Source organism: Paenibacillus sp. FSL R10-2736 (assembly GCF_038000245.1).
Lineage (GTDB): Bacteria > Bacillota > Bacilli > Paenibacillales > Paenibacillaceae > Paenibacillus_AQ > Paenibacillus_AQ phytohabitans.
The window spans coordinates 1-57,671 of record NZ_JBBOBN010000001.1 but is presented as its reverse complement, the minus strand read 5'-3'; the positions used below and the strand labels follow the sequence as shown (position 1 = coordinate 57,671).

55 protein-coding genes and 1 riboswitch are annotated in these 57,671 nt (G+C 52.9%); of the genes, 4 read left to right on the top strand and 51 right to left on the bottom strand.

Features of this window, described 5'->3' with window-relative positions:
* Positions 1 to 86 precede the first annotated feature (86 nt).
* From NSQ73_RS00275 to NSQ73_RS00060, 44 genes are all read right to left on the bottom strand, one after another.
* Entirely contained in the window at positions 87 to 1,805 is a 1,719-nt protein-coding gene (locus NSQ73_RS00275) for a phospho-sugar mutase (RefSeq protein ID WP_340985047.1), read from the bottom strand.
* 47 nt (positions 1,806 to 1,852) lie between these two features.
* The gene (fabZ, locus tag NSQ73_RS00270; protein ID WP_039303787.1) at positions 1,853 to 2,275 is read right to left on the bottom strand and encodes a 3-hydroxyacyl-ACP dehydratase FabZ; all 423 of its coding nucleotides are present in this window, start codon (positions 2,273 to 2,275) and stop codon (positions 1,853 to 1,855) included.
* 305 nt (positions 2,276 to 2,580) lie between these two features.
* Complete coding sequence (locus tag NSQ73_RS00265) at positions 2,581 to 2,814, bottom strand: DNA-directed RNA polymerase subunit beta (protein ID WP_042140241.1); 234 nt, start codon at positions 2,812 to 2,814, stop codon at positions 2,581 to 2,583.
* A 9-nt stretch (positions 2,815 to 2,823) separates the two neighbouring features.
* Complete coding sequence (locus tag NSQ73_RS00260; RefSeq protein ID WP_042140242.1) at positions 2,824 to 3,645, bottom strand: flagellar hook-basal body protein; 822 nt, start codon at positions 3,643 to 3,645, stop codon at positions 2,824 to 2,826.
* Positions 3,646 to 3,712: 67 nt separating this feature from the next.
* On the bottom strand, positions 3,713 to 4,591 hold the full coding sequence (locus NSQ73_RS00255; protein WP_042140243.1) for a flagellar hook-basal body protein: 879 nt from the start codon (positions 4,589 to 4,591) through the stop codon (positions 3,713 to 3,715).
* A 46-nt stretch (positions 4,592 to 4,637) separates the two neighbouring features.
* Entirely contained in the window at positions 4,638 to 5,636 is a 999-nt protein-coding gene (locus NSQ73_RS00250; protein ID WP_042140244.1) for a rod shape-determining protein, read from the bottom strand.
* A 128-nt stretch (positions 5,637 to 5,764) separates the two neighbouring features.
* Positions 5,765 to 6,052, bottom strand: a complete 288-nt coding sequence (spoIIID, locus tag NSQ73_RS00245; RefSeq protein WP_019915029.1) for a sporulation transcriptional regulator SpoIIID — start codon at positions 6,050 to 6,052, stop codon at positions 5,765 to 5,767.
* 225 nt (positions 6,053 to 6,277) lie between these two features.
* Entirely contained in the window at positions 6,278 to 7,018 is a 741-nt protein-coding gene (locus NSQ73_RS00240) for a M23 family metallopeptidase (RefSeq protein WP_039303727.1), read from the bottom strand.
* A gap of 61 nt (positions 7,019 to 7,079) precedes the next feature.
* Positions 7,080 to 8,240: a stage II sporulation protein D gene (gene spoIID / locus NSQ73_RS00235; RefSeq protein ID WP_340985046.1), complete on the bottom strand. Its 1,161-nt coding sequence runs from the start codon at positions 8,238 to 8,240 to the stop codon at positions 7,080 to 7,082.
* Between the two features lie 247 nt (positions 8,241 to 8,487).
* Entirely contained in the window at positions 8,488 to 9,870 is a 1,383-nt protein-coding gene (gene murA / locus NSQ73_RS00230; RefSeq protein WP_042140247.1) for a UDP-N-acetylglucosamine 1-carboxyvinyltransferase, read from the bottom strand.
* A gap of 198 nt (positions 9,871 to 10,068) precedes the next feature.
* Complete coding sequence (locus tag NSQ73_RS00225) at positions 10,069 to 10,326, bottom strand: DUF1146 family protein (protein ID WP_039309319.1); 258 nt, start codon at positions 10,324 to 10,326, stop codon at positions 10,069 to 10,071.
* Positions 10,327 to 10,606: 280 nt separating this feature from the next.
* Positions 10,607 to 11,023, bottom strand: a complete 417-nt coding sequence (locus NSQ73_RS00220) for a F0F1 ATP synthase subunit epsilon (protein ID WP_039309326.1) — start codon at positions 11,021 to 11,023, stop codon at positions 10,607 to 10,609.
* Positions 11,024 to 11,080: 57 nt separating this feature from the next.
* A complete protein-coding gene (atpD, locus tag NSQ73_RS00215) occupies positions 11,081 to 12,478 on the bottom strand; it encodes a F0F1 ATP synthase subunit beta (protein WP_039309318.1) in 1,398 nt (465 codons plus the stop codon).
* A 123-nt stretch (positions 12,479 to 12,601) separates the two neighbouring features.
* Positions 12,602 to 13,471 (bottom strand): ATP synthase F1 subunit gamma, encoded by an 870-nt coding sequence (atpG, locus tag NSQ73_RS00210; protein ID WP_039309316.1) that lies wholly within the window; start codon positions 13,469 to 13,471, stop codon positions 12,602 to 12,604.
* 154 nt (positions 13,472 to 13,625) lie between these two features.
* The gene (gene atpA / locus NSQ73_RS00205; RefSeq protein ID WP_042140249.1) at positions 13,626 to 15,137 is read right to left on the bottom strand and encodes a F0F1 ATP synthase subunit alpha; all 1,512 of its coding nucleotides are present in this window, start codon (positions 15,135 to 15,137) and stop codon (positions 13,626 to 13,628) included.
* Between the two features lie 11 nt (positions 15,138 to 15,148).
* A complete protein-coding gene (locus NSQ73_RS00200) occupies positions 15,149 to 15,700 on the bottom strand; it encodes a F0F1 ATP synthase subunit delta (RefSeq protein ID WP_042140251.1) in 552 nt (183 codons plus the stop codon).
* The gene (gene atpF / locus NSQ73_RS00195) at positions 15,697 to 16,185 is read right to left on the bottom strand and encodes a F0F1 ATP synthase subunit B (protein ID WP_039309309.1); all 489 of its coding nucleotides are present in this window, start codon (positions 16,183 to 16,185) and stop codon (positions 15,697 to 15,699) included. The genes NSQ73_RS00200 and atpF overlap by 4 nt, the downstream gene beginning before the upstream one ends.
* 97 nt (positions 16,186 to 16,282) lie before the next feature.
* Positions 16,283 to 16,495, bottom strand: a complete 213-nt coding sequence (gene atpE, locus NSQ73_RS00190; protein ID WP_036699216.1) for a F0F1 ATP synthase subunit C — start codon at positions 16,493 to 16,495, stop codon at positions 16,283 to 16,285.
* Between the two features lie 107 nt (positions 16,496 to 16,602).
* Positions 16,603 to 17,370, bottom strand: coding sequence for a F0F1 ATP synthase subunit A (gene atpB / locus NSQ73_RS00185; RefSeq protein ID WP_340985045.1), 768 nt, complete (start codon positions 17,368 to 17,370; stop codon positions 16,603 to 16,605).
* 29 nt (positions 17,371 to 17,399) lie between these two features.
* Entirely contained in the window at positions 17,400 to 17,777 is a 378-nt protein-coding gene (locus NSQ73_RS00180) for an ATP synthase subunit I (RefSeq protein WP_042140253.1), read from the bottom strand.
* A complete protein-coding gene (locus NSQ73_RS00175) occupies positions 17,770 to 18,003 on the bottom strand; it encodes an AtpZ/AtpI family protein (protein WP_042140254.1) in 234 nt (77 codons plus the stop codon). Before NSQ73_RS00175 ends, NSQ73_RS00180 begins: the two co-directional genes overlap by 8 nt.
* 179 nt (positions 18,004 to 18,182) lie before the next feature.
* Positions 18,183 to 19,343 (bottom strand): non-hydrolyzing UDP-N-acetylglucosamine 2-epimerase, encoded by a 1,161-nt coding sequence (gene wecB, locus NSQ73_RS00170; protein ID WP_039309304.1) that lies wholly within the window; start codon positions 19,341 to 19,343, stop codon positions 18,183 to 18,185.
* Positions 19,344 to 19,410: 67 nt separating this feature from the next.
* A complete protein-coding gene (gene upp, locus NSQ73_RS00165; protein ID WP_020426095.1) occupies positions 19,411 to 20,040 on the bottom strand; it encodes a uracil phosphoribosyltransferase in 630 nt (209 codons plus the stop codon).
* A gap of 444 nt (positions 20,041 to 20,484) precedes the next feature.
* On the bottom strand, positions 20,485 to 21,732 hold the full coding sequence (gene glyA, locus NSQ73_RS00160; protein ID WP_039309300.1) for a serine hydroxymethyltransferase: 1,248 nt from the start codon (positions 21,730 to 21,732) through the stop codon (positions 20,485 to 20,487).
* A gap of 69 nt (positions 21,733 to 21,801) precedes the next feature.
* Positions 21,802 to 22,455 (bottom strand): TIGR01440 family protein, encoded by a 654-nt coding sequence (locus tag NSQ73_RS00155; RefSeq protein WP_340985044.1) that lies wholly within the window; start codon positions 22,453 to 22,455, stop codon positions 21,802 to 21,804.
* 98 nt (positions 22,456 to 22,553) lie between these two features.
* A riboswitch (ZMP/ZTP riboswitch) is annotated at positions 22,554 to 22,637 on the bottom strand.
* A 50-nt stretch (positions 22,638 to 22,687) separates the two neighbouring features.
* Positions 22,688 to 23,275 carry a low molecular weight protein arginine phosphatase gene (locus NSQ73_RS00150; RefSeq protein WP_171717179.1) on the bottom strand — a complete coding sequence of 196 codons (588 nt, stop codon included), beginning with the start codon at positions 23,273 to 23,275 and terminating at the stop codon, positions 22,688 to 22,690.
* A 99-nt stretch (positions 23,276 to 23,374) separates the two neighbouring features.
* Positions 23,375 to 23,947 carry a manganese efflux pump MntP gene (locus tag NSQ73_RS00145; RefSeq protein WP_042140256.1) on the bottom strand — a complete coding sequence of 191 codons (573 nt, stop codon included), beginning with the start codon at positions 23,945 to 23,947 and terminating at the stop codon, positions 23,375 to 23,377.
* A gap of 100 nt (positions 23,948 to 24,047) precedes the next feature.
* Positions 24,048 to 25,208 (bottom strand): L-threonylcarbamoyladenylate synthase, encoded by a 1,161-nt coding sequence (locus NSQ73_RS00140; protein ID WP_340985043.1) that lies wholly within the window; start codon positions 25,206 to 25,208, stop codon positions 24,048 to 24,050.
* Positions 25,209 to 25,511: 303 nt separating this feature from the next.
* Positions 25,512 to 26,258, bottom strand: a complete 747-nt coding sequence (spoIIR, locus tag NSQ73_RS00135; protein ID WP_445669647.1) for a stage II sporulation protein R — start codon at positions 26,256 to 26,258, stop codon at positions 25,512 to 25,514.
* A 109-nt stretch (positions 26,259 to 26,367) separates the two neighbouring features.
* Complete coding sequence (locus tag NSQ73_RS00130) at positions 26,368 to 27,567, bottom strand: FtsW/RodA/SpoVE family cell cycle protein (RefSeq protein WP_340985041.1); 1,200 nt, start codon at positions 27,565 to 27,567, stop codon at positions 26,368 to 26,370.
* A 598-nt stretch (positions 27,568 to 28,165) separates the two neighbouring features.
* Positions 28,166 to 29,350 (bottom strand): FtsW/RodA/SpoVE family cell cycle protein, encoded by a 1,185-nt coding sequence (locus tag NSQ73_RS00125; RefSeq protein WP_042140260.1) that lies wholly within the window; start codon positions 29,348 to 29,350, stop codon positions 28,166 to 28,168.
* 157 nt (positions 29,351 to 29,507) lie between these two features.
* Positions 29,508 to 30,563, bottom strand: a complete 1,056-nt coding sequence (locus NSQ73_RS00120) for a N5-glutamine methyltransferase family protein (protein ID WP_340985040.1) — start codon at positions 30,561 to 30,563, stop codon at positions 29,508 to 29,510.
* 4 nt (positions 30,564 to 30,567) lie between these two features.
* Positions 30,568 to 31,635 carry a peptide chain release factor 1 gene (prfA, locus tag NSQ73_RS00115; RefSeq protein WP_039309100.1) on the bottom strand — a complete coding sequence of 356 codons (1,068 nt, stop codon included), beginning with the start codon at positions 31,633 to 31,635 and terminating at the stop codon, positions 30,568 to 30,570.
* Positions 31,636 to 32,429: 794 nt separating this feature from the next.
* On the bottom strand, positions 32,430 to 33,530 hold the full coding sequence (gene ychF / locus NSQ73_RS00110; RefSeq protein ID WP_039309103.1) for a redox-regulated ATPase YchF: 1,101 nt from the start codon (positions 33,528 to 33,530) through the stop codon (positions 32,430 to 32,432).
* Positions 33,531 to 33,767: 237 nt separating this feature from the next.
* On the bottom strand, positions 33,768 to 34,238 hold the full coding sequence (locus NSQ73_RS00105) for a GNAT family N-acetyltransferase (protein WP_246354622.1): 471 nt from the start codon (positions 34,236 to 34,238) through the stop codon (positions 33,768 to 33,770).
* A gap of 44 nt (positions 34,239 to 34,282) precedes the next feature.
* Positions 34,283 to 35,422: a type 2 isopentenyl-diphosphate Delta-isomerase gene (gene fni / locus NSQ73_RS00100; protein ID WP_340985037.1), complete on the bottom strand. Its 1,140-nt coding sequence runs from the start codon at positions 35,420 to 35,422 to the stop codon at positions 34,283 to 34,285.
* A gap of 139 nt (positions 35,423 to 35,561) precedes the next feature.
* Positions 35,562 to 37,034, bottom strand: a complete 1,473-nt coding sequence (locus NSQ73_RS00095; RefSeq protein ID WP_340985036.1) for a phytoene desaturase family protein — start codon at positions 37,032 to 37,034, stop codon at positions 35,562 to 35,564.
* Positions 37,031 to 38,188, bottom strand: coding sequence for a glycosyltransferase (locus NSQ73_RS00090; RefSeq protein WP_340985035.1), 1,158 nt, complete (start codon positions 38,186 to 38,188; stop codon positions 37,031 to 37,033). Before NSQ73_RS00090 ends, NSQ73_RS00095 begins: the two co-directional genes overlap by 4 nt.
* The gene (locus NSQ73_RS00085; RefSeq protein ID WP_340985034.1) at positions 38,185 to 38,925 is read right to left on the bottom strand and encodes a lysophospholipid acyltransferase family protein; all 741 of its coding nucleotides are present in this window, start codon (positions 38,923 to 38,925) and stop codon (positions 38,185 to 38,187) included. Before NSQ73_RS00085 ends, NSQ73_RS00090 begins: the two co-directional genes overlap by 4 nt.
* Positions 38,894 to 39,679 carry a carotenoid biosynthesis protein gene (locus NSQ73_RS00080; protein ID WP_340985033.1) on the bottom strand — a complete coding sequence of 262 codons (786 nt, stop codon included), beginning with the start codon at positions 39,677 to 39,679 and terminating at the stop codon, positions 38,894 to 38,896. The genes NSQ73_RS00085 and NSQ73_RS00080 overlap by 32 nt, the downstream gene beginning before the upstream one ends.
* A gap of 2 nt (positions 39,680 to 39,681) precedes the next feature.
* Positions 39,682 to 40,539 carry a phytoene/squalene synthase family protein gene (locus NSQ73_RS00075; protein WP_042140267.1) on the bottom strand — a complete coding sequence of 286 codons (858 nt, stop codon included), beginning with the start codon at positions 40,537 to 40,539 and terminating at the stop codon, positions 39,682 to 39,684.
* On the bottom strand, positions 40,532 to 42,052 hold the full coding sequence (locus NSQ73_RS00070) for a phytoene desaturase family protein (protein ID WP_340985032.1): 1,521 nt from the start codon (positions 42,050 to 42,052) through the stop codon (positions 40,532 to 40,534). Before NSQ73_RS00070 ends, NSQ73_RS00075 begins: the two co-directional genes overlap by 8 nt.
* Entirely contained in the window at positions 42,049 to 43,605 is a 1,557-nt protein-coding gene (locus tag NSQ73_RS00065) for a phytoene desaturase family protein (protein WP_281365939.1), read from the bottom strand. The genes NSQ73_RS00070 and NSQ73_RS00065 overlap by 4 nt, the downstream gene beginning before the upstream one ends.
* 209 nt (positions 43,606 to 43,814) lie before the next feature.
* Positions 43,815 to 44,744, bottom strand: a complete 930-nt coding sequence (locus NSQ73_RS00060) for a MerR family transcriptional regulator (RefSeq protein WP_340985030.1) — start codon at positions 44,742 to 44,744, stop codon at positions 43,815 to 43,817.
* 282 nt (positions 44,745 to 45,026) lie between these two features.
* Here NSQ73_RS00060 and NSQ73_RS00055 point away from each other — a divergent pair, with 282 nt between their 5' ends.
* Entirely contained in the window at positions 45,027 to 46,571 is a 1,545-nt protein-coding gene (locus tag NSQ73_RS00055) for a phospholipase D family protein (RefSeq protein WP_340985029.1), read from the top strand.
* A 178-nt stretch (positions 46,572 to 46,749) separates the two neighbouring features.
* Here NSQ73_RS00055 and NSQ73_RS00050 read toward each other — a convergent pair whose 3' ends face one another.
* The 3 genes from NSQ73_RS00050 to NSQ73_RS00040 form a co-directional block, all read right to left on the bottom strand.
* On the bottom strand, positions 46,750 to 46,872 hold the full coding sequence (locus NSQ73_RS00050) for a hypothetical protein (RefSeq protein WP_340985026.1): 123 nt from the start codon (positions 46,870 to 46,872) through the stop codon (positions 46,750 to 46,752).
* 168 nt (positions 46,873 to 47,040) lie between these two features.
* Positions 47,041 to 48,549, bottom strand: a complete 1,509-nt coding sequence (cls, locus tag NSQ73_RS00045) for a cardiolipin synthase (protein WP_042140271.1) — start codon at positions 48,547 to 48,549, stop codon at positions 47,041 to 47,043.
* 204 nt (positions 48,550 to 48,753) lie between these two features.
* Complete coding sequence (locus tag NSQ73_RS00040; protein WP_039309109.1) at positions 48,754 to 49,449, bottom strand: TorD/DmsD family molecular chaperone; 696 nt, start codon at positions 49,447 to 49,449, stop codon at positions 48,754 to 48,756.
* Positions 49,450 to 49,833: 384 nt separating this feature from the next.
* On the opposite strand from NSQ73_RS00040, the gene moaA reads away from it, so the two are divergent.
* Positions 49,834 to 50,835 carry a GTP 3',8-cyclase MoaA gene (moaA, locus tag NSQ73_RS00035; RefSeq protein ID WP_039309112.1) on the top strand — a complete coding sequence of 334 codons (1,002 nt, stop codon included), beginning with the start codon at positions 49,834 to 49,836 and terminating at the stop codon, positions 50,833 to 50,835.
* Between the two features lie 105 nt (positions 50,836 to 50,940).
* Here moaA and NSQ73_RS00030 read toward each other — a convergent pair whose 3' ends face one another.
* The 4 genes from NSQ73_RS00030 to NSQ73_RS00015 form a co-directional block, all read right to left on the bottom strand.
* On the bottom strand, positions 50,941 to 52,263 hold the full coding sequence (locus NSQ73_RS00030; protein ID WP_340985025.1) for a helix-turn-helix transcriptional regulator: 1,323 nt from the start codon (positions 52,261 to 52,263) through the stop codon (positions 50,941 to 50,943).
* A gap of 85 nt (positions 52,264 to 52,348) precedes the next feature.
* Positions 52,349 to 52,528, bottom strand: a complete 180-nt coding sequence (locus NSQ73_RS00025; protein WP_042218151.1) for an aspartyl-phosphate phosphatase Spo0E family protein — start codon at positions 52,526 to 52,528, stop codon at positions 52,349 to 52,351.
* Between the two features lie 349 nt (positions 52,529 to 52,877).
* Positions 52,878 to 54,272 (bottom strand): helix-turn-helix domain-containing protein, encoded by a 1,395-nt coding sequence (locus tag NSQ73_RS00020; protein WP_340985022.1) that lies wholly within the window; start codon positions 54,270 to 54,272, stop codon positions 52,878 to 52,880.
* A gap of 176 nt (positions 54,273 to 54,448) precedes the next feature.
* Positions 54,449 to 55,060, bottom strand: a complete 612-nt coding sequence (locus NSQ73_RS00015; RefSeq protein ID WP_171720799.1) for a LysE/ArgO family amino acid transporter — start codon at positions 55,058 to 55,060, stop codon at positions 54,449 to 54,451.
* Between the two features lie 331 nt (positions 55,061 to 55,391).
* Between NSQ73_RS00015 and NSQ73_RS00010 the strand changes: the two genes are divergently transcribed.
* Positions 55,392 to 56,843 carry an aminotransferase-like domain-containing protein gene (locus tag NSQ73_RS00010; protein WP_445669646.1) on the top strand — a complete coding sequence of 484 codons (1,452 nt, stop codon included), beginning with the start codon at positions 55,392 to 55,394 and terminating at the stop codon, positions 56,841 to 56,843.
* Between the two features lie 110 nt (positions 56,844 to 56,953).
* Complete coding sequence (locus NSQ73_RS00005; RefSeq protein ID WP_340985018.1) at positions 56,954 to 57,553, top strand: TetR/AcrR family transcriptional regulator; 600 nt, start codon at positions 56,954 to 56,956, stop codon at positions 57,551 to 57,553.
* Positions 57,554 to 57,671 lie beyond the last annotated feature (118 nt).

Here is a 57,671-nt window from a genome sequence, read left to right as displayed (position 1 = left end):
CTCTTGCAGTGGTCAAATTTAAGCGGAAACGGATGTCCCTCTACCAGGAGCAGCTCCGTTTCCGCAGGCATGTTCTATATTTAGTATTATTTCCCGTCTACACGGGCCATAACCTGATTAGTCAATTCAGCCACTTTGTCTTTGGCATTCTGAAGCGATTCGCCAACGACGGCGAAATAAACCTTGATCTTCGGCTCGGTGCCGGAAGGACGCAGGCAGAACCATGAGCCGTCAGAGAGCAGATATTTCAGCACGTTCTCCTTAGGCAGACCGTTCAGTCCGAGTGAATAGTCGAGCACCTCTGTAACTGAGGCTCCGGCAATTTCATGCGGCGGGCTGGTGCGCCAGTCATTCATGATTCCCTGAATTTGTGCTACACCGTCTTTACCTTTAAGGGTGCGCGATTCGAGGCTTTCGAGGAAGTAGCCGAATTGTGCATACAGTTCCTGAAGCACATCGTACAGCGTCTTACCCTGGGCTTTGTAATAAGCCCCCGCTTCAGCGATCAGCATCGCAGCCAGTACAGCATCCTTGTCACGGGCGTAGTTGCCGGCCAGGTAACCATAGCTCTCTTCATATCCGAAAAGATAAGTGTATTCGCCGGACTGCTCGAATTGGTTCATCTTCTCGCCGATATACTTGAATCCTGTCAGCGTGTTGAACACGGTAGCGCCGTAATGGCTGGCTACAGCCGCTCCCATCTCACTGGTCACAATAGTTTTAACTACTGCACCATTGCTTGGCAGCTTGCCCTGCTCCTGCAGGCGGCTCAAATAATAATGAATCATGAGGGCGCCCGACTGATTACCGGACAAGACCACAAACTTGCCTTCATTGTCCCGCACAACCGCACCCATACGGTCTGCATCGGGGTCTGTACCAATTAACAGATCGGCATTCAGTTCCTCACCCAGCTTCATAGCCAAGGTGAAGGCTTCACGCTCTTCCGGGTTCGGCGATTTCACTGTGGAGAATTCTGAATCCGGCTGTTCCTGCTCGGGCACCACATGTACCTGGGTGAAACCGATCTTCTCAAGTACACGGCGGACCGGAAGGTTGCCTGTCCCATGCAGCGGTGTGTAGACAATCGAGAAATCACGGCCAAGCGTAGAAGCAATCTCTTCACGGCCGACACTGACTGCGGCTACTGTATCCGTAAACGCTTCATCCTCAGCTTCACCCAGCCAGTGCAGCAAGCCTGCACTCTCTGCGGCTTCACGGGAAATACGCTTTACGCCGTTAAAGGAGTCCACTTCCAAAATATTAGCAATTACCTTCTCCGCTTCGTCAGGCACCAGTTGCCCGCCTTCTGCGTTATACACTTTGTACCCGTTGTACTCAGGCGGATTATGACTTGCAGTAATTACAATGCCTCCTGAGGCCTTCAGATGGCGAACTGCAAAGGACAGCTGCGGTGTGGACCGCAAGGATGGGAACAGATGCGTCTCAATTCCGTTGCCGGCCAGCACAAGTGCAGCTTCCAGCGTGAATTCCGGCGAAAAGCGGCGGGAATCGTGGGCAATGACCACGGAAGGACGTCCTTCTCCTGTATGCTGTGCCAGAATATAATTAGCGAAGCCCTGTGTTGCTCTGCCTACGGTATATCGGTTAATCCGGTTGCTGCCGGCGCCGATCACTCCGCGCAAACCGCCTGTCCCGAATTCGAGGTCTCTATAGAAACGTTCTTCCAGTTCCTTCGGCTCATCCGCAAGAGCCTTCAGCTCTGCCTTAGTGCTCTCGTCAACGGAAGGGTCCTGCAGCCAGCGTGTTAAGGTTTCTGCGGCCTTTGGGCTTAATCCAGTCATGTGAATCTCTCCTTCTCCATCTATAATTTATAATTTTATAACAGGAACTAGCTGAGTGCGAACATAATTTCCCCGGAAGCTACAATCTTGCCTTCCACTTTAGCGGTAGCTTGGCCTTTGCCGATGCTGCCTTTAAGCCGGGTAATCTCCACCTCAAGCACAAGGGTATCGCCAGGTACGACCTGGCCGCGGAAACGGAAGCCGTCGAGGCCGGCCAGGAAGCCGATTTTACCACGGTTTGCTTCCAGCCCCAGAATAGCTACTGCGCCAACCTGAGCTAGCGCTTCCGTGATTAGCACACCCGGCATTACCGGATATCCCGGAAAATGTCCGGTGAAAAAAGGTTCATTCACCGTCACATTTTTGATGCCGACAGCCCGTTTGCCCATTTCTATTTCAGTGATTTTGTCCACCAGCAGAAATGGGGGCCGGTGGGGGATGATTTCTTGAATTTGATTGATATCCAGCATGATCAGCAAAGCTCCCTTCGGATGTAACCGCGTCTATAAAACCTCCGCCTACAGCAGCGCTTTTGTTTTATTCTTCACCGCCCTGCATAAATATGGGCAGCTTCGGCAAAAACTATAACTATCCTTCACCACCTGCAGCAGTGGAGGTTGAGATAAGGGGCTTTCTCCACCGCACGCGGCAGCATGGCGGAGAGGGCCCTTTTTGGCGCTCTTAGGGCACGCCATCATTATACATTTTTCAGTATAAAAAAGAAAACTCCCCTGTACAACAAGGGAGCTTCCGAAATCCTGTATTCAGGAATTATTTATGGTGCAAACACCAAATCATATACATGCTTCCAGGTGCTCCACAGGAGCACATCGCTAAATTCTTTTTTGCCGAGAATCACGTAACCGACGACCAGGCCGCCTCCAAGCGCGGCAACAAGCAGCAGGGGAATCAGGAACCACTGGATAATGGTCCATGCCGAAATCCCGCGCCGCCTTACCGGCTGCTGCTGTTGTTCTTCTTCCGGTTTGTTGACCTTCTCACGACTCATTCCGTCACCTCACGCGCGCATGTTATTAGCCAGGCCCAGCATCTGGTCACTGGAGGACAACGCCCGGGCAGCAAGCTGATAGGTGCGCTGAATCTGCATCATCTCGGTCATTTCCTTACTTAGATCCACGTTGGATGACTCCAGATATCCGGTACGTACGCCCACATCCTTCGCTTCACCTGCGGCTCTTTGCACAAACGCCTGCTGTGCAGTCACACCATCGGCAAGCGTATAGAAGTTGCCGTCCACAGCTTGCAGAGCATTCTTGCTCAGCGGCTCTACAATCATAAGTGTGCCCGCTATAATAGCAGGATCATTCTCACCAGTCTTGGTAAGTACCCGGCCGCTCTCGTCAATAGCAGCACTCACATTGGCTGGCACTGTGAGCGGATTCCCGTCTGTGTTCAGCACAGGGTTACCGGTATTATCTACAAGCATCATATTGTCAGGATTCGCGGTATCCGGGATGAAATGGAAATCACCTTGACGGGTATACGCAGTAGCTCCGTTGACCTGAACACCGAACAATCCATTACCCTGAAGCGCCAAATCCGTTGGATTCCCCGTTTCCTGAAGAGTGCCCTCTTCCCAGTTGCTTGTAACCGAAGGCACACGGACACCAAAGCCGATATTGAAGCCCAGAGGCATACTGCGGCCAGGCTGGTCATAGTCCTTGGATTGCTGCTGCACACGTGTGAGCACGTCCTCGAAAGAGCCTTCTTTGCTCTTATAGCCGTTTGTGTTCATATTGGCAATGTTATCCGCTATGATATCCAGCCGCTGCTGCAGGCTGGACATGGACACAGCGGCACCGATTGTCGAGTTGTTCACAGATCTAACCTCCCAAAAGCTTAATAACTAAGAAGAAACCGGTTCACTTCATCAGTGCACCTGCAGTCTATATTCTGCCGACATCATTAACAGCCTTCTGCAGGCTGCTGTCATAAAACTGGATTACCTTCTGATTCGCTTCATAAGCCCGGTAGGCGGCGTTCATATCCACCGTTACCTGAGTGGCATCCACATTAGAGTTCTCCAGATACCCCTGACGCACCTGCAAATTATCGGTGGCATTGGAGTAACGGATTTCAGCGGCCTCCGCATCATCGGCATGGAAAACGCCGTTCCCGTCACGTACCAGCTCCTGCGGTCTTGTAATTACACTGATCCCGATGCGGGTTCCTGAAGGCAGTCCGGTCGCATTGTTAATCAAGTTACCCTGCCCGTCCACTTTAAGGCTATCCTCAGGGCCTGTCAATCTCAGCGGATTACCGTTACTGTCCAATACGCTGAATCCCCCGGAGCTAAGCACCTCTCCAGTAGGTCCTACCGTAAAGCTTCCGTTACGTGTATATAAATTGTTACCTTCATTATCCTGTACTGTAAAGAACGCCTGCGGACGGTAAGTTACCTCGCCGTCAGGACTAATATATTTACCTGAGCCGTCAAAAGCAAGATAAGCGCCCGCATTATCCGGGTCCTCTACCTGCAAATCGGTTGACAGCGCGAAATCTGCGTTTTTGCCGCTTTCGATAAGATCACCCTGCAAATACTGGGAAACAGACTGTTCGGCAAAAACCCCTGTGTTAAGCCGGCCGACAGGCTTCGTAACGCCACCGCTCATCGCCGAGATCAGCACCTCGGGAAATGCATGACTGACGCTGTCGACCTGCTTGTACCCCGTTGTATTCAAATTGGCAATGTTCTGTGTCGCTGTATCATGTCTGCGCTGCTGCGTTACCATTCCTGCAGCCGCCGTATATAATCCTCTTAGCATGAGGTCAGTCCCTTCCTGAATCTGCTGTTAACTTATTATCGGCAGACTAGAACTTTTTCTTAACAACCTTATCTAAATGGTCAAGCATAATTCCCGTCCCCTTAACAACACAGTGCATCGGATCTTCGGCAACCCAGACCGGAACATGCAGCTGTTCAGAGAGCAGCTCGTCCAATCCGTTAAGGAGTGCACCGCCGCCGGTCAATACGACTCCGCGGTCAATAATATCTGCCGACAGCTCCGGCGGTGTACGCTCCAGCACTGACTTCGCCGCAGCCACAATAGCGGAAACCGGATCCCATAGCGCTTCTTTCACCTCACCGGATGTAATGGTCAGTGTCTGGGGAAGTCCGCTCACCATATCACGTCCGCGTATATCCAGCTCAGCCTTCATGCCGCCCGGGCGGACGGACCCGATAGTAACCTTGATATCCTCAGCTGTACGTTCACCGATCAGGAGTTTATATTTCTGTTTGATATATCTTAAAATGGCCTCGTCGAACTTGTCCCCTGCGACCTTAATCGAAGAGGCGGTAACAACGTCGCCCATGGACAATACGGCTACATCCGTTGTTCCCCCGCCAATATCGACGACCATATTTCCGCTTGGCTGATAAATATCCATCCCTGCTCCGATTGCCGCAGCTTTGGGTTCTTCTTCCATGAAAACTTCCTTGGCTCCACTGCGTTCCGCGGCTTCACGGATTGACTTCTGTTCAACGGACGTAATATTCGTAGGCGCGCAAATCAAAATACGGGGCCTTGAATACCAGGTCCGGCCCCCGACGCGGTCGATAAAATATTTCAGCATCATTTCTGTAATCGCAAAATCGGCAATGACTCCATCACGGAGCGGACGAATTGTAGTTATGTTTCCAGGTGTGCGCCCAACCATCCGGCGTGCCTGTTCACCAACCGCAAGGACTCTCTTCGTATCACTTTCAAGTGTGACCACGGAAGGTTCATCCAGAACGACTCCCCTTCCCTTGACATGAATGAGCACATTGGCCGTGCCGAGATCGATTCCGATATCCTTGCTAAGCATAATGAAAGAGCCCCCAAAGTGTTATTTTAAATGAGAATAGTTAGATAGTACCAAATTTAAAAATACCATACTTTAGGGGGTGTACACAATGTAGTAAAGCTGAATTATTACTTAAAATTCCGAAAATCTTATGGCTTTGATGCTACGGCTACCTCACGCTTTTTGCCTGTCGTTTTCTTATATTTGATTTTTGTGGCTTCTCCCCCCCGAAGATGACGGATTGATTTGTGATATTCGAGAATGTGCTTCACCTGATCGGCCAGATCCGGATTGATTTCCGGCAGCCGTTCGGTTAAATCTTTATGCACCGTGCTTTTTGAAACGCCAAATTCCTTGGCTATGGTCCGGACCGTGTGCCTGGTTTCCACGATGCAGCGTCCGATTTTGATCGTACGTTCCTTGATGTAATCGTGCACGCTCCCGCCTCCCAACTGTGGATAGTTTGGTACATTATATGAGGGGCGGGCCTATATATTCGCGCTTTCAAGACATGACAAGCTCCGGAAGGCCCATTTTATTTCTCGGACAACCTATTTATGTGCCGTTTGCAGTTCCATTCTCTAGATAGAACCAGCCCCGCCGTCCATTTCGGTAGAAAAATAAAAAAACAGGAGGCTTTCGCCCCCTGCGGAAATTTCGGCTCAGCGCTGTGGAAGCAGATCCGAAGGATTCACAATCTTGCCGTCCTCGTGCACTTCAAAGTGCACATGGTTGCCGAGACCTTTCTCCAATTCGCTCTGTCCCGCTGTTGCCAGCGTATCGCCCTGCTTCACTTCATCGCCCTGCTTGACTTTGGTATCGCTGAGACTCTGGTAAACTGTCTTCAGATCACCCGGAGATGTAACCTCGATCACTTTACCGAGTACTGCCACATCTTCGACTCTGGTGACTTCACCGCTGAGAGCTGCCTTAACGTCAAACGTCTTGTTGTCTTCGCGGGCAATATCGATCCCGGTGTTGGTAATAAAGGTGTTATTGTACTGCACCATCGCCGCCACATGATTTTCTTCTGTGCCGTTTTCATCATAGTACGGTTTGACCACTTCGACTTCACTTGGGCTCGCTACCGGCCAAGCCAGGCTTTCTGCTGAAGCTACGACTTCCAGGGCTTCCGGATCACCGGTCAGGGCTCCGGTTTCATTCCCGGCAACACCTTCCTGTGAAACGACCGCGGCGGTGTCCGGATTCAGCGGCTTCTGGCCGGCATCCTGATAGACCCACACCAAGGTTAGTATAATTGCCGCTGCTGCCGTGTAGACTGCCGGGAATACCCACCGTTTGGATAACAGTCTGGTCCATGAAGAAGGCTTAGCGCCTGAATCTCCCTGCTTGTTTTTGAGAGATTCATCATGGTTTGGTTTGTTTTTGTCTTGTTCATTCATATGGTTATCACCTCAGTAACCAGTGTTACCGGGCGCTTCGCTTTTATACGTATCTTGCAAGTTATTTTTTCAGAAGAGTTGAGATTCCCGTAAAGGAGACCCCGCTGTAATAGTGTTTGAGAATCTGCGTGGCTGTACTTCCCTGCTTCGCCATACCGTTCGCCCCCCATTGGCTCATGCCGACACCATGGCCGTTTCCATAGGTTGTGATCAGCACCTTCCCGTCCTTCCGCTTCCAGGTGAACTGGCTCGAACGAAGGCCCAGCTTCTCTCTTACCTCCCGGCCTGTGAACACAGTGCCTCCGATAGAGATCTTCTTGATCCGGTGTCCTGCAGTCAGCGAGATCACTTCTGCGGGCAGTCCGGCCGAAGATGAAGAGGTTTGCAAGGCCTTGCCTGAGGCAGCCAGATTCGCCGCAGCGGGAAGCTCCCTGGCAGTAAGCCCGAGCTTGCTGCGGAGCTCCGAATTGCTGAAGGTATAGGTGACCGCGAGGTTCGGGGTAATCTCCCGCTCCCAGGGGCTGGCTACACTGCGCAAATAGGGAACCTCAGCATTCCAGTAATCCTCGGAGTTCTCCGTATACCCTCCGCTGGAGGCAAAAAAGGAGGCCGTAATCGGCTGCCCTTTATAGGTCATGATGATCCCGCGCGTCTCCAGGACCGCGCGGCGGAGCTTCGCCAGTCCGGCGCGCTTGCTGCCGGACGCAAAGTCCCGTTCCAGCACGGCCTGCGAGATGTAAGCCTGATGGCTTACCGTATCGCTCACATCCGCTTCAGGAACGGGCACCCCGCTGTGGTCGCCGGCCAGCAGGCGGCGGGCAATGAATGTGCGGGCGGCAACGGCCTGGGCCTTGAGCGCTTCGAGCTCAAAGTCCGCCGGCATCTCCGCCGCCAGCACGCCGCTGACGTATTCCTCCAGCGGCAGGGTCTCGATTTGTCCGCTCTGCGACAAATAGACGGAGACCTCCGGCTGCGGTGCTTCCGCAGCAGCCGTTCCCGGCGGCGCCGGCGCGGCCGTGGCCTGCGGCACGGTCGGAGGTGCTGGCTGTTGTCCGCCTCCGCGCAGCGGGACAACAGCCAGCGGCAGCAGCAGCGCCGCCAGCAGCGGCGCTGCGAGCCAGGCGGCGGGGGCCAGCCGCCTGATCCGGGGCGCCCCGCGCCGCGCACGCGCTACGCTGCGCGGGCGCTTCAGGATGCGCCGCAGCAATCTTAACTCTTTCATCTCTATGGCTCCTTCCATAAGCACCGGTGATTCTTATAGATATGAATTTCCGGCACCTGCTAGAACGTGATTCTGAGAGAAAGAGAGTTGCCCGGAGGCGCAGCAAAATAACCCCACAAAGTGGAGCTTTAGCTTCGATGATGGTACAGGTACTTTGCGGGGACCCCAAAACATATAAATTCCTGTCTATCAAAAAAGGGACCAGCCGCTTATTCGCGGGCTGGTCCCTTCAGATTAAAAATTGCTATTATACCCAGGACGGCTGAATCTGAAAGCGCGGTTTGACCTCATCGCTCTTGAAGGATTCACTTCTTGCCGGTTCCGGCTTAAGTACTTCTTCCTTCACAGCTGCAGTTGCAGCCGCTGATTCTTCCATGGAAATACGCCATATGTCCGCACCAAGACCCGACAGCTTCTCGGCCAGATGCACATAACCACGGTCAATATGATGAGTTCCGCTAACCTCTGTAGTGCCTTCAGCCACCAGGCCCGCCAAAATAAGCGCAGCGCCTGCACGCAGATCCGTAGCACACACCTTGGCACCGACAAGACGGGCATTACCGGTAACGATGGCGGAACGGCCTTCAATCTTAATCTCAGCATTCATGTTATGGAATTCATCCACATGCATGAACCGGTTCTCAAAAACAGTCTCTGTAACTACAGAGGTACCTTCGGAACGCAGCAATAACGCCATCATCTGCGACTGCATATCGGTAGGGAACCCAGGGTAAGGCAACGTCTTGAGATCCACAGCCTTCAGCGGCTTGTCGCTGATAACGCGGACACCGTTCTCGTCTGGAATAACCGTAACGCCCATCTCTTCCATCTTGGCAATAACCGGGCCCAGATGATCAGCAATGGCGCCTTCCACATATACATCGCCGCCCGTAATCGCTGCAGCTGCCATATAGGTTCCAGCCTCGATACGGTCCGGAATGACATGATGTCTTACCCCATGCATACGTTCAACACCTTCGATCCGGATCACTCCGGTGCCTGCACCGCGCACAATACCGCCCATGCCGTTCAGGTAGTTCGCAAGATCAACAATCTCCGGCTCTTTCGCGGCATTCTCGATTACAGTAATGCCTTCGGCAAGTGCCGCAGCCATCATTATATTTTCGGTTGCACCTACGCTGGCCACATCCAGATAAATCTTGGCTCCGCGCAGCCTTCCGTTACTTTTCGCATCAATGTAGCCCTGGCCCAGACTGATCTCGGCACCCAGTGCTTCAAACCCCTTCAAATGCTGGTCAATCGGCCGAGTCCCGATGGCACAACCGCCAGGCAAGGAAATACGTGTATGCCCCATACGGGACAAGAGTGGACCCATTACCAGGAAAGAAGCCCGCATTTTGCGCACCCATTCATAAGGCGCTTCGCAGGAAGTAATATTTCTGGCATCAACCTCAATGATATCGTTCTGGTATGTAATACCTGCACCCAGAGATTCCAGCACTTTGCTAATCGTGATTACATCGTCTAGCGGAGGTGCGTCCACAATGACGCTAACTCCTTCTTCTGCCAATAGAGAGGCGGCTATGATCGGTAGTACGGAATTTTTTGCGCCGCTAACTTTCACGCTCCCGGTCAATCTGTTGCCACCGCGGACGATAAATTTGCTCATTTCGGTTTCCCTCCGCGTCCATTATTTCTGAAATTAATTTGAGTTTGAAATTCGTCAGTTAAAATATTGAATATTCCGTCACTGCGCCTAATGTGCAGACGCATTCCTTAAACTTCAGTGTTGACATAATAAAACCTTATTATTCGACACTTTTTTCACTGCATTGGCCTATGACAGATATAACCAAACCAACCGTCATTAAAACATCCGGGCGATAAGTCCGCTCCAGCCCAGATAATCCAGCAGAAATCCGGCCACGAAATGGCCGAGGACAATGGCCAGCAGCAAATGCAGCAACCTGCCCTGAGGACTCTTGGGATATCTTATGACCAGATCGAGCTTTAGGTTCTGAAGTGCCCACCAGGATAACGCGACACAGACTAGAGAAACTACCATCGAAATTAAACTGCTGCTGCCGATCGCACTTGACAATTCAGCGGATAAGCTTGTGTTCATCATTAGCCCCCCGTGTAAGGTTACTCGGAAATCGACTCTTATATCATACTTGCGCAGGGGAAAAGAATCCAGTACTTTTACGAATTTTTAAACAATTGGCGTATTATCTGCCTAAGTGTTTACGATATGTTCATACTCTACTAGATTCAGTTAAGCAAAACACCCCCACAAAGTGGGGCTTTGGCTTCGATGATTACTCAGGTACTTTGCGGGGACCCCGAAACATATAATTCTTAACTAGCAAAAAAGCAGTCAAGCCCTGGGCTTGACCGCTTCTATGCTACTGTTGTCCTTTTCCGGTCGAAACTTTGATCCGCGTTACAGCGCGCTGCAAGGCCAGCTCAGCACGGCGGTGATCAATTTCATCTTGCTTGCTTTGCAGCTTAAGACGGCGCTCAGCCCGTTCCTTAGCCGCTTCAGCGCGCTCCACATCAATATCTTTGGGCAGCTCAGCACTTTCAGCCAGCACCGTTACCTTATCTTTGTGCACTTCAACGAAACCGCCATGAACGGCGATAGACACCGTTACGCCGTCTGCTTTGACGCTAAGCGGAGCAACCTGAAGCGGAGTTACCAGCGGAATATGTCCCGGCAAAATGCCCAGTGCACCATTCACGCCACGTACCGTCAAGCTATTCACTTGCTTGGAGTAGACCAGATGCTCCGGAGTGACAATTTCGAGCAAAAAGGTATTCACTTCCATTCCTCCTCAAAGCTTTACAGAATAAAGCTCACTACCCGGCTCATGCCGAGATTACAACGTTTTGGCTTTTTCCACTGCTTCTTCAATCGTACCTACGAACAGGAACGCTACTTCCGGAAGATCATCGTGCTTGCCTTCCAGGATTTCTTTGAAGCTGCGTACTGTTTCTTTGATCGGCACGTATTTGCCTTTGAAGCCTGTGAACTGTTCTGCTACATGGAAAGGCTGGGACAGGAAGCGCTCAACCTTACGGGCGCGGGACACAATGACCTTATCCTCTTCACTCAGCTCATCCATACCCAGGATTGCAATGATATCCTGAAGCTCAGTATAACGCTGCAGCAGCTGCTTAACGCCTTGTGCCACGTTATAATGCTCTTCTCCGACGATTTCAGGTGCCAGCATACGCGAGCTTGAAGCCAGAGGGTCAACCGCAGGGAAAATCCCTTTTTCGGAGATTTTACGCTCAAGGTTGGTAGTCGCATCCAAGTGGGCAAACGCAGTAGCCGGTGCAGGGTCTGTATAGTCATCCGCAGGCACGTAGATCGCCTGGATTGAAGTAACAGAACCTTTCTTAGTGGACGTAATACGTTCCTGCAGCTGACCCATTTCTGTAGCCAGTGTAGGCTGGTAACCTACCGCAGAAGGCATACGGCCGAGAAGGGCCGATACTTCGGAACCCGCTTGGGTGAAGCGGAATATATTATCGATAAAGAGCAGCGTATCGCGGCCTTCAACATCACGGAAATATTCCGCCATGGTCAGACCGGTCAGAGCTACGCGCAGACGCGCGCCCGGCGGCTCATTCATTTGTCCGAATACCATCGCCGTTTTCTTGATAACGCCGGAATCCGTCATTTCATGATACAGGTCATTACCTTCACGGGTACGCTCGCCAACACCTGCGAATACGGAGATACCGCCGTGTTCCTGTGCGATGTTGTTGATCAGTTCCTGGATGGTTACAGTTTTACCTACGCCGGCACCGCCGAACAGGCCGATCTTACCGCCCTTGGCGTAAGGGGCAAGCAAGTCGATAACCTTAATGCCGGTTTCCAGAACTTCTGCCTGAGTGGACAATTCATCGAATGTAGGAGCCAGACGGTGAATCGGGTTTCTTGCAGCCACCACTTCAGCGCCGTTATCGATTGGATTACCAAGCACGTTAAATACGCGGCCGAGTGTTGCTTCACCAACAGGAACCGAGATCGGTCCTCCCTGGTCAATGGCATCAATGCCGCGAACCAGTCCATCTGTGGAAGACATGGCGATACAACGCACCAGGTTATCTCCAAGATGATTGGAAACTTCAAGAGTCAGATCCATGTTACGGCCATCGCTCAGAGTCCCAACAATTTTGATAGCGTTGAATATCTCGGGCAGCTGGCCGCGTTCAAATTCAATATCGACAACCGGACCCATAATGCTCACAACGCGTCCTTTGTTCATCTTCATTTCCCTCCTCGAAAGCTGTTACATATGTAGAAACGGTCCATTACCCTTTACAGGCATCATCCGTTTCTGCGGATAAATACAAGGCAGGGCCAAGCCGGAGGCATGGACCCACTCATATTAAGACTGCGCGTTCGCACCAGCCACGATCTCGGTAATTTCCTGCGTAATTGCCGCCTGACGGGCGCGGTTGTACGTAAGTCTTAGTTCTCCGATCATTTTTGACGCGTTCTTCGTTGCACTGCCCATAGCTGTCATCTTAGCTCCCAGCTCACTGGCCTTGCCGTTCAGAAGAGCACCGTAGATTAAAGTTTCGGCGTATTTAGGAAGCAGAACTTCCAGCACGCCTTCAGGAGAAGGTTCGTATTCATAGGCAGCTGTCGCTCCGTGATGCTCGCCTTTTCCTACACCATCCATAGGCAGAAGTCTGTCTACAGTAGGAACCTGGCTGATCGCATTGATAAACTGGTTGTAGCAAATGTACAGCTCATCGTAGACGCCTGTCTCAAACTGGTTTACCGCCGAATAAGCAATGGACTTGATGTCAGCAAACTTCGGGGTATCGGACAGCTCGGTGATTTCCTCTACAATGGGGTACTCACGGCGGCGCAAAAAGTCACGGCCCTTGCGGCCGATAACAAACAGTGCATACTCATCCTTGGACTTATGCCGCTCTGCGATCAGCATCGTTACTTTACGCAGAATGTTGGCATTGTAGCCACCCGCAAGACCTCTATCTGAGGTGATGATCAAATACCCTGTTTTTTTGACAGGCCGGCTGACCAGCATCGGATGCTGAACATCCTGCGTACCGGCAGCAATACTCGAGACCACCTCTTTAAGCTTCTCTGAGTAAGGACGCGCAGCTTCCGCTTTCTCCTGCGCTTTGCGCAGCTTGGAGGCGGCGACCATCTCCATCGCTTTGGTGATCTGTCTGGTGTTCTGAACGCTCTTAATTTGACGTTTAATATCGCGCATGCTTCTTGCCATGATTTCACCACCTTAGAGCTTTGGCGTAGCCAAAGCTGACTTCGTAAGCATTCTCTTAGCTTTGACGTAAGTCAAAGCTAACATCGTAAGCATAAGCTGAGCTTTGGCACAGCCAAAGCTGACTTCGTAAGCATAACTGAGCAAACTCTATATATTAGCTTGTAGCAAAGCCTCTTTTGAATTTCTCGATCGTTTCTTTGAGCGCTGCCTCGTTGTCTGCTGTCAGATCCTTGGTATCCGTAATGGATTGCAGGATTTCAGTTGCACTGCTGTCAATATACGCCAGGAATTCCTTCTCAAAACGCTTCACGTCTTTGACAGGAATATCATCCAGGTGTCCTTTGACAGCGGTGTACAGACTGAGCACTTGGTGCTCAACATTAAGCGGCTGGTTTACGCCTTGTTTCAGAATCTCCATCATACGCGCACCGCGGTTCAAACGGGCTTGCGTAGATTTATCCAGATCGGAACCGAACTGGGAGAAGGCCTGAAGCTCACGGTATTGAGCCAAATCCAGACGCAGGGAACCGGCAACCTTCTTCATTGCTTTGATCTGCGCGGAACCCCCTACACGGGATACGGAGATACCGACGTTGATCGCCGGACGCTGACCGGAGTTGAACAGATCGGATTCAAGGAAGATTTGACCATCGGTAATCGAGATTACGTTCGTAGGAATGTAAGCCGATACGTCAGAAGCCTGTGTTTCGATGAAAGGAAGGGCGGTTAATGAACCTCCACCAAGCGCATCGCTGAGCTTAGCCGCACGTTCCAGCAGACGGGAGTGCAAGTAGAATACGTCACCCGGGAATGCTTCACGGCCCGGTGGACGGCGGAGCAGCAAGGACAATTCGCGGTAAGCCGAAGCCTGCTTCGAAAGGTCATCATAAATAACAAGAACATGCTCGCCTTTATACATGAAGTATTCGCCCATTGCGCAGCCTGCGTATGGAGCAATATAGAGCAGCGGAGAAGGCTCGGAAGCCGACGCGGTTACAACGATAGTATATTCCAGCGCGCCGTGACGGCGGAGGGTTTCTACTACCTGTGCTACTGTAGATTGTTTTTGACCAATCGCAACATAGATACACTTCATGCCGTTGCCTTTTTGGTTGATGATCGCATCAATGGCGATCGCAGTCTTACCGGTTTGACGGTCACCAATGATCAGTTCGCGTTGTCCGCGGCCGATTGGTACCATGGCATCGATCGCTTTCAGACCTGTCTGCATCGGTTCATGAACCGATTTACGGTCGATAACGCCCGGTGCATTATGTTCTACAGGACGGAATTCAGTCGTTGCAATTGGACCTTTGCCGTCAAGCGGCTGCCCCAGTGCATTCACTACACGGCCCAGCATGGCTTCCCCAACCGGAACCTGCATAATTTGTCCTGTACGTTTGACTTGATCGCCTTCACGAATGGCTGTGTATTCACCCAGGATAACAACACCGACGTTGCTTTCTTCCAGGTTAAGCGCCATGCCTACTACACCGTTGGAGAACTCCAGCAGTTCCCCTGCCATTGCGTTTTCCAGACCGTAGACACGGGCGATACCGTCTCCGACTTGAATGACGGTGCCAATTTCGGCCACTTCGATATCGGCTTTATATTGCTCAATTTGATTTTTGATCAAAGTGCTGATCTCTTCAGGTCTGATGCCCAATATCCTCACCCCTATCTTCTTTGCTTATCATTAAAGGATTTCTCAAGACGCTCCAGCTTGCCGGATAGACTGCCGTCATACAGCGTATCGCCGATGATGACCTTCAGTCCGCCTAGCAGGCTCTTATCCACCACATTGGTAACACGAATCTTGCGGTTTGTAAGCTGGCTGAACTCTGCCGCTACACTATCCTGTTCCTCTTGATTCAGAGAATAGGCGGAGTAGACAGTAGCATCGCCGATGCCAAGGGCGTCCCCTTCTATCTTGACGTACGTGGCCAGCAGTTCTGCGAAAATATCGGTTCTGCCCCGCTCTACCAGCAGTTCTACCATGTTCATTACCGCTTCCGAGACTTTACCTTTAAGCGCTCCGCGCAGCACATTCAGCTTGTCGGATTGCGAGATGCGCGGTGCCAGAATAAACTGTTTCACCTCTGCATCATAATGAAGCACTTCGACTACTAACCTAAGCTGGGCTTCCACTTCAAGTGTAATGCCTTCATCCACTGCTGCACTGTACAAGGCTTTGGCATAGCGTTTGGCAACTACCGTATCGCGGCTCATGGTCGGCCTCCTACCTCTTTGAGGTATTGATCAACGAGTTGTTCCTGTTCGCCGTCAGCCTTAACTTCTTTTTCAAGCAGCTTGGATGCAATGCGGACCGATGCTGTACCCAGCTCGCTGCGCAAAGCTTCCACAGCCTTGTTCTTCTCGCTCTCAATATCACGGACTGCTTCGTCCTTAAGGCGGGTAGCTTCAGCTTTAGCCTGATCCAGAAGCTTGTCAACCTGATTGTTGCTTGTAACCTGGGACTGCTGAATGATAGCCTGCGCCTCTTGGCGTGCCTGCTGCAGAGCCTGCTTCTGTTCTTCTACGTAAGCGACCGCCTGTTCTCTGGTCTTGGCTGCTTCATCCATTTGCTGCAGCACCATTTCGCGGCGCTTCTCCATAATTCCGAACAGCTTGCTGAATGCAAATTTGCTGAGCAGGAAATACAGGATCCCAAAGGCGATAATGGAAAACAATATATTTGTCCAAACGATAGTCACTGAGGTCACTCCTTTCCGTTACCGCGGCATGCGGACATATACAAAAGTAAGGCGCGGATGGCACTTGCCCTCCCCGCCAAACCGTAAAAACGGTTTATTAAGTAAACATGATCAGGAATGCGATAACTGTAGCGGCCAAAGGAATAACTTCCACGATACCTACACCGATAAACATTGTTGTCTGCAGTGCGTTACGTGCTTCCGGTTGACGAGCGATGGACTCAACTGTTTTGCTGACGATCATACCGTTACCAAGACCTGCACCGAGTGCGCCTAAACCAACCGCGATTGCTGCTGCCAAAAATTCCATTTGTAAATATCCTCCTTTAATTTCGGTTCTTTTTGTAATGACTTAATGATATAAAAATCTCCCGCGAAGAGTATTCCGGCGGCTGCCGCTATCCTCACGGCAGTTCATTAATGTGCTTCTTCCTCGTGGATCGTCATCTGCGCGATGTACACCATCGTCAGAATCGTAAAGATAAACGCCTGAAGCGCACCAACAAAGATACTGAAGCCCTGCCAGACAGCCAGGAACGGGATACTGAATATCCCCAGCTTCAGAATTACGGTGATCAGAACCTCGCCGGCAAAAATATTAGCAAATAGACGAATGGCAAGCGCCACCGGCTTCGCCAGGTTCTCAATGATGTTAAGCGGCAAGAAGATCGGGAACGGCTCAATATAGTGTTTGAAATAATGTTTGCCATTCAGCTTGATTCCCAAATAGTTCATTAGTACAAACACGACAATCGCCAGCCCGGCGGTTACATTGATATCTGCAGTCGGCGATTTATACCACAGAATCTCTACATGCTCGCCATGTGTCAGATTTTTGGTTGCTTCGATAACATGTCCAAAAATGTGAACCGGACCTTCGGCTTCTGTAATGAAGGAAAACGGCAGACCAAGGAGATTGGAGACGAAGATAAACAGTATCAGCGTCAATCCCAGTGATATGTAAGGCTTCCCTTTCTTCAAATCCATGGCGCTGCTGATCAGTCCCTGTACAAATTCAACGACCCACTCCATGAAATTCTGGAGTCGTGACGGATTATCAACAGACAGGTTGCGGACGGACAGCATGACCAGAGTGAACACGATCACCGAACTGATCACCAGCATCAGTACCGCTGACAAGTCAATCGGTATTCCGCCAACATAGATTAAAGGCATTTCGTGCATAGTATCATCCCCCTTTCTCTTTAATATGGCTACAGCTTATTCTTGATTCCTAAATATATCCCCACGGGAATAGATAGAAGCTGGGGGATGAACAGGCCGGCAATCGTTGCCTCCAGCGAGAAATGCTCGATTTTGACCGAAAACATGGTGACCAGAATAGCGAAACTGATTCTTGTAGCGAAACCAAGGCTGAAAGAACTTTTCTGTTTATCCGCAACCGCCTGTGTCACCCTTCTTACTTTGAGGGCAAGATAACGAAAGTTAACGAGTCCTGCCAGCAAGCCCAGCGACATGCCCAGAGTAACTGCACGGGTCTCATGATGAAGAGCCCATCCCATTAACAAGCCTGCCATAATGATTACTGTCACCCTGGTAACGGTATTGATTACGGGAGTCATATTATCCATTTTGCTCCCCCAGAAATTTTTTGATTAGCAAAGCAACATTCACAACCCCGAGAACCATCCCGGCAATTGTTCCGATGGCCAGCCAAAGCTTAGGTCCGTCCATCAGGTTCTGCAGCCACCTTGCCACAAAAAAACCTATAACAATGTAAGCGGCAAGCAAGCTGCCTGCACCCCCGAGAACCAAAGCAATACGTCCCAGGCCGGCCTCGTTCTTTTGTTCCTTCATAGGCTACAATCCCAACTAATTTTACTGAATATCCAGACTCTTTGTCAATTCACCGAAAATTGCTCAAAAGTGCTTGAAAACATGAAAATAATCACAGCAAAACATACCAAAACCATATAAACCGTACAGTTTCACTGTATGCTGCTTTTATTTACTTTAGTATATTAGTTGTCGTGCCATCATTTATTATTTGTGAACATTCTGTGAAACTCTTCCGGACGTTCTTTAACAGCTCCGAAATGGTGCAAAATCGCATTGACAATTCTCTCGGAGGCTTTGCCGTCTCCATACGGGTTGGCGGCCCGGCTCATGGACTGATACAGATTCTGATCGGTCAATAGAGCATGTGTCCGTTGATACACCTTCTCCTCGTCCGTCCCCACAAGCTCCAATGTTCCGGCCTCGATCCCTTCCGGGCGCTCGGTTGTATCACGCAGCACAAGCACGGGAACTCCAAAGGAGGGAGCTTCCTCCTGCAGGCCGCCGGAATCGGTCAATATCAGGTGGGTATGCGGATAAAAATTATGCAGGTCAACGACATCCAGCGGATCAATCAGCTTAATTCTAGGGTGTCCGCCGAGGATCTCATGCGCCGGTTCCTTCACTGCAGGACTCGGGTGCACAGGATACACAATGGCTACATCTTCAAATTCATCAGCGATTCTTTTGACAGCACGGAAAATATGACGGTGCGGTTCGCCTTGGGATTCTCTGCGGTGCGCCGTCATCAAAATAAGTCTTTTTCCTGAAGCAAAATCCAGTACAGGATGCCGGTAGTCCGGCTGTACGGTATATTGAAACACATCAGTTACAGTGTTGCCTGTGATATAAATACTTGATTCTTTTTTGTTCTCGTGTCTCAGGTTGCCGGCTGACCAATCGGTCGGGGCAAAGTGCAGATCGGCAAGCACGCCGGTCAGCTGACGGTTCATTTCCTCCGGATAAGGCGAAAGCTTGTTCCATGTCCGAAGACCTGCTTCCACATGCCCAACCTGAATTTGCTGCAGAAAAGAAGCGTAGCTGGCCAGAAAAGTGGTCAGTGTATCCCCGTGTACAAGCACCAGGTCAGGTTTGACCTCGCGAAGCACTGGCTCTAGTCCTTCAAGCACCCGGATAGTAATCTCATTAAGGGTCTGCCGGTCCTTCATTACGTCCAGATCATAATCCGGCGTAATTTTGAATACCTCCAGCACCTGATCAAGCAGTTCACGGTGCTGGGCAGTTACACAGACAATGGATTCAATCTGCTCAGGGTGTCTGTTCAGTTCCAGAACCAGAGGCGCCATCTTGATCGCCTCGGGGCGCACTCCGAAAATCGTCATTACTTTAATTTTGGACATAACCCCTACCCTCTCTTCTGAAGACTACAGAAATTGTATTTGTTCTATTAATACCTCGAGGGTATTATTACTTGGTTCCATACAGTCTGTCGCCGGCATCTCCGAGGCCTGGGACAATATAACCATGCTCATTCAGATGATCATCAAGTGCGGCTACATAGATGTCCACATCCGGATGTGCAGCCTGCACCGCAGCGACGCCTTCAGGAGCAGCAATCAGGTTCATCATCTTGATCTGGGTGCATCCGCGGTTCTTAAGGGAGGTGATGGCCGCAATGGCTGAGCCGCCTGTAGCCAGCATCGGATCAATAACGATCAGTTCACGTTCCTGCACGTCTGTAGGAAGCTTAATGTAATATTCAACCGGCTGCAGCGTTTCCGGATCACGGAAAAGCCCTACATGTCCTACTTTAGCCGCTGGAAGCAGCTTCAGGACACCCTCCAGCATGCCAAGACCGGCGCGCAGAATCGGAATCAGTCCCAGCATTCTACCCGAGATCACTTTGCTCTGCGTTTCAGCCACCGGTGTCTGCACCGTAATGGTCTCAAGCGGGATATCACGGGTAATCTCATAGGCCATAAGTGTTGCTACTTCATCGACATGCTCTCTGAATTCTTTCGTGTTGGTCCGCACATCGCGAATAAATGTTAGTTTGTGCTGAATTAATGGATGATCGCAAATCACCAATTTTCCCATTTTGTCCCTCCGGTAATTGTAAGTCTTATTTATAGCCAGAGTAAGCGCTTTGCTTCCCGCGTGGCTAAATCTTGTCTATTATATCATCACCAAGGCCGCTTTTCACCTACAGAAGGGGAAAACCGTCTGCAAAGGCAGTCTCCGCAAATTTCATAGCTGCACGGAAAGTTTAGGAAATTCCCCCAAGCCTCTGGATATAAAACAAAACTTAGTTTGTGCCATTAGGCACTTTTAATACTATTCACATTTCTTTCACTACTTTTATTGAAAATTCCATGAACTTTCATGATTATTACATGATAATTCATACCATTTTCTTACTATAATTTGTGAACATTATGCAACAGAAACCGGCCACAAAGCATTTGAAATCTCACCTATCAAAAAAACCTTTGAGGAATCCGGTGGAACCGGACCCGCAAAGGCAGAATAAGCAGCTTAATATTAGTACTGCAAACCAGGATAGATCGGATACTTTTCAGTAAGCTCGGCCACCTCACGTGCAGCCTGGGTCAAATTAGCGTCATCTTTCGGATTCTTCAGCACATTGGCAATAATCCGGCCGATCGTTACCATAGCCGGCTCGTCCATACCGCGTGATGTAACAGCAGGTGTACCGATCCGGATACCGCTTGTTACAAACGGACTGGTAGGATCGAACGGAATCGCATTCTTGTTGACTGTAATTCCGATGGAATCAAGCACCTTCTCCGCATCCTTGCCGGTAATGCTCAGATTACGGGTATCCAGCAGCATCAGGTGGTTATCCGTACCGCCGGAAACAATATTAACGCCTTCGCCGATCAGCGTATCTGCCAGAACCTTGGCATTCTTCACTACATTCTCGGCATAGGTCTTGAACGATGGCTGCAGCGCCTCACCGAATGAAACGGCTTTGGACGCAATGACATGCATGAGCGGTCCGCCTTGGGAACCCGGGAAAACCGCTTTATCAATAGCAGCAGCCCATGGTTGTCTGCACAGAATCATCCCTCCGCGTGGACCGCGCAAGGTTTTGTGCGTAGTTGTTGTAACGAAATGGGCATGAGGAACCGGACTCGGGTGAACACCGGCTGCAACCAATCCGGCAATGTGGGCCATATCGACCATAAACAAGGCACCCACATCATTTGCAATGGAACCGAGTGCGGCAAAATCAATGGTCCGCGGATACGCGCTTGCTCCGGCTACGATCATTTTGGGGCGGTGTTTGAAGGCTGCTTTACGCACTTCGTCATAATCAATCAGGAAAGTATCCTCCTGTACGCCATAAGCCACAAAGTTATACAGGATACCGGAAGCATTAACCGGGCTGCCGTGGGTCAAATGGCCGCCATGCGCCAGATTCATACCCAGTACGGTATCCCCAGGATTAAGCGCGGCAAGGTAAACGGCCATATTGGCCTGTGCACCGGAATGCGGCTGCACATTGACATGCTCGGCACCAAACAGCTGCTTGGCACGGTCACGGGCCAGGTTCTCCACGATATCCACATCTTCACAGCCGCCATAATATCGTTTGCCGGGATAACCTTCGGCGTATTTGTTCGTAAGCACGGAGCCCATGGCTTCCATTACGGCTTCGCTTACAATATTCTCTGAAGCAATGAGTTCAATGTTTGCACGCTGACGGCTCAGTTCCAAGCCCATCGCTTCCAGTACTGCCGGGTCACTCTTACGTAGTTGTTCCATGTTTCTTATTTCCTCCCTGTTACTCTAATTTATGTGGTGTTAAGACGATACCAGTTATATACGCTGCCCTCAGTCACAATTCGCGGAGCCGCTTGTCTCCGGCGTGCGGTACACTGCCCGTTCGCCGCCGATCAGCGGCGGTCTGCTCCATGCTGCGTTCACCCGGGCTGCCCCGATATAGCGCAGGCTTGGCCGGAAAGGTACGGCTACGCGGCGGAGGTGCATGCCAATTAGCGTCTCCCCGATATCAATACCGGCGTGGGCCTCTATCGTCTCGGCCAGCACCGGATCTGTCATAGAGCGGTAAGCGGCCGCAGCCATGGAACCTCCGGCTCCCGGAACCGGCACAGCGGAAACCTCCCTAAGCCCAAGCGATTCCAGCAAAGAACGTTCCATCACCAGCGAACGGTTCAGATGCTCGCAGCATTGGTACACGGGATGAAAGCCAAATTCAGCAGCGACCTGAGTAATTCCCTGCAGCAGCAGCTGTGCAACCTCAAGCGCACCTCCGGTGCCGATCCGCACACCCGCCACTTCACTGGTGCTTGCTCCAACCACCAGGATTTTACCGGGACCAAGCTTCCCTGCTTCCGCCAGTTCGCGGACTACCGCCGCAGCTGCGGCGTCCAAGGTCAGCTCTGCGCTGCCCGCTTGTTGCCCGGCTGCTGAAGGCGCACCGGACGCGCGCTCTTCCCATAGATCCTGCTTCCGGACTTCGTCCATCTTACCGCCCCCTTCAAGCGTTGATAATGCCTCAAATCCCACTACAGATACGACATTTAAACAAAAAAGAGCAGTCCGCAGATTTAGCTGCGGATGTGCTCTTTTGCCCAGGCGACCGGCCGTTTATTCCAGGTGCTCCATCGTGGTTTGATCCACACTTGTCGCCAGTTACACCGGAACCGGATAATATTTATTTCATCTTAAGGGATAAGCGGCGAAAAATCAACCACCTTCACAGCCGGCGTAAGGATTCCAGCTTATCCAGCAAACTGTACAGTGCAGTCCGGATCTCAGCAGCCGTCAGCTCATAATCTTCACGGGAGCCGCCGAACGGATCACTGATATCGAAGCTCGGAATCCGTTGCCGGATCTCAATAATCCGCTGCAAATCAGCGGCGCTCGGCTCTCCGCCCAGCGAAATAGTGAGTTCGGCATCTGCATACAGGCTATCCAGTTCACGGATATCGGCGTTCACAGACTCTTGCGTATGCACATATTCCTTAAGTGTATAAGTCTTGTTAACTGCGTCAGGGAAATATTGCAGCAAATGCCGCTTATGCCCTCCGGTCAGAGTAAGCACCAGATCAGCCCAGGAGACAGCCTCTCCAGTCAATTGCGAGGATACTATACGATCTTCAATGCCTTCATCCTGCAGGATTCCGGCAGCATGCCTGGATATGGAAGTACCTGAAATGGCGGAAACTCCGGCAGACCGCACCTCCACATCGATCCCCCGCTCTCCCGCCAGCTTCCGCAGAAGACCTTCAGCCATAGGGCTGCGGCAGGTATTTCCTGTGCAGACGAATAAAATATGCAGCATACTTTCCACCTCCGGTAAAAATATAATTTCGGATAATCCACAACTTCCGAATGAACTGAACAATGAAATGTTCTATTTATTTGTATTTCCGTTATTGTATCAGAAGATGAACAGCAAGCCAAACGCCAGAAGTATAGCTCCGCCCAGTGCTTCACCGTAATCCCCGAGCCCGCGGCTTACTCTCCTGCCCAGCAGCAGTCCGGTAATAGACATCATGCCGCCGCAGACACCGAAGGCCAGCACTGTAATAACTATGCTATTCACAAACATCCCCAGTGAAACCCCGACCGAAAAGGAATCTACACTTACACTGAGCGAGATCAGCAGCATGCCCCATACCGTCCGGTGATCCACCGCCCGGCTCCCGCCGTCACCCTTGCGGAATGAATTCAAAATCATATGTCCGCCCAGCAGTACAAGCAGCCCCCCGGCGGCATAGGTGGTCACCTGACCCAGCAGATGGCCGACATAGCTGCCTGTGAACAAGCCGAGCAGCGGCATAAGCACATGAAAAAAAGCAATGAGCAGACTGAGCTGCAGCACATGCAGCAGACGGATACCCTTCATCCCGATCCCTACACCGAGCGAGAACGCATCCATTCCAAGCGCAACTGCCATAATGGCCACTGTTACGAGCTGGCCCCAGCCCTCATATATTCCGCCTATGCCCATGAATATACCCCCAAAGTCCGTAAGTTCTTGTACAACAACGATATGCGGACAAGATGGTATTCATGACTATGAGGCGGATAGCAGAGCCGGGAAGAGGCTGTTAACCGGCGTCGATCACCGCTTCACCGGCGGCTTTCATCAGCCGGTTCATTATGGCAGCGCCGAGGCCCGTGACCGGGCAGGCCTCGGCCAGAATATAGGTCGCTCCCGCTTCATCGAAGCGCCGCAAGGCGGCATACAGGGAGCGGGCCGCTTCCTCCGGCGAGGCTAACGAGCCGAGAGAAACAACGCAGGCGGCCGGGTCGGCGGGATACAGGGCCCTATGCTCCTCGAAGAGGAGCAGGCCCGTGATCCCGCCCTCCCGCTGCGCCGCCTGCAGCAGGCTTGCGGCGGTCTCCGCCACGCGCTGCGGGGAGGAGCCGAGTACGATGCCAAGCGCGCCGCGCGGGGCATAGTGCGTGTACTTCATGCCCGGCGCGCGCGGCGCCGGGCTGCTGCCCCCGGCGGCTTGCGCAGCAGCGCCGCCCGTGCCGCCGCCGCTCACCTGCGGCGGCGAAGCCGGGGACTGGCCGCCGGAATGTCCGGCGGCAGCGTCCGCCAGGTCCGGTGCCGGGGCTGGGGCCACAGCCCCGGCACCCGCCACCGCCGCGAGCTGCTCGGCGGTGATGCCCCCGGGACGGAGCACCGCTACCGTCCCGTCCGGCTGCACCTGCACCACGGTCGACTCCAGGCCGACCCCGGCCGCGCCGCCGTCCAGAACCCCGCCGATATATCCGGCGAGGTCTTCCATCACATGGGCGGCCAGCGTAGGACTCGGCCGCCCGGAGCGGTTGGCGCTGGGCGCGGCAACCGGGCATTCCGCGGCGCGCAGCAGCGCCAGCGCCACCGGATGGTCGGGCATGCGCACGCCGACCGTATCCAGCCCCGCCGTAACCAGCGGCGAGAGGACGCCGGGGCGGACCGGCAGCACCAGCGTCAAGGGGCCGGGCCAGAAGGCATCCATCAGCGCCGAGGCGACCGGATGCACTTCTATGACCAGGCCCTCCAGCTCTTCCCGCCGGGCTATATGCACGATTAGCGGGTTGTCGGAGGGGCGGCCTTTGGCCGCGAATACCGCTTCTACTGCCGGGGTATTCCGGGCATCCGCCCCCAATCCGTAGACCGTTTCAGTCGGAAAAGCAACGGTGCCCCCGCTCCGCAGCATAGCTGCTGCAGCAGCGATTGCCTCCCTGTCACTCTCTGCTGATGGAACATAAGGCATGTCCTGCCCCGCAGCAGGTCCGGGTCCGGTAATCCCGGACGTCAAACTCCAATAAAGAGTTGCATCTATATTGCCGCTCCGGCGCTGAACCGCAAACGAAGAATCCTTAGGCTCTGTCATTTCATCACAAGCTTTCCTGTTTAATCACTTCACACTTCAGTACTGCATCGTCCGGAAAAAGCCAAAAACGGCTCCACCAGGTGGAGCCGCAGCCACTTCCGCTCAAGTTCTGCATTTATCGTACCATATCCGGCAGGAAAACTGTAGATTTCGTAGACCGCCATTCCGCAAATTCCCGGAAGCTTAGGCGAACAATCCGCAGATCCAGCTCCACAAATTCTGCAGCAGCTGCCATACGAAGAACTTCACCTTCGGCGCTTCTGCATCAGCGTCTGCCCCGCTGTCCCCGCCGGCCGAAGCGGCGACACCGGAAGCAGCCTTATCAACCCCGCCATCCGCCGTTTTCACCTTGGCTCCGTCTCCGGAAGCCTTAGCGGAGATTGCCGAAGCCTTCTTGTCTGCAGCGGGTTCCGCAGCTGCCGCATCACCGGAGCCGGCATCAATGAAGCAGAGCGGCGGAAACAGCACACACCACCAGTTCTGACCTTTGCCAGCGCCAAGCGTGACCCGCAGTGCTTCATATTCCCCGGCAGGATAGACCCGGCCGCCATACATTTTCGTCGGAAAAGGTACGGTGCCCAGTTCGACTTTATAGCTATAATTAATTCCCCGCCGCGCAAGCTCGCCGCCCACCAGGTCATTCAGCTCCGGAAGATGACTCTGAATCAGCGCCCGCGCCTGCTCCAGACTCTGGGGATCCTCCAGTCCGGCCACCCACTGGTTAATCTGTTCCACCACCTGGTCGCGGATCTGGCGTTTGACCAGCTGATCTCCCGTACCATCCGAATTCGCCAGAATACGCAGACGGATCGACTCCTGCGGAATAGATACCTCCGCTACGGCAGCATCGCTTTTTTGCCCTTCCCAGGCCATCATCAATATCATAAAAAAACAAATTAAAATGGCAGTATACTTGAATGTAATCCGCAGGGAATCCCTTTTATCCAACTGATCGTTATTCATCTTGCGCAGCCCCTCTCCCTCTGAAACTCTTATGTTCCCAGTATGTCCGGGAATGAGAGACTGCAAACCTAGTAATCTATGATTTTGAGAATAAAGTAGTCTCATCCTTCAGCTTGGGCAGCGGAAGCGGCAGATCATCCTCCACATCCTGCCCGTAGAGCCGCACACTCATGGCAATCCCCATACAGGCCATGTTAATCAGAATCGAGGTTCCCCCATAGCTGATAAACGGAAGCGTAATCCCCGTCAGCGGCATCAGCCCGGTCATTGCCCCGATATTCTCCAGAATCTGATACAGCAGCATAGCTACGATTCCGACAATCAGGAGAGGGCCGCCGCGGTCCCTGCATTCCAGGGCAATCACTATTAATCTGTGGATCAGGATAAAAAAGAGCATCAGCAGCGCCGCTGCACCCAGGAAGCCGAATTCTTCGCCGATCTGCACGAAAATGGATTCAGAATACAGATAAGGCACCCGGTCACTTTGCACAGTGCCGCCCTGCAGATAACCTTCGCCGCTGAGGCCGCCCGAGGCAATCGCCGTCTTGGCATTCTTGGTCTGATAGCTCGCATCACTGCTTGCCAGATCCGGTACCAGCCAGGGGTCAAAGCGACTGACGAAGTGATCCCGGCCCAGCGTCTCCTCTATGAAGCTTACCGTCTGCTCATGATAGTGGACATAGCACAGAATGAAGCCCAGTACCGATCCCGCCAGAATGACCATCCCGATCAGAGCATGCGAGAATTTAATATTTCCGATCCACAAAAGCCCAAGCAGAATCACGATATAACTGAGCGCATTGCCCAGATCATTCTGGATGATGACCAGCGCGAACGGCGCCAGGGCGATTAGGCTAAGCGGCACTACGTCACGCCAGAAGCGCAGCGGATTTCTTTGTTTGCGGACAAGTACAGTGGTCAGAAAAAGAATCAGGATCAGCTTAAACAGCTCCGCCGGCTGAATGCTTAATTCACCGATGCCGATCCAGCCCTGGGCGCCATTTTTCACCTTGCCGATAAAGCTGACCAGCAGCAGAATACCAATCCCAAGGATGTAAATATAGAGTCCATACCGGACCAGCAGACGGTAATCAAACAGGGTAAGCAGGATAAAAGCAACAAACCCCAGCACATAATACTTGATCATTTTTATATGCGTGCCATCCAGGTCAACTCTCCCGTGAGTCACGCTGTATATCGAGAAAATACTGACACACATCAGCAAGAGCAAAATCAATACGATGGAGCCGTCAATCCGTCTGATTCTCTGTAACATCGGAATACTCCTTAACCTACGCGGATTATGGACCGGCTGCTGCAGTATACCCAGGGAACCGAATCCACTAATTTCCATTGTAAGACAAGTGGGGGCGTAAATACAATTTATGTGATCGTTGCCAGCCGGGGAATAGCGTCAGCCTTAAATTAATGAGGTGAAAACCATTCTGGTAAATCGCTTGCTAAGGGCTTGGAGTGATCCAATTTCCGCAATTACAGGATATGCGGTAGCTTAATTGCACTTTGTACAACTAAAACGTCTGACTTTCAACCAATTATCCGTTTAGTTGTATTTCGTACACCTAATCCCCCTATGTAGCTGGGTTCTCAGCGATTCGGGCAGATTTAGTTGTACAGACTACAGTTATAAGATGCAAGAACACCTTTTCACTGTTTTTAATTGTACATTATACAACTATCACTGAATTTTCCTTGGACCTGAACATGTCCATCGCTGCATGGTTGAGAATCAACTCACTTCTCTGGTTCTGATGCTGTCTAGCGTAGAACGAAACAAAATGCCGGAACCCTTCCATTTCGAAGAGCTCCGGCATGCGGATTACCTCTGATTGAATCAGAGATATTATAGTATACAGTTAGCCTTGCTTGACCGGAGAAGAATAGATTGTAGGACTCGGCAAATCCTCCTCTACCTCTTGACCATGCAGGCGTACGCTCATTACCAGACCGATACTGGCCATGTTGATCAGCAGGGAGGTCCCCCCGAAGCTGATGAACGGCAGCGTAATCCCGGTCAGCGGCATCAGGCCGATGAAGGCACCTATATTCTCAAAAATCTGATATAGCATCATCGCGACAATGCCGACAATCAGGAACGGCCCGCCCCTGTCCTTGCACTCCAGCGCAATCAGAATCATCCGGTGAATCAGGATAAAGTAGAGCAGCAGCACCAGCGCCGATCCGACAAAGCCAAACTCTTCGGCAATCTGTACAAAAATCGAATCAGAATACGTATATGGCACGCGATCCGTCTGCACCGAGCTGCCCTCCATATAGCCTTCGCCGCTCATACCGCCGGAGGCTATGGCCATTTTGGCGTTTTTGGTATGATAGCTTGCCTTGGCCGTCGCTTCTTCCGGCACCAGCCACGGATCAAAGCGCTCTACCCAGTGGGAACGGCCGATATCTGTCAGGAAATCCTTGATTTCATCGTGGTAATGAATGTAGCTCATGATTCCGGCAGCTGCGCTTCCGCCAATAATTAACAGCCCGATCAGCGCGTGCGTGAACTTGATATTGCCGATCCAGAGGAGGCCTACCAGAATTACGATATAGGAGAGCGCATTCCCGAGGTCATTTTGGCTAAGCACGATCAAAAACGGCAATAGGCTCATTAGACCCAGCGGCACGACATCGCGCCAGAACAGCAGCTTATTCTTATTTTTGCGGACCAGCACCGCAGCCAGAAACAGGATCAGAATCAGCTTAAACAGCTCGGCGGGCTGGAGACTGAAGCTCCCGAATTTAATCCAGCCCTGCGCGCCATTCTGTTCTGTACCGATAAAGCTGACCAGCACCAGAATCCCAATGCCTGTAACGTAAACATATAGCGCATATTTAACAAGCAGACGATAATCCACGAAGGTGAGCCCAATGAAGGCGATGAAGCCCAGGATATAGAATTTGATCATTTTGATATGCGATCCGTCCAGCTTGTCGCGCCCGTGGGTAACGCTGTATATGGAGAAAATGCTGACTACCATCAGCAGCACAAGAATGACCAGGATGACGCCGTCTATCTTCTTAATCTTCTGAAGCATATTCTGTCTCCTTACTCAGTACTGGTTCCTCTTGTCACCTGGCCGCAGCCGCATACAGAGGTCCCGTCATTTCTATTGTAAAGGAAGGGGCAGCATAAATACAATTTCACCGTTTGGCGGTTTCTGCCTACTGGCAGCCGCATCCAGGACGGGGACGCTAGCGGGCGATCCCCAGCACATGCCGGGGAATCCCGGCGAGATCCTCGATCGTGATGATCTCGTTCCAGTGACCCGCCGCCCGCAGCAGCTCAGCTACCTGCCCGGCCTGTCCCTGGCCGAGCTCGAAGCCGACCAGGCGCGGCGGAGCCGGGAGCAGCGGCAGCTGCTCCATCATGCGGCGGTAGGGATCAAGCCCGTCCCCGCCGCCGTCCAGTGCCGTGCGCGGCTCATGGTCGCGCACCTCGCGCTGCAGCCCGGCGATGTCGCCGCCGGGAATGTACGGCGGGTTGGAGACGAGAATATCCGTCTCCATCCCCGCGAACGGCTCGAGCAGATCGCCGAGCCGCAGGTCAACGGACGTGCCGAGCCGCTGCGCATTGCGCCCGGCCACGGCCAGCGCGCCGGGCGAGATGTCGCCGGCGCAGACCCGCCACGCCGGCGCTTCCGCCGCCAGCGTGACGGAGATCGCTCCGCTGCCGGCGCCGATGTCGACGGCGGTCAGCGGACGCAGGGCGCGCTGGCGCGCCGCCTCAGTGCCCGCGGTTCTTTCCCCCGCGGGCCCATCAGCTTCTTGCGCGGCTTCGCCCCGCTCAGGCCCCGGCGCCTCACCGCCCGCGGCTCTCTCCCCCGCGGGTCCGCCGGCTTCTTGCGCGGCTTCGCCTCGCACCGCAACTGCCCCGTCCGGCCACAGCTCCGCCCCGTAGCGCAGAATTGCCTCGACGAGCAGCTCCGTCTCCGGGCGCGGAATCAGCACATCGGGCGTAACCTCGAAGGCGCGGCCGTAGAATTCCTGCTCGCCTATGATGTACTGCACCGGTTCACCCGCCGCCCGGCGGGTGACCAGCGTTTCCCACTGCGCCTTGACCGCTGGCGGGAATGGATCAGCCAGCGCCATATAATATGCCGCTCCGGACAAGCCCAGCACATGCTCCAGCAGCAGCTGGCTGCTGCGCTGCGGCTCATTGCATCCGTGCCCGGCCAAAAAAGAAGAAGCCTCCGCAAAGGCTTCCCGGATGCTTTGCAATTCCGACATGACGTAAGAGTCGTGTTTCAAAGCATTATTCTCCTTTTTCCATCAATTCCGCTTGTTCCGCAATAGACAGGGCCGAGATGATCTCGGTGATATCCCCGTTCATGACCTGCTCCAGACGGTGCAGGGTAAGGCCGATCCGGTGATCCGTTACACGGCTCTGCGGGAAGTTGTAGGTACGGATACGCTCACTGCGGTCCCCGGTTCCTACTTTGCTCTTCCGTTCTCCGGAGTACTTGGCTTCTTCTTCCTGACGCTTCAGATCCGAGATACGGGCACGCAGCACCTGCAGCGCCTTCTCCTTATTGGAGTTCTGGGACTTGCCGTCCTGACAGGTAGCTACGATACCGGTAGGTACATGGGTTACACGCACCGCAGACTTGGTCGTATTAACGGACTGTCCGCCCGCGCCGCTGGAACAGAAGGTGTCGACACGGATGTCCTTATCATGAATTTCAATTTCGAATTCTTCCGCTTCCGGCATAACCGCAACGGTAGAAGTTGAAGTATGAATACGTCCGCCGGATTCGGTTGTAGGAATACGCTGCACACGATGCGCACCGCTTTCGAACTTCATTTTGCTGTAAGCGCCGCGGCCGTTGATCAGGAAGATAACTTCCTTGAATCCGCCGAGATCGTTCGTGTTAACATCCATCAGCTCTACGCGCCAGCCCTGGGTATCGGCATAACGGGTATACATCCGGTACAGGTCAGAGGCAAACAATGCTGCTTCGTCCCCGCCGGCTGCGCCGCGGATTTCCACGATTACATTCTTATCATCATTAGGGTCTTTGGGGAGCAGGAGCAGACGGATCTTCTCCTCCAGAACCACCTGTCGCGAGGACAGGTCGTCGATCTCCATCTTGACCATTTCCTTCATTTCATCATCAAGCTTCTCAGCCTGCATCATCTTGGCGGCTTCGAGCTCTTCCATTACATTTTTATATTCGCTATACGCCTCAAAGGCGGGCTGCAAGTCGGATTGTTCTTTGGAATAGTCCCTCAGTTTCTTACTGTCGTTTGCAACATCCGGGTCACAAAGCAGTTCACTGAGTTTCTCATAGCGGTCCGCCAGGGATTGCAATCGGTCCAACAAGGGAATTCACCTCTCCTGATTCAAATTCTTCGGTTATACATACTTAACATTGTCGATACAACATAAATAGATATACGACTTTATATTATACCACCACTCCAGCCAATTGGCTACAGTACAAAGCGCGGAATCAGGAAATCTTTTGAATCCTGAGCTGCGCCACCTTATGATGTAAAAGCTGCAGCCAAGTTATGCATCAGGCGCTTGTCCTGATTACAAAATAACCCGGTACTGAATAAATATCTGATGCCGCTCCCGGCCTCATTCCCATGGATATTAGTAGTTGTATAGCTTGGCGGTCATACGGCGATTATACGGCGGTCATAGGAGGAGGAGCCATTCTGCATGAATAGTTGGAAAAACGTATCTTAATTTCGGTGTTTTGCAGCGTTAAAGGGAATTAACTGGATAAACGTCATTAAATTCAAGGCGTTTCCTCGAAAGTGATCTATTTGCTGAATATTAAGTGCCTTTTTTCCAACTACTGCCTGGCAAGGGTCCCTCTGTTCATGAGCAAGTGGAGATTATCCAACTGCTTTTCCGCCGCAAGCGGCAGGCGGTAGCGACAGACCAGACGGTAGACCAGACCGCAGACGCTCGCCGTCCGCCACTGTCCCAGCCGAACCCTGGTTCAACTTACCCCGGCTTCTGAAGCCGCCTTTTCAGGTTTTGCGCAAATAGGAGCTGACCCTCATCCTTATCCAAAATTCAAAAAGAACCATCCAGCAAGTAAACAACTCTACTCTGAATGGCCTCTCTGCCCTACACTATAAATGGTCTATACGATAAATGGTCTATACGTTGAAGCGGAAATGCATAACGTCGCCGTCCTGCACCAGATATTCCTTGCCTTCCAGACGCAGCTGGCCGCGCTCTTTGGCACCGTTCATCGAGCCTGCTGCTACCAGATCCGTATAAGCTACAACTTCAGCCCGGATAAATCCGCGTTCGAAGTCCGTATGAATAACTCCGGCCGCTCCAGGTGCTTTGGTGCCTTTGCGGATAGTCCACGCACGGACTTCCTGCACGCCCGCTGTGAAATAGGTGTAGAGTCCGAGCAGTCTGTATGCCGCTTTGATCAGGCGGTTAAGCCCGGATTCCTGCAGACCCAGCTCTTCCAGGAACATCGCCTTGTCTTCGCCTTCCAGCTCGGCAATCTCAGCCTCCACCTTGGCACTGATCGGCACTACTTCAGCATTCTCAGCCGCTGCGAATTCGCGTACCTGCTTAACATAAGGATTCTCTTCAGCAGTCGCCACTTCATCCTCGCCCACGTTGGCCGCATACAGCACCGGCTTCAGTGTCAGCAGGTGAAGATCGCGCACGATCAGACGCTCGTCATCGGATAATTCCAGGCTGCGCGCAGGCTGATCCAGATAAAGAGCTTCCTTAACGCGCTCCAGTACTTCTACTTCCTGAGCGAATTTCTTGTCGCCGCCCTTGATGTTTTTGCGGGAACGCTCGATCTTCTTCTCGACGCTTTCGAGGTCAGCCAGAATCAGCTCCAGGTTGATCGTCTGGATGTCGCTGATCGGATTCACCTTGCCGTCCACATGGGTTACGTTCTCATCGACGAAGCAGCGGACCACATGAACAATAGCATCCACTTCCCGGATATGAGCCAGGAACTTGTTGCCCAGACCTTCGCCCTTGCTCGCACCGCGCACGAGTCCGGCAATATCTACGAATTCAAAAGCGGTCGGAACCGTCTTGTGCGGCTGTACCAGCTCGACCAGCTTATTCAGACGTTCGTCCGGCACTTCCACGACACCCACGTTCGGGTCAATGGTGCAGAAAGGATAGTTGGCGGATTCCGCCCCCGCTTGTGTTATAGCATTAAACAATGTCGATTTCCCTACATTGGGAAGTCCAACGATTCCAGCTTTCAAAGCCATTTATATGACAACTCCTATTTTCGGTTGAATTGATCACCGCATGAATTACCGTACTGATCTAAACCATTATATATTAGAACAAAACCTCCAGCAACAGCGGATGTCAAGGGAACGCCACCCCATAATGCGGAGCTTTAGCCACGATGATTAATCAAATACTTTCGGGGGACCCAAAAACATGTAAATAATGTAAAAAAACCTCACAACACCATTCACCGCTATTTCCCGGCCCTGCACCTACAAAGTCTTCGACATCGTAATATCCGTAACCAGGAAGCCCATTTTTTTGTACAGCTCAAAAGCACGGTCATTCTGGCCAAAGACATGCAGTCCGATCCGGGTCACATTCATCTTCCGGGCTTCTTCATCTAATGCAGCCAGTGCCTGCTTGCCGTACCCCTTACTCTGGAAAGGTTCGAAAATATAAAAGTCATAGATGAACGCCTCCCGGACTCCCCGGTTCTCGTTCACATTAAACCAGATGTACCCGGCTTCAGCTTCACTCTCAGCCTCTACTATAGAATAGAGGTAAGCCCCCTCTGTGTAGAGTCCTTTGGGCAGGAAACGTGTCATTTCTTCCTGGGACAATTTCATGGCGGTCTCGGCATCCCAGGCTCCGGCCTTTATTTTGTCCTCTGCGTAGTCACGGGTGGATTGTCTTAAGAAAAATTGAAAAGTCGATTCGTCCATTTGGACCAGTTTAATCATTGTTTTTTAGCCCTTCCTTTAATTCCATATTCATCGGCTTGCTTCTAGCGCCGGATAAGACGCGGGGTACCGCGCAGGGAAGCAAGATCCGGCGCGCCGATGCCGAACATGACCGTGCGCAGCTCCAGTTCAACCTGTGCCAGCGCCTGGTCCAGCGCCTCCTCGGAGCTGACAGCCGGACCCAGCAGATTCCGCCCGAAGCCGGCCAAGTCGGCCCCAAGCGCCAGCGCCTTGGCGGCATCCACACCATGCTTCAGCCCGCCGCTGCCGATCAGCGCGCCGCGGGGCGAGATGGCCCGCACCTCTCCGATGCATTCCGCCGTGGGAATCCCCCAGTCCGCGAAGGCCTCCGCAGCCGCGCGCCGTACCGGGTCCGTACTGCGGAACTTCTCCACCTGGCTCCAGGATGTGCCGCCCGCACCTGCAACGTCGATAAAGGCAGCACCAGCATTATACAGCAGGGCTGCGGTTTCTCCGTCAATGCCCCAGCCTACCTCTTTGACACCTACCGGTATCTCAAGGTTACGGCATAACGCCTCTATCCGCTTCAGCAGGGAAGCGAACCCGGTGTCTCCCTCCGGCTGGAATACCTCCTGCAGCCCGTTCAGATGCAGAACCAGCCAGTCTGCCCCGGCAATCTCTACCGCGCGGCGGCACTCTTCTACACCGAAGCCGTAGGAGAGCTGTACCGCCCCGACATTGGCTATAACCGGAATCGTGGGAGCCTTATCGCGCACATGAAAAGAAGCCGCCAGCTCTGCGCGCTCTACAGCGGCACGGACAGAACCCACGCCGAGGGCCCAGCCCCGGCGCTCGGCTGCTTCGGCGAGCCGGGCGTTAATGTGCCCGGTCGCCTCGCTTCCCCCGGTCATGGAGCTGATCAGCAGCGGTGTCCGCAGCTCCCGGCCGAGAAATTCCGTACCGAGCCTGATCTCCTCAAAGTCCAGCTCCGGCAGTGCGTTATGGCGGAACCTGTACTGCTCGAAGCCGGTTGTAATTCCGCTGCCGGCAACGTCTTCATTCAGGCAGAGCCGCACATGCTCAATCTTGCGTTCCCCGGTTCTGGAGTCAGGCAGCAGAGATTTATGTCCCTCAGTGCCTGCTGCCCGCGATGCTGACCCGTACTCTGTGCCCGGCTGCTGCTCCGGACTTTGCGGCACACCGTCCTGCGGCATATGATTCATGCTGTCTTCCTCCGTTCTACCCTGTATTCATATATGTCCGGTAGCGTGAGACGCTACTTATAGGCTTCTTAAGCACAAGTACATTTCATTATAACACAACACCGCCCGGCAGTTGACACGGGAGGATTCCTTCTGTCTTTTATTGACTCCCGGCAATATATTCCCCCACCAGCCTTCCGGACAAGGATACAACCGGCGTCCCTCCTCCGGGATGTGTAGTTCCGCCGACGTACCAGAGCCCCTTAACATCCCTGGAGCGGTTCCCCGGGCGGGAGAAGGTCTGCCGCGCTGAATTGGAGGATATCCCGTAAATGGCCCCTCGGTGGGCGAGAGTATCGTCAGCGATATCCCGGGGGGTATAACGCTGCAGGACATCCGCTTGGGATAACCCTGTAATTCCATGGCTCTCGAGCACGGACAGAACACGTTCCCCGTAAGCGGTTTCTTCGTTCCAGTCACAGGCGGGGCTCAGATACGGCGCATTGGCCAGTATAAAAAGATTGCTGCCGCCCGGCGGCGCCAGCTCAGGCTCGGAATAACCCGAGTGGCATACATAGACCGCAGGCTGCTGCGGAGGACGTTTATGCTCAAAGATATCCTTGAATTCCTGTTCATAATTCTCAGGGAAAAAAACCGTATGATGCAGCAGGGTATCATATCTGCGCGGCACTCCCGCCAGTGTCACCAGCCCGGACAAGGACGGCTCGTAGGCTTCAATCTTGCGGTCTGTCATGCCCGGACGGTTCTCTTCGGGCAGCAGCATACGGTTGATGCTCAGCACATCACCGCCGGCTATAACAGTCTTGGCCGGATAGAACCCTTGAGCCGTATCCACCCCTTCCACAGCGCCGGAAACTACCGAAATCCCCGTAACCTCGGTGCCTGTAACCAGCTGTACGCCCAGCTCCCGGGCAAGTGTAGTTAAGCCTTTGACCAGCTCATAGGTCCCGCCCCTGACACCGTAGACCCCTTCCCTGATCTCCAGATGTCCAAGCATCGCAAATATCGAAGGCGCACGATACGGCGAGGAACCGACATATGTGGCATAACGTCCCAGCATAGCCAGGGTGTTCGGATGACTGAAATAACGGAGCAGCAGGGCATGAAGATTAAGAAAAGGCCTGACGCGCAGCAGGTCCCGTACAAGAGACGGCGATAATTTGTCCCGCCAGGACAGCAGCAGCCTGTTCAGGAACTGCTGCCCGCTGAGCTCGTATAGACGCGAGGCTTCGGCCAGAAAGTCTGGATAGCGCACAGCATCTTCAGGACTATAAGACGCAATTTGCTCCTGCATAGCCCCGATATTGCGGGAGAAGTCAACAATTGAGCCGTCAGTAAATACATTGCGGGTTCGCGGCTCCAGTTCATACAGCCGGACATACTCCTCCATGCGGGTCCCGGCAAGCTCATACAACGAACGGAAGACATGCGGCATCGTAATGGTGCTCGGGCCACGGTCGAACATGTATCCTCCCGCTTCGACACGCTGCAGCTTGCCGCCCGGCTGCTGCTGCCGTTCCAGCACGGTTACTTCCCAGCCTTTGACGGCCAGTGTTACCGCACAGGACAGCCCTCCGAATCCGGCACCTATAATCACAGCCTTCGGTTTCATAAATAACGCCTACCTTTCCATTCGTAGCCCCCGCAGGAACGGCTTCCGCGCCAGGATGCCACGGCAATTAAGGACAAGCAGAGTATACCGGCCGGCAAAAGCAAACAGAACCAGACCGGCTGCCTGCCTGCCGCATCACTGGTCCGCTTGATGGCGATACCGGCCAGCACTGCAACAGCCGGCATAACTGCTGATGAAGGCTGCCCGGTCATGCAATAGTACAAGACTGCCGCAACCGGCAGCATATAGAGTGATAAATACATCGTAAGCACAGCCAGCAGAAGCACGGGGCTGCGGCCGATACCGGCATAGATATTCTTGCGGTAGCCGTTCCACACTTCCCTGGCATTGTGATACATCCGCATTGAAGCATAATTGGTGATATCTGCGAGGGTAACCGGTTCTCCCGCCCGCTTCACCGCACGGGCCAGCGCCATATCATCGACCAGTTCACCGCGGATCGATTCATGCCCGCCGCAGCGTGCATAAGTATCCCGGTGAATCAGGATGAAGCCCCCATGTGCCGCAACAAAACGCGGGTCTCTTGAACCGCGGACAAGCGGAACCGGCAGGTGGCAGATGATCGTGAAGACCATCAGGGGAACCACCAGCCGCTCCAGCCATGTGCCGGTGACCTGGCGGGGGAATCCTGTGACCATGCCGCCGCCTTGAGCTTCGGCCGCAGAGAATGCCGCCTCCAGAGCCAGCGGCTGCAACCGGACATCCGCATCCAGAAACAGCAGCCAGTCACCCTCTGCAGCCTCCGCCAGCTGGGCACAGGCATGGGATTTGCCCAGCCAGCCTTCCGGCAGCTCCCGTCCCCGCATAACACATGCCCTGTCTCCAAGGATTGCAGCGGCAATCGCTCCTGTGCCGTCTGCCGAGGAATCATCCAGCACTCTTACTTCCACTTCCCTTCCGCTGGTGCTGCAAGCCAGCACAGAGGATAGGCAGTCCGCAATATTATCCGCTTCATTCCGTGCGGGGATCAGCACGGACAGGCGCCGTACTGCTGATGCTGCCGATACCGGATGTACTTCTGAAGCCCCTCGGCTAATTCCCGTGCCCAGCTTGGGAAGCTGCGCTGCATTCCACACCGCAAACAGCAGCTGGAGCAGCAGCACAACCGTTATGATCTGTAAGACCGTGATCATCGGCTCCCCCTGCCCGGCCTCAGCATGTCAAGCCATTCATTGGTGGATCTTCCCCTCTTCAGAAGCGGCCTGAATTCCTCCGGCATGTAACCTTTATGATTAAGAATCCGATTGCGGTGTGCCTCCAGTTGTTCTCCAAGTGCAGCCTCCAGGCTGCGGGCAATGTCTGAGCGGTCCATATCGGCCCAAGGCAGCAGCTGCGGGGTTCCGGCGAGCAGTGTCGCTTCCGGTTTGGTATGGCGGAACAGGCCATGATATAGCGTTACCGGCACTACCGCAGTCAGCGGACTGAGACGCAGCACCAGTGCCGCCCCCTCTTTCAGGCTCAGCGGACGATGCTCCAGCGGCAGAATCTCACCTTCCGGATACATCCAGACGCTCTGTCCCGCCTGCAGCAGTCCCGCTGTATAACGCAATGAAGCCCGCAAGTCCCCCGTACCGGCGGAGTTAATGGAATAGGCGCCAAGCTTCCGGAAGAAGGCATATTTGCGCAGCTGCTCCTCTTCCATCATGAAGTAGTGCCTGCTTCCCGCCAATTTCCCTGCCGCGTGATAGGCGAGCAGGCCATCCCACCAGGAACTGTGATTCATCAGATAGAGAATACCTCTGCCTTCGGCCGCTGCAGGCTGCAGATCCCCGCATATTCCGATGGAATGGAAATGCCTGCGCAGCAGATAAAATGAATTATAGCGGTAGAACAAGCGGTCAAAGCTTCCCGACTTGACGGCTTCCAGCATAACGCAAGCTCCCTTCCGCCAGAGCAGTGCCTAATCCGGCAATCACTGCACAGGCCGGCAGACCCTCTGTAAGACTGATAAGACCGAACAGAATTAGAATCGCCTGATACAGACGGGTACCGCGGCGGGCCGCCAGACAGGTAACCGGCACAGCCGGCAGCAGCATGGACAAGGCAGCGCCGGCAATCAGCCAGCCCCCGAAATTGCTCCAGGGGACTTGGTAGAAGCCGCCAACTCCCTCCCAGTGCCAGAAGTTCCTGGCATGGGCAACGGGATCAAGCACCAGATCCAGAAGCACCGTCCAGAAGCCGACCTGAACAGCCCGCAGCAGCAGCAGGCGCAAGCCGCGCTGCCCGAAATCATAGCTGATAAGTACGGCATTGCAGACGACAGCGATCCAGGCGAAGCCCAGCGTAACCGGCACGCCAAACAATAAAGGTCCGAGCACCGTAGAGTAGTGATACTCACCGAACAACCGGCCTGAATGAACGCCGACCCATTCGACAGCCATTCCTCCCATCCAGATCAGGCCTGCAGCACGCCACATGGAAAGTTTACGGCGGCGTTCAACAGATATGACTGACCAGTCAGACATGAAGGGCCAAGCCTGCCCGGAGGATAATAAATGCGCGGCATATGCACCATAAAAGACTAGAAACAAACCATTGGAAAAGCTCAGACTTTCCGGAATCCCAAACCAGATCAGCAGCAGAGCGCCGACTCCATACCAGATCCAAAATAGGGTTCTGATCATGATTACACCACCACGGTTGTGATACCGGTATAGCGCACTACCGTACGCCTGAACAGCTTGAGCTTGGCTTCATCGCTGACATAAGACCGCTTGTGGAATACGTCATAGCCGTCTGCCTCAACGGCATCAAGAATGGCGGCATAGAAGGCGGCAGCGAGTTCAATTGACATGCCGCTCTCCCAGGGATACGTATGCACATTCTCCAGGCCCTTTTCAAACCAGTGCAACGCCTCCGCCCTAAGCTCCTGAAGCACAGCGATAAACGGCTCATTAACCTCTCCGGCTTCCAGCTCCTGCTGGCTGTAACCCTGTCGCTCCATAACCTCAAGCGGCACATATCTCCTCCCTCTCCGCAGGTCCTCGCCTACATCACGGATAATATTCACCAGCTGCATGCCTATACCCAGAGATATCCCTGCGGCCCGTGCCGCTTCATTCTGATCATCCCGCAGAACGGGCAGCAGCATTTCCCCTACGGTCCCCGCTACAAGATAGCAGTAGCTCTTCAGCTGCTCCATCGTTTCGTACCGGGTGAAGGAGAGATCTCTGATCTGGCCTTCCATCTGCAGGTGAAAAGGCTCACGCTGAAGCTGCGGGAAGCTGCTGAACAGCCAGCGCAGCGCCGGCCAGATGAAATGTCCGTCCGCCTCCTCCAGATCCCTGAAATGCGCCTTCAGTTCATGAATGCTGTACGGCGAGCTGTCAGGCTCATCCACACTGTCATCAATAATCCGGCAGAAGGCATAAATAACATGCACTGCCTCACGCCTGGGACTTGGCAGAAAATTAAAAGCCTTATAAAAGGAAGTAGACCCTTTCTTCATCAGTTCTTCACATTGCTGCAATATCCTTTCATTCATGACCGCTCATCTCCTTTATCAGTTCTTGAACTGCCAGCCTGGCTCCCTGCATCACAATCGGCACACCGCCGCCGGGATGGACGGATGCTCCTGCGGCATACAGGCCTTGGAGCGGATACGGCTTCGGTTGAGGCCGGAATACACCGGATTGGCTTAACATCGGGGCTATTCCGAAGCTCCCGCCCCCGTACATCCCTTCCTTACGGGCATCGGCCGGCGTTCTTAGCCTGCGCCAGACTATACTGGCGGTAAGCCCCGGGAATCCGCGCTTCTCGGCATCCCTTAGCACCTTGCCGGCCAGTGCTTCGGCGATATCATCCCAATCCTTATCCGGTGCTGCCGGAACAGGGACAAGGAAATACAGTATACTTTCTCCGGGAGGAGCGGCACTGTCGTCCAGCACTACCGGGTTGAACACATAATATGATGAATCAGCAGGGATCTGCCCGCGGTCAAACACCTCATGGAGACTGCTATCCAGACTGTCCGGCAAGAAGAACTGGTGAACCTGAGACTGCGGCCAGCGCTTGGATACAGCTGCATAGATGAGCAGGCAGCCTGAGGAAGGTGTGAAGCTGCCGTGCCGGATCGGTTTATCAGTAGCACCGCTTGTCTTATTTGTAGTTCCGGCCAGATTCTTGTCCCGCTTGAACAACCCGGATGGAAGCAGCTTCTCAATATGCGGGAAATCACCGTTGTACAGCACGGCATCATAGGTTATCTGCCGGCCTTGAACAACGACCCCGCGGCATCTTCCCCCTTCTACCATCAGGGAATCAACTTCTGTACTGGTATGAATCTGTACTCCGCGGCCCTCCAGCTCCCGGGCAATGATCTGCGGCAGGGTGCCATATCCCCCCTTCAGCATCCAGATGCCGAAGGCATGCTCCGCGTAGGGAAGCATCGTATAGATTCCCGGTGTGCGGAAGGGGGCTCCGCCGATATACAGGCTCTGCAGGGAGAAGGCATCCCTTAGCTCCTCATGCCTGAAATATTGCCCGACTGCAGAGCGCAGACTTCGGTACGCCCGCAGACGGACCATCAGCGACACATTGGCCGGGCTGAAAAATTCGCGCCCGTTCTTATAGCCTCTCTCCAGAAACGAAGCCCTGCCCTTTGGATACAAGTGTGACATATCTTCCATAAACCGCAGGAAGCCCTTGCCTTCTCCGGGATACAGCCGGTCAATCTCCTCTGCCTGCTCCGCGGCCCCCGCAAATTTGGTCAGCACGCGCCCGCTCCTGAAGTGAACCCGGTAAAGCGGATCACAGCGCAGCAGCTCCAGACTTCCGCGCGGCAGCCCGCCTTCCTCCAGAATATCCAGAAGCATCTCCGGCAGCAGCACAATGGTAGGCCCGCGGTCTATCCGGTAGCCGCCTTGTTCTTCAAAGGCAACGCGCCCGCCCACCTGCTCTGCGCGCTCGTACATTACAACCTCATGCCCCTGCCGGGTAAGCAGCAGCGCAGCGGTCAGGCCGCCGATTCCGCTGCCCACAACGGCTACGCGGCTCATAGCGGAACCCCCGCGCCCGCGCCGGGAGCGCCGGCCGGCACGGTGAAGCTGCCCCGCAGGGCCTGGTCATGCTCCCGCAGCAGCCGCGCACTGATCTTCGCCGACTCGAAGATCGTCGGCAAGCCGCTGCCCGGATGGGTTCCGCCTCCGACCAGCCAGATGCCGCGCACCTCCTCGAAGGTGTTGTGCGGCCGCAAATACATCATCTGCCCCAGATTATGGGCCAGATTAAAGGTTGCGCCGTTATATACATTCAGCTTGTTCTGCCAGTCCAGCGGAGAGAAGAATAAGCTCTCTTCCACCCGCCCGGTTATTCCCGCAAGCTGGGGAATCTGCTCCAGGCGCTCCATCATCTGCGCTTCAACTTCCGCACTCGCCTGCTGCCAGTTGACCTCTGCGCTCAGATTAGGCACCGGCATCAGCACATAGAGTGAAGACTTGCCCGGCGGCGCCAGCGTCTTATCGATAACCGACGGATTATGGACATATATAGAGGGGTCTTCGGATAATACCCCAAGCTTAGTAATTTCTTCGACATTACGCCGGTAATCGGCGGAGAAATGAACCGAATGATGACCAAGGTCCACCTCCCCATCGATACCCAGATACAGCATGGCTGTTGAACAGGAGTATCTTTTCCGGGCAACCTTGCGGGGGGTGTATTTCTTCAGAATGCCGGGCTCGAACAGCTGCGTCATCGCTGAGCCGAAGTCGGCCCCGATCACAACGTAATCCGCTTCCACCCGCTCCCCGTTCTCCAGCAGCAATCCTGCCGCATGCCCGTTCTTGACCACTATGCGCTTCACTCCGCTGGAGGTGTGCACATGCCCGCCATGCTCCTGAATCACCTCAGACATCGCCTGAAGGACACGGTTAATTCCGCCTATCGGATGGTACAAGCCGTAACGGTGCTCCATATAGGACAGGATCGTGAACGTACCGGGACATTCCCAGGGCGACATCCCCAGATATTTAGCCTGAAAGGTAAACGAGAACCGCAGCCGTTCATCATCGAAATACCGGGACAGCCGGTTGTATACATTATCTGCGGCGTTCAGTTTAGGCAACGCGTGCAATACATCTCTTTTCATATAGTCACCCAGGGATTGAAACGGACGCTGCAGCAGCGGAATGACTCGCTCCAGCTTGTCGGCTTCATCGGCCATAAAGCGGCGGTAGCCGCTCCCGTTGCCGGGAAACAGCCGCTCAATCTCTCCGGCAGTCTGCTCCTGGTCCGTAGAAGGCGTAAATACGGTATCTCCGAAATGCAGTGAATATAGCGGATCAAGCGGCTTCAAGGACACATAATCATGCACGGAACGTCCTGCCAGGGCGAACAGCTCCTCCAGCAGATGCGGCATCATCAAAAAGGTAGCCCCCCGGTCAAAACGGTAGCTGCCCAGCTTGAGCTCTCCCGATCTTCCGCCAACTGTATCCTGCTTCTCATAGAGATCCACTGCGTAGCCTTCGGCGGCCAGCAGCATAGCTGCAGCCAGCCCGCCTGGTCCAGCGCCTATTATTGCAACTTTCGCGGTACGTTTGGGTCCAGTCAAGCGCCTTCCTCCTTATAGCTGTCTGTCTTGAGGCAGATAACTCTTTTCAAACATTATACAAAAACTATACAAGTATGATACAAATATCATACATACTTTGCAGCGCCATGTAAATATCAGCAATCCGACTTCCAATAATTAGAGTGCGCAGCCTGTAAAGGCAAAAAAAAGAACCGGCCCGCCCCCAAGGGACCGATCGGTTCTAAAAGCTACATTCTATGCTTCATTCGGGCAAACTCCCGGTCAAACCAGGCTTGCCACTGCTCCGGGGGCTCATCCAGCTTATAGGTCGCCCTGGTGGCCCCAGGACTGGCCGTTTCATATCCTTTGCCGCCGACAATAAATTGCAGCTCCGGGTGCATGCTAGCGAGCCGTCCAAGCAAATCTTCACAGTACGGCACAAGCTCTTCATCCGTAACGGACAGACAGACTGCCCCGATCCGGCCTTGCTTCTCCAGCATATCCAGAACACCTTCCTCCGGCGTATTGGCCCCCAGGTAAATGACCTCAACCCCGTTCTTACGCAGGAAAAGCGAGAACAGCAGCAGCCCTATCTGATGATGCTCTCCCGCCGGACAAAAGGCGAGCACCTTCGGCAAATGCGCATAAACGGGAAACACATGAAAAAACTGGGACAGCCGGTTAGAGATCATATGCGTCATATAATGCTCCTGGGCTACCGTTGCCGTCCCTTCTTCCCAGGCATCGCCAACCTTGACCAGCACCGGCACAAGCACCTGATATACCATAGCCTCATAGCCGTACAATGAGAACCCGAAATCAATTAATGCATCCGCCCGCTCGCCCTGGATTTCGTGCAGGGCTATATAGATCTGCTGCTTCATTTTGTCAATGGCATCTCTGGGGTCACCGCCCGCCACGTTCAGACGTTCATCCAGATGTTTCTGCTTACGCATCTTCAGCATCCGCACGGCATGGGAAATACTGATGCCCTGCTTGTCCGTCTGTTCCTTCAACCAGCGAAGGTCCTCGATATTCTCCTGGCTGTACAGCCTGTAGCCCGATTCGGTACGTTCCGGAACAACAGCCTGGTACCTGTTCTCCCATGCCCGCAGAGTGACCGAAGGAATATCGAGCATTTCGACGACCTGTTTGATGGAATACACGATGTATCTCACACTCTTTTCCTATTTACACTGAATACTTCTGAAGATTCAAACCTTATACAAATTATTTACACTCATTATACATTTGCTTCTGCTGTATGTCATTAGAACTTGTATAACCCTGCTTTACAGGAACGATACGGTATAAATCCGGCGATTTTAGCAAAAATAGATCTTTCAGATGATTTTGCAGTCAGCTGCTTCACTTCTCCTCAGCGGGCGTTAATAGGTAGTTACAATGCCGGCGCCAAGACCTACGGACTCTGGCTCCGCAGCACCCAGGAGGATCATCCCATGAATCAAGGCAGCCGCTCCATTACGCCCGAACAGTCGCAGCTAATTATAGCTTCCGGTGCGATTACGTCACCCCGCAAGCGGAAACCGCAGTTTATTCTGCGACGCCGCTCCAAGATACTGATTGCCGTCATCCTTCTTTTGGTATGGTTAGCCGGGGTAATGATCTACCAGACCCATAAACCGCTGCCTCCCGGGATTTCCGTGGAGAGTCCTGCGTATAAGGTGGAGAATATAGCCTTCTGGCACGACTTGACCTATCAGGACAGCAGCGGGGCCGAAGCAAGGGAAGAACAGATTCTCCCGAGAATTCTGCAGATTATTGGAGAAGCCAGAGAATTCCTTGTAATCGACCTGTTCCTGTTCAATGACTATACCCATACCGACCAGCAGTTCCCTGCAGTCAGCCAGGAGCTTACTGATAAGCTTATCGCACAGAAAGCCGCCTATCCCGGGATGGAGATCGCCTTCATTACCGATGAGGTGAATACCAATTACAGCTCTGCGCCCAATCATCTGCTGGAAGAGATGAAAGCCGCCGGAATCAAGGTTATTATGACGGATGTGGATACGCTGCGTGACTCGACCCCGGCCTACTCCGCTGTATGGCGGACCTTCATTCAGTGGTTCGGACAATCCGGCAAGGGCTGGATTCCCAATCTTATGGCCAGCGGAGGACCCGATATTACCGCGCGTTCGTATCTGAAGCTGCTCAATGTCAAAGCCAATCACCGCAAAGTGGTGCTCAGTGAGAACACCGCGCTGATCTCTTCGGGGAATGTGCATGACGCCAGCGCCTATCACTCTAACATTGCCTTGGAGGTGCAGGGTCCCATTCTGGCTGACATTCTGCAGAGTGAGCAGGCTGCCGCGAACCTCTCGGGAGCGGGCCCTTTGCTGAGCAGGACACCGGACTTCAAACAGCAAGCCCTCCCCGCCGGGGAGCCGCAGCTCGAGGTCCGCTATTTGACCGAAGGCAAGGTGTACAAGTACGCTCTGGATGATATCAAGGCAGCAGGGCAGGGGGATGTCATCTGGATGGGTATGTTCTATCTGGCGGACGACGGAATTATTGATGCCCTGCTGGCGGCTGACGCACGCGGCGCAGAAGTAAGGCTGCTGCTGGATCCCAATCAGAATGCCTTCGGACGGGACAAAATCGGTATCCCGAACCGCCCGGTTGCGATGGAGCTGAACCGGAAGTCTAAGGGGAATATCGCAATCCGCTGGTACAATACGGGCAAGGAGCAGTATCACAGCAAGCTGTTGTTCATCGCCAAGGCAGCCGGCAACTCCATCGTTCTGGGCGGATCAACGAATTTCACGGCCCGTAATCTGGACGACTATAATCTGGAGAATAACCTTTGGGTATCCGTGCCGCAGGGGCAGCCGCTATATGCTGAAATGGAGAGCTACTTCAACCGTTTGTGGAATAACGAGGGAGCCGAGTACAGCCTGCCGCTGAAGGAATATCAGAGTGAAATTACATGGATTAAGTATCTCCTCTACCGGATGCAGACCCGCCTCGGGCTCACTACCTTCTGAATATGCCCAAGCAGAAACCTGTAAATTCTTCTATTGGGACAAATAAATATCACCCTAATGGGGAATCAGCTGGAGCTTATGCGGTGTGCGCGGCCTGTGCAGCTAATGTAGATTTAAGGCCAACTCCTATTGCTCCATTCGGGCGACTTCTGGGGTAGCCCCTGTAAATTCAGGTGCACTAATGCTCCTCATTTGCTCCTTTGGCCGCATCTGCGGGAATTAGAGGGATTTTTCCCTTTAATTTTCCTAAATCGCCCTCTTTTGGTGGAATTAGATGGATTTTTCCCTTTAATTCACCCATATCGCCCACTCTCGGCGGAATTAGAGGGATTTTTCCCTTTAAATTCCCCACACTGCCCACTTCCAGAGGTTTCAGAGTGATTCCTGGAATATCATAAGTCCCTAAATAAGAAAAAGACCGCCGGAGAGCAGCAGCTCCATCCGGCGGTCTTTTCAGCTATTCTCCTTACTACAACAGCGGAGACATCAGGCGGGCTGCCGATTCCAGCAGCCGCTCCAGCAGCCTTTTATCCATGAAGGTCTCATGGACAATCTGCCGCGTGGACAGCAGGTCACGCTCGAAGTCTGCGACAATGCGCGAGACACTCTCGGTCTGCAACAGCAGCGCATTCACCTCGAAGTTCAGGTGGAAGCTGCGCATATCCATGTTGGCCGTGCCGATGGTAGCAATCTCCCCATCCGCAATCAGCAGCTTCGAGTGGATGAAGCCCTTCTCATATTCATAAATCTTCACCCCGGATTCCAGCAGTGCCGGGAAGTAGGAATGCGAAGCCAGGAACGGAATCCACTTATCCGGCTTGGCCGGGAACAGCAGACGGACATCCAGACCCGACATCGCCGCCACACGCAGCGCGGTCAGGATATCCTCATCGGGGATGAAGTAGGGGCTGGCGATCCAGACTGACTTTTCCGCCGAGGCAATCATGGAGAAAAAGATATTCTTGAGTGCACGCCGCTCGTTATCCGGTCCGCTGGCAATAATCTGGACCGCTCCGTCGCCGGTCGTGAAGCGCAACTGCGGGGAGAGGTAATCCTGCTCTAATATTTTCTCACCGGTGGTGTGCATCCAGTCCTGCAGGAAGATAATCTGCATCGTCCGCACCGCTTCACCTCTCAGCAGCATATGCGTATCCCGCCAGAAGCCGTAAGTCTTACTCCGGCTCAAATATTCATCGCCAACATTAAGTCCGCCCATGAATCCCACATCGCCGTCGATGACAACAATTTTGCGGTGATTCCGGTAATTCACCCGGCTGGAGAAAAAAGAGGTCGAGTTGCCATAGGCAGCCACCTGAACGCCGGCATCACTGAGCTCCTTAAGGAAGGCCTTGGACAGCTGAATACTTCCGACCGCATCATACATAAACCGGACAGCTACGCCCGCCCGGGCTTTCTCGATCAGAATCTGCTGTATGCGTGTCCCAATATGATCCGCCCGGAAAATATAGTATTCCATATGGATATGATGCTGGGCCTGACGCAGCTCGAGCAGCAGGGTCCCGAAGGTTTCTTCACCGTTGGTCAGGATACGCGTCTCTGAATTGAAGGAAATCGGCGTACGTCCCAGTCTCTGCGACAATCCCAGCAGCTTTTGGCGCCCGGGACTGAACACTGACCAATCCTGGTGCATGCGCAGCGCGTCATTCTCAATCCGTTCATAGGCCATCAGGTCGCGCTGGGCCTTCTTATCGTATTTGCGCCGTTTGAACACATTCTGTCCGAACAGAAAATAGAAAACGAGTCCCAGCACCGGAATCAAGGCCAGCAGCAGAATCCAGGACATTGTGGTAGAAGGGTTACGGTTCTCCATGAAGATACCCAGCCCGATAGAGATAACCGTCAATGTGGAGAAAATACTGATGATCGTTCCGGCCGTACTGCCAAAAATACCAAATCCAAAGTAATAAAAAGCCAGCATAGCCCCTATGATGACTAAAGCCTGCAGTCCTCTTCTCATATGCAACCTACCTTCTCGTTCTACCGTTCATCACTAAACTGACACATTTATATATTACATGAAGACACCGTTTCTTCCTACTGGAATCCTATACGAAACTTAAATTGCAACAATACTGTAACCTCTTCGCAGGAAGCTGAACCTGCCGCAGCAACAAATAAGGCGCCCTTCCACTTCGGAAGGACGCCTTGATTATTCAGCTGTTTAGACCATTGCCGCCGCACTGCTCTCCAGCGAAGCCTTCCAGGCACGCAGCATATGCAGATCCTGCGGCAGGAATTCCTCCAGCATGTGGCTGAGTCCAAGATATAGCGGGCTGTCAGTCGCTGCGTTCAGCCGTTCACAGAACTGCGGTGTCCATTTCAGCAGATGCTCTTCGAGGAAGTTCTCCTGGATCTCCAGAAGCTCCATTGCACTGCGGATGGAGAAGCTGTTGTACAGCATCCGTTCATGCAGGACTGCCATGAATTCCAGTTCAATGGCGATATGGTCGTCAGCTTCCCCGCTGCATTTCTTGAACACAATGCCTGCCGAAGCATACACATCGGAAAGTACGTTACAGAATTCTTCTTCACGGCCGAGCTGGGCTGCTTCCCGGGCCACAAAAGTACTGGCAGCACGCTCATTCATCAGCCGCTTATATTCGAGCTTCTCTTTCTCACAGATGGCCGGCAGCATTGCTGGCTCCTGGCTGCACAGGTAACGCTTCAGTTCACGTCCGCCTTCGGTCATTTCTGCAGCAATACTCATCTCACGGTTGCGGCTCCACTGGGCGACCAGTGAGAGCGATGGTTTTCTTCCGTAGAAATCAACCAGAAGCTGATATATTAATCCCCGACTCTCCAGCCAGCGGCTACAAACCTCCGGCACGACAAGTGATGGAACTGTAGGTATAGTCATTTTGCAAATCCTCCCTATTGGTTTGCCGGACGCCGGGGCTTCCTTAAGGTCGCCGCCTGAACTTTCCGGTATCATAGCTGTGTTCTTCGCAAAAGTGAAAGGTTATAAAGTTTGAATCTTCCGCACCTAAATTATATCGAAATTGTTAAGCGCTTTCGGTGAGCATTCTATGACCATTCCCTGAAATTGTCGTACTTTTGTCAAAATTAGGCTGCGTCTTTCATCTTTCGTCACATATTATTTAGGTTGTCCGTTTCTTATGCTGTATGCATTCCCTCCTCTTCCATAATTGCGGATTGGGCCAGCTGAAGCCGTACACATTGACGCAGAGGAATGAAGTCTTTAAAATTTAAAATAAAACTCAACAGGTGAAGGAGTAGTGCCATGGAGCCGCTGACCGATCCTTTTGGACGGATACATGATTACATCCGCATTTCGGTTACAGACCGCTGCAACCTGCGCTGTATTTATTGTATGCCTGCGGAAGGAATGCAATTCCAGCCGCAGGACGAGATTATGAGTTATGAGGAAATTACCGCTGTAGTGGAAGCACTTGCGCCGCTGGGTCTGCGGAAGGTCCGGCTGACCGGCGGAGAACCGCTGGTCCGTAAGGATCTGGAGAAGCTGGTATCCATGATCTCCGCTATACCCGGTATTGAAGATATATCGTTAACTACGAATGGTCTGATGCTTCCGGCCAAAGCCGCAGCCCTGAAGCAGGCGGGCTTGTCACGGGTGAACATCAGCCTGGACTCCCTTCGGCAGGAACGGTTCTCCATGATCACCCGCGGCGGCGATGTCGCCAAAGTGCTGAAGGGGATTGAAGCCGCCGAAGCGGCCGGCCTGTCGCCGATCAAGCTGAATGTCGTGCTGATGAAGGGTATTAATGATGATGAGATCAAGGACTTCATCGCCCTGACGCTGAACAGCCCGCTGAATGTACGTTTCATCGAATATATGCCCATCGGCAGCGCAAGCGATGCCTGGCGGCAGACCTATCTCCCGCTAGAAACGGTAGTGGAAGCCTGCAATGAAGCAGGCTGGACTACCGAGGAAGCCGATATGCCTTCCGGGAATGGCCCCTCCCAGAACCGGCGTGTCACCGGGGCAAAAGGAACCTTCGGACTGATCCATCCGGTAAGCGAGCACTTCTGCGATAACTGCAACCGGCTGCGCCTCACCGCCGACGGCAACATCAAAGCCTGCCTGTACTGGGAGGATGAATATAATGTGCGGCCACTGATAAGTGATCCTGCTGCGGTGCAGGCTCTTTTCCGCCAGGCGCTCGGCAACAAGCCGCATAATCATGAAATGGCGCTGGCCCTGGAGCGTAAAGCGCAGAGCCATACGCCTACCGCCCGCCGCATGTCACAGATCGGCGGCTAACCGCAGGGCGGCATTACCGGTTGAACAAATAAACGGCTGAGATTCCCCGGAGGGGTTCTCAGCCGTTTTGCATGAATATTCAAAGGGAATGCTTTTCCTCAATCCTCAGCCGAGTTTAGTGATATCCGAAATCGATATCTCAAAATCCACGGATAAGGTTCCCCGGATCACATTACGCTCACAGTCTATTTTGGCGGATAGGTCCACACCTTGCATGGTCACGTCATCGCCTTTATAACGTCTGCGGGCCAGATAATAGGTTGCCAGCTCGCGGCGGAACTGAGCATAATTTTCGTTATGAATCAATTTGTTATGCTCACCAAAGACACTGTAAATTTTCCGGTAGGGAATATAGCCCGCAAATCTCTGCAGAATATAATCTACGTTCCACTTGTAACGATTGGCCGATTCAATAATTTTGAATAGTGCCGTAAAGATCTCATTTTCCCGGGTAGAAATGTACTCTACGTACTCATCCAGCACTTCGATTTGTCCATCCAACAAGCGATAGAGATAAGTATTGGCCGTTCCCCATTCCTGGTATTGGGCGATAATCCTCCTTGCTTCCTCAGTGTCTTCCCTTATCCAGCTATAATTCATATACAGGGGCACAATCTCAAGCGCAGATCTATAATCCCCGCACGCTTCAAATGCAGAGGCACGAAGCAGCTGGGCGTATAAAATATATGCATATAATGGTCTTTTGTGTACCTGTCCATTATTTGTCGTACGGCCTGACTCTCTATGTAGCTCATACAGATGAGAAGCAATCCTCACCATTTCATCCGCTAATTCCATTACCTTTTGCCATTCATGTAATGAGAAATACGTATTAGCCAACTGATGTAAAGCATCTAATTGATTGACCTCGTCCAGTCTGCCCACATAACCTTCACATAAAGTAGCAGCAATTAAATTTTTGTGTTGATCATCGCTGAGACCTATTAAGAACAACCGATATTGACAGAGCGCCAGACGCTCGGAATGCTGGTATTTCTCGCTGGCTCCCACATTTTCATAGATTAATGCTGCCGCCTGCCAGCTCTTTTGCTCAAATAATTCCTCGGCGACCTCAAACAGCAGCGGTACATAGAGAAGATTATCCAGCAAATTTTGTACAATCCGCTCAATACAGTCCAGACGTGACAGCGCCGCACATTGCAGCAGGAACGGCCTCAGCCGCCGCCAGGTTGGTGCCGAATCATACAGACATTCATCCACATACTTACTGTAAAAGTAGTCCTCGGGAAGTCCCATCCCGCGTGTAACACGGATCAGATGATTCATCGCCAAGGCCTGCTGACCCTTCATCACCCGGCTGAGTGTACCGGAATGTATGCCGCTGATGATAGCAAATTGATTAATGGACAGGTTATGCCTGAAGAGATACGCTGCTATTTCGTCCCGGATTTTGACTGTATGCTCCACAGTATTTATCACCCTTTTCACACGCTTATCCATAGAATATTAGATCTAACTACTCTGTTGTTTCACTTCATCTGTTCAGTTACTGCTAAGCAGGCGGCCTTTTCTTCATCCGGTAGGTATTATCATAAGAATTAAGCAGTTCATCCAGCACTACGGATTGCCGTAGTACCTCAGGATGACATAAACCGCCATATTGGACTTGCAACTGATGAAGCTTGCTTCTGGCTCTCTCAATACGAATTCTGACACTTGCCGGACTATACATAAGAATCCCGCCTCCTTATGCAATATTATAGATATTTATGTAAAATAATAAAATGTTAGTCTGAACGCATTACCTGTTAACGTGGTTACATGGGCGCTAATTAAATCATGGGTTGTCCATAAAAAAGACGTCCCTGGAATATCAGGAACGCCTTGTCCGGATTAATAAGAATTAGGATAGCGATCAAACATAAATACTAAAAAGTAATCGATTAAATCTAATTATACCTTTTAAACAAAGAGGCTGTTATCAGTCACCAGCTCCGTGCGAATTAACTTGAATTAAAACTTGTGTATTCACAACACCGCTATCGACAGTACCAACAGGTAAAATAATCAGAGCGGCTAAACTACACGAAGCTAACAGCATAATGAGTTTTCTTCTCATTTTCATCCATCACCTTTCTAATCAGAAGTTTGTATTGTTCCTTCTCTTCCTTTTCCGCCTCATGCCGATGTTGTTCAAATAAATCAACACATTTCATTACTATACTCTCACTATTTATTTTAGTGGATGATTCCAAACTTAGCAGTATGAGTTTAACCCCTCCACTTCGATTATTATCTAAATAATAAGTCGCCAATTCAATAAGAAATCTAGCATATTGGTCAGCTATAACTTGTGGATTGTGAGTACCAAGTTCTTTAAGATCTGTTTTATTCAACACATAGTTAGAAAACCTGTCGAGAACATGATCAACATTCCAAAGATAGCGATTTGCCGATTGAATAATTCTATATAGAGCCATAAATATCTCATTGGATTGGGTTGAAATATACTCGACATATTCCGGTATTACCTCTTGTTGACCTGCCAACAGCCGATAGAGATAAGTATTAGCCTGGCCCCATTCTTTAAATTGAGCTAAAATTTTCCGAGTTTCCTCGCTATCTTCCCTTATCCAGCTTCCATCAATATAGAGTTTAATAAGGTTCAGTGCATTATCGTAGTCTTCCCACTCAACACAAGCGCATGAACGCATAAGATGGGAATACAGAATATAATAGTATACAGGATAAATAGCTTTCTTCTCAGGAACGTTGGTGCGCTTCGAATGCCCCAGGTAATCATACTGAATCGTAGCAAGTCGAAGAAGTTCCTGAGCTAATTCGTCCACCTTTTTCCACTGACGGAGTGAATAATAAACAACCACCAGTTGCTTCAACGCATCCAGCTGGTCCGCCTCATCCAAACGCGGGATGTAGCTCTCAAACAGAGTAGCAGCGCGCAGGTTCGTGCTCTGATCATCTCCAAGTGCAATCTGGAACAGGCGGTATTGGCACATAGCCAGCCGTTCGGAGTACTGGTATTTCTCGCTGGCGCTTACATTCTCGTAGAGCAGTGCCGCCCCCGGCCAATGCCCCTGCTGAAACAATCCTTCGGCTACTTCGAACAACATGGGAACATAGGTCAGATTATCAAGCAGATTATGTACCAGAAGCTCGATACAGTCCATGCGCCCAAGCTCTGCACACTTTACAATAAAAGGCCGAAGCCGCCGCCAGGTCGGTGCCGAATGATAGAAGCATTCATCTACATATAAACTGTAAAAATAGTCCTCGCGTACCCCCATCCCTGCAGTAATTAACTCCAGATGGCTCATGGCAATCGGCTGATGACCATTAATAATCCGGCTTAATGTCCCGGAATTAATGCCGGATCTTATGGCAAACTGATTGATGGACAGCTCATGCTTTGATAAATAATCCACTAGCTGATCTCGAATCGTGGCTGCAGGCTCCAAGGAAACACCACCCTTCCGAATCCCATAATTTAGAATTTTGTGTTTATATCTGTATAGTAGGCGATTATATTCCAAGGGTCAATAGACTAGATTCAGATAAATTATGAATGTGTGAAGTTTTCGAAACAGTTTGGCAACGCCGTTGCCGAATCCGGTTCTGCATGGCTAAATTGGCGTTAAAAGCTCCGCCACAGCTGTATTCCCATGTAGACGGCGATCGCCCAGATCAATAGTGCTGAAGCGGTATTCAGCCTCTTAATCACCTTACCGGAGGCATCCATCCTGCCGAGCAGGCGGCCCGCAGCGGCAAGACCCAGGAACCAGATCCAGGAGACGGCCACCGTAGCCGCCGCGAAGGCCCAGCGCACCATACCGTCATATTGCAGCGAGCTTGTACCGATGACGCCCACCGTATCCAGCAGCGCATGCGGATTCAAGAGGGAAACGGACAGTGCATACAGCATCTGTCCCTTCGGAGAGAGGCGCCCCGCCTCTTCCTGCGCCGGAGAAGAGCGCCAGATTCTCCAGCCCATGAAGCAGAGAAACAGGATTCCCGCACTGTATATAAGGGGCGTGACCCAGTCCAGCGATAGAATGACCAGAGAAATACCGCCTACTGCTGCGGTTATAAGCAGCGTATCGCATGCCGCTGCCGTCAGAACTACAGGCAGCACACTGCGGAATCTCGCGTGCTGTGCCCCTTGATTGAATACGAATATATTCTGCACGCCCAGCGGCAGAATAAGCCCGAAGGCCAGAATGATTCCATGTACAATGGCTTCCGTCATAACTTCTTCCTCCTTCATATAAGCTGTGATGCTGCCGGATGGACAAGCCTCCACAGCTTCTTGCTTCTTCCCGGTTAACGCATTCTGATCGTACTCTGGTGCAGAGGCTGCCGTAACCATCCAAGTTGTCCGTATCATACCCAGCCAAGCTTAATTGATGCCTATGAACCATGGTACACTCAAGGAAAGAAACCACAAAAGAGGAGCCGGTCCCTTGACTCATCAGCATCCGCCAGATCATCCAGACTTAAGCGCTGCCGCTCTTGAAAAGGAGCCGGACGGCTCACTCCCTGTCCTTCAAGGCACATGGAAGCCGGACCCGGCTTCCCCGCTGCCGCTTCATAGTCAGATATCCTCCTACTTCCTCGCCAAGATCAGCAGCGGGGCCTGGCCTCCCGGCATGCGGCTGGCTCCGCAGCGTGAGCTCTGCCGCATGCTCGGTGTTAACCGCAGCACGGTGGTCACGGCGCTGGGCCAGCTTACAGCACTGGGCCTGATTGAGGGCAGACGCGGCGGAGGCACCGTAGTAGTAGCGGATGCACGTTCCGGCATCCGGCCCGCCGGTGATTCCAATGCGGTCACAGCTCCGGCAGAACCGGAGCGCCGGGGCAACTGGAATGATTATGTGGAGGAGGGGATTCACTATCCCAACCTGCCTACCGTACAGGATATCAACCGGCTCGAATATGAGCCGGGTCTGATCCGCCTTGGCACCGGCGAGCCTGCGCCGGAGCTGCTGCCCGGGGCGGCGATGAACCAAGTGCTGGCCGGGCTCGCGCAGCGCATTCTTCCACCGCTCTCTTATGAGGAACCGCTCGGCAATCCGGCGCTGCGGGCTGCGGTCAGCCGGATGCTGGCCCGAAGCGGCATTGCAGCCGACCCCGCCTCCATTCTTATCACCTCCGGGGCACTTCAGGGACTCCAGCTTATTGCTCTGGGCCTTCTGCCGCGCGGCTCATCGATCCTGCTGGAGAAGCCGTCCTATCTGTATTCGATTCATGCCTTTCAGTCTGCCGGGGTGAAATTCAGCGGACTGCCCATGGACGGACGCGGGCTGATCCCGGAGCATCTTACGGCTGAGGCTGTCCGCAACAAGGCGGCGATGCTCTACAGTATCCCTTCCTTTCATAACCCCACCGGGATTCTGATGGATGCCGGGCGGCGCCGGGAGCTTATGCAGGTCACAGGCAGCCTCGGGCTGCCTATTCTCGAGGATGGCGCCTATCAGGAGCTGTGGCTGGATGCACCGCCTCCGCTGCCGCTGAAGGCGCTGGACCGCGAGGGAAGAGTGCTGCATCTGGGCACCCTGTCCAAAGCAGCCAGCCCCGGCCTGCGCATCGGCTGGATTGTCGGCCCGGAGCCGGTAGTCCGGCGGCTGGCAGATATCAAAATGCAGAGTGATTACGGCGCAAGCTCCCTGTCACAGCTGGCTGCCGCCAGTTGGCTTGAGGACGGCTATCATGAGGAGCATCTGCAGGTGCTGCGCGGCAGACTCCGGGAGCGCCGTGATCTTGTGCTGGAGCTGCTGCAGCTTCATTGTGCCGGACTGGCAGCCTGGAATGTACCGGCAGGCGGATTCTACATCTGGCTGTCCCTCCTGCATCCTGTGCCTCCGCGCAAGCTGTTCACTGCAGCCCTGCGCGCCGGATTGCTGCTGAATACAGGCGATCTGTACGACCGCAGTGACCGCGGGCACCTCAGACTGTCCTACGCTTATGCTTCTCCGGCAGAACTGGAGCGCGGAATTGCCCTGCTGGCAAATTTAATCAGGGAAGCTCCATGAATAACACGAATAGCCGGATAACAAATAGCGTATAACAAATGACAAAAATAATTATTTGTCATTTGTTATACGCTATGTTATGCTTCTTGCACAGGAAGGGGAAGTTACCCGTGAATAAATTAAGCTCTTTTTTGAGCAAAACAGAAATCCTTAATGCCGCTGAACAAACCCTGCGCAAATACGGGCCGGACAAGGCTTCAGTCACTGATGTAGCGAAGCTGCTGGGCGTAAGTCATGGAACCCTTTACCGGCATTTCCCCAGCAAAGCTGCGTTGCGGGAGGCGGTAACGGAACGGTGGCTGGAGGAGATGATTGTAGCTCCGCTAACTGAAATTGCCGCGATACCCACAACCAATGCCTTGGGGCAGCTTAGAGATTATATCGCTAAGCTCGTAGAGCTTAAGCAGCATCATGCTTCACAGGACAGCGAGATGTTCAAAATGTATGCAGCCGTTACTGAAGAATCGGCAGCACTTGTTGAAGTCCACATCCGGAAGCTTCTCGATCACATTGACCTTCTCATTGCCCAGGGCATGGAACAAGGTCTTATATCACGGAGTATCCCGGCGGCGGTACAGGCACGTTCAGTCCTCTATGGCACCGCACGCTTTCACCATCCGGCGCACGCCTATGAGTGGCGCAGCCCGGGCATCATGCAGGAATTCGCCCAGCTCTGGACACTGCTGGAAAGAGGATTATCCGTACAGTGAACTACCCCCACCTATAGAGGTGGCGGCTTCTTGGAAACAACCCGGACTTGCTCAAAACGGCGTACATCCGTGAGCAGCGGTCAGATTTATTGCGCGCTTAAGCAAATGGAGGGAGCGG

Bases quoted from the DNA above. Each gene is read 5' to 3' on its own strand.
- atpG (WP_039309316.1), bottom strand. From the start codon at position 13,471: ATGGCAAGAAGCATGCGCGATATTAAACGTCAAATTAAGAGCGTTCAG.
- NSQ73_RS00225 (WP_039309319.1), bottom strand. From the start codon at position 10,326: ATGAACACAAGCTTATCCGCTGAATTGTCAAGTGCGATCGGCAGCAGC.
- murA (WP_042140247.1), bottom strand. From the start codon at position 9,870: ATGAGCAAATTTATCGTCCGCGGTGGCAACAGATTGACCGGGAGCGTG.
- NSQ73_RS00130 (WP_340985041.1), bottom strand. From the start codon at position 27,567: ATGTTACAGAGAATCAGACGGATTGACGGCTCCATCGTATTGATTTTG.
- NSQ73_RS00140 (WP_340985043.1), bottom strand. From the start codon at position 25,208: ATGCCTTATGTTCCATCAGCAGAGAGTGACAGGGAGGCAATCGCTGCT.
- NSQ73_RS00255 (WP_042140243.1), bottom strand. From the start codon at position 4,591: ATGCTAAGAGGATTATATACGGCGGCTGCAGGAATGGTAACGCAGCAG.
- moaA (WP_039309112.1), top strand. From the start codon at position 49,834: ATGGAGCCGCTGACCGATCCTTTTGGACGGATACATGATTACATCCGC.
- NSQ73_RS00040 (WP_039309109.1), bottom strand. From the start codon at position 49,449: ATGACTATACCTACAGTTCCATCACTTGTCGTGCCGGAGGTTTGTAGC.
- fni (WP_340985037.1), bottom strand. From the start codon at position 35,422: ATGAATCATATGCCGCAGGACGGTGTGCCGCAAAGTCCGGAGCAGCAG.
- atpB (WP_340985045.1), bottom strand. From the start codon at position 17,370: ATGCACGAAATGCCTTTAATCTATGTTGGCGGAATACCGATTGACTTG.
- NSQ73_RS00085 (WP_340985034.1), bottom strand. From the start codon at position 38,925: ATGCTGGAAGCCGTCAAGTCGGGAAGCTTTGACCGCTTGTTCTACCGC.
- NSQ73_RS00125 (WP_042140260.1), bottom strand. From the start codon at position 29,350: ATGCTTCAGAAGATTAAGAAGATAGACGGCGTCATCCTGGTCATTCTT.
- NSQ73_RS00080 (WP_340985033.1), bottom strand. From the start codon at position 39,679: ATGATCAGAACCCTATTTTGGATCTGGTATGGAGTCGGCGCTCTGCTG.
- NSQ73_RS00025 (WP_042218151.1), bottom strand. From the start codon at position 52,528: ATGTATAGTCCGGCAAGTGTCAGAATTCGTATTGAGAGAGCCAGAAGC.
- NSQ73_RS00155 (WP_340985044.1), bottom strand. From the start codon at position 22,455: ATGGACGAAGTCCGGAAGCAGGATCTATGGGAAGAGCGCGCGTCCGGT.
- NSQ73_RS00105 (WP_246354622.1), bottom strand. From the start codon at position 34,238: ATGATTAAACTGGTCCAAATGGACGAATCGACTTTTCAATTTTTCTTA.
- NSQ73_RS00250 (WP_042140244.1), bottom strand. From the start codon at position 5,636: ATGCTTAGCAAGGATATCGGAATCGATCTCGGCACGGCCAATGTGCTC.
- NSQ73_RS00180 (WP_042140253.1), bottom strand. From the start codon at position 17,777: ATGGATAATATGACTCCCGTAATCAATACCGTTACCAGGGTGACAGTA.
- ychF (WP_039309103.1), bottom strand. From the start codon at position 33,530: ATGGCTTTGAAAGCTGGAATCGTTGGACTTCCCAATGTAGGGAAATCG.
- spoIID (WP_340985046.1), bottom strand. From the start codon at position 8,240: ATGAAAGAGTTAAGATTGCTGCGGCGCATCCTGAAGCGCCCGCGCAGC.
- atpD (WP_039309318.1), bottom strand. From the start codon at position 12,478: ATGAACAAAGGACGCGTTGTGAGCATTATGGGTCCGGTTGTCGATATT.
- NSQ73_RS00145 (WP_042140256.1), bottom strand. From the start codon at position 23,947: ATGGGCATAGGCGGAATATATGAGGGCTGGGGCCAGCTCGTAACAGTG.
- wecB (WP_039309304.1), bottom strand. From the start codon at position 19,343: ATGTCCAAAATTAAAGTAATGACGATTTTCGGAGTGCGCCCCGAGGCG.
- NSQ73_RS00240 (WP_039303727.1), bottom strand. From the start codon at position 7,018: ATGAATGAACAAGACAAAAACAAACCAAACCATGATGAATCTCTCAAA.
- NSQ73_RS00050 (WP_340985026.1), bottom strand. From the start codon at position 46,872: ATGGGTGAATTAAAGGGAAAAATCCATCTAATTCCACCAAAAGAGGGC.
- NSQ73_RS00015 (WP_171720799.1), bottom strand. From the start codon at position 55,060: ATGACGGAAGCCATTGTACATGGAATCATTCTGGCCTTCGGGCTTATT.
- NSQ73_RS00070 (WP_340985032.1), bottom strand. From the start codon at position 42,052: ATGAGCCGCGTAGCCGTTGTGGGCAGCGGAATCGGCGGCCTGACCGCT.
- cls (WP_042140271.1), bottom strand. From the start codon at position 48,549: ATGAGAAGAGGACTGCAGGCTTTAGTCATCATAGGGGCTATGCTGGCT.
- glyA (WP_039309300.1), bottom strand. From the start codon at position 21,732: ATGGAACAACTACGTAAGAGTGACCCGGCAGTACTGGAAGCGATGGGC.
- fabZ (WP_039303787.1), bottom strand. From the start codon at position 2,275: ATGCTGGATATCAATCAAATTCAAGAAATCATCCCCCACCGGCCCCCA.
- NSQ73_RS00055 (WP_340985029.1), top strand. From the start codon at position 45,027: ATGAATCAAGGCAGCCGCTCCATTACGCCCGAACAGTCGCAGCTAATT.
- NSQ73_RS00175 (WP_042140254.1), bottom strand. From the start codon at position 18,003: ATGAAGGAACAAAAGAACGAGGCCGGCCTGGGACGTATTGCTTTGGTT.
- NSQ73_RS00075 (WP_042140267.1), bottom strand. From the start codon at position 40,539: ATGAATGAAAGGATATTGCAGCAATGTGAAGAACTGATGAAGAAAGGG.
- NSQ73_RS00150 (WP_171717179.1), bottom strand. From the start codon at position 23,275: ATGCTGCATATTTTATTCGTCTGCACAGGAAATACCTGCCGCAGCCCT.
- NSQ73_RS00275 (WP_340985047.1), bottom strand. From the start codon at position 1,805: ATGACTGGATTAAGCCCAAAGGCCGCAGAAACCTTAACACGCTGGCTG.
- atpE (WP_036699216.1), bottom strand. From the start codon at position 16,495: ATGGAATTTTTGGCAGCAGCAATCGCGGTTGGTTTAGGCGCACTCGGT.
- NSQ73_RS00090 (WP_340985035.1), bottom strand. From the start codon at position 38,188: ATGATCACGGTCTTACAGATCATAACGGTTGTGCTGCTGCTCCAGCTG.
- upp (WP_020426095.1), bottom strand. From the start codon at position 20,040: ATGGGAAAATTGGTGATTTGCGATCATCCATTAATTCAGCACAAACTA.
- NSQ73_RS00265 (WP_042140241.1), bottom strand. From the start codon at position 2,814: ATGAGTCGTGAGAAGGTCAACAAACCGGAAGAAGAACAACAGCAGCAG.
- NSQ73_RS00095 (WP_340985036.1), bottom strand. From the start codon at position 37,034: ATGAAACCGAAGGCTGTGATTATAGGTGCCGGATTCGGAGGGCTGTCC.
- NSQ73_RS00200 (WP_042140251.1), bottom strand. From the start codon at position 15,700: ATGAGCCGCGATACGGTAGTTGCCAAACGCTATGCCAAAGCCTTGTAC.